Below are 57,671 nucleotides of genomic sequence, written 5' to 3'. Positions count from 1 at the left end.
TGTAGAGTACTTCTTTCAGTCTCAGCTATTAAAATAATCTATATTCATATATAAAAATATTTTACCAATAAAGCTATAGAATGTCAATATTTACAAGAAAGATCCCCATCTTTCATAGGCAGCTATTCACATATCATAATAGGTATTTTAAATAGCTTAATTAGAAAGATGAGGATATATAATCAGAATATTAAATTACTATTATCATTCATAACAATAGCTTTTATAGTACACAAGTAATAATAATGTCATTACATCAAATCAATTAATATTAAGCATTTTCTAATTTATCTTGATCATCATGTTTACGGCAAATACCTGCAAAAATAGATCCTGTAAAGTTATGAATGATGGAGAATACTGCACCTGCTACCGCAGCTTGTGGTGTAAAGTGTTTTAGTGCTAAAGATACGGATAATGCAGAATTTTGCATAGCCACTTCAATTTGCATAGCACGACGAGAAGACACATCAATACTGAGAGCTTTACATATAAAGTATGTCACAACATAACCACTCAAATTTTGTACTAAACACGCTACAAAAATAATGAAACCAGTTTCGGCAATTTGCTTTTGGTTAACTGCAGTTACAGCTGCCAAGATAAGCAATACCGCGATAGCTGCAATGGTTGGACATACAGATTTTACAGGTTCAATTTTTGCGCCAATAAAGTAATTCAATACAATCCCCAAAATAATTGGTACTAACACGATTTTTACAATGGATATAAACATTGGCATAAATTGAATTTCAATAGAAGATGTTGCACCTGCATATAATACGACAAATAAAGGCGTTAAAATAGGTGCCAATAATGTGGATACAGTTGTTGCTGATACGGATAAGGGAACATTACCATTTGCAAGGAAGGTCATTACATTAGAAGCAGTACCACCAGGACATGCACCCAACAAGATAAAACCAATCCCAACTTCTGGAGGAAAATTAAATGCTAAGGCTACTAAGAAACCTGCCAATGGCATCCATAAGAATTGGATTACGGATACGAGAATAACCTTCATTGGTTGCTTAAATACATCAATAAAGACTTGAGCCGTTAATGTTAACCCCATCGCAAACATAACAAACTGTAGCATGTAAGCAATATATGGAGTCATCCAAGAAAATACTGCAGGTAGCATATATGCTAAAACAGCCATCAATAGTACTATCCAGGATAGATAACTATTGAATAAGTGATTAATAGAACGAATAACACTCATAAAAACACTCGCTTTCATAATAAATCAAAATTTAATACGCCGATTATTATAGCATTTCTATAGAATATTAACAACACATACAAAAGGAGTTCACATAACACTTGTTACGTGAACTCCTTTGATTAATTGATCAAATTTATTTTGTTAATGCACCTACATTATCTAAACGATGTAAGCACTTTTCTTTACCAAGTAATGTAACAATATTATTCAAATCCGGACCATGCATTTGACCTGTTAAAGCTACACGGATTGGCATAAATACGAATTTACCTTTTAAAGAGGTTTCTTTCATTACGGCCTTGATTGTTGCTTTTACAACTTCAGGTGTAATTTCATCAAGTTCAGCCAATGCATTCCGGAAAGCGCCGAGAACTGTTGGAGCTGTTTCTTCATTCAATACAGCACGCAACTCCTCTTCATGCCCCTCTTCAAGGAATACTGTTTCGCCCATAAACAATCCTACATGATCTTTAATTTGAGCACCATAGCTAATATGATCACGGAATGTAGAGCATAATAATGTCAACCAATCAATATCAGCTTGATTCAAGCTATCTGGAGCTAAACCAACCTCTTTCAAATGCGGTAAACAAAGGTGGAATAACTCTTCATCACTCAAATTCTTCATGTAGTGGAAATTTATATGGTTCAATTTATCAATATCAAACACAGCAGGATTTTTCGCTACCCGATCCATAGAGAAAGCCTGAATTAATTCATCTTGTGTGAAGAATTCTTCTTCACCTTCAGGAGCCCAACCAAGAAGTGCCAAGAAGTTTACAAGTGCTTCTGGCAAGTACCCTAATTGTTTGTATTGTTCAACAGAAGTAGCACCATGACGTTTAGACATTTTCTTGTAGTCTTTACCAAGAATCAAGGAAATATGACCAAACTTAGGGACCTCCCAACCTAAAGCTTCATAAATAGCCATTTGACGAGGTGTATTAGATAAATGTTCCTCTGCACGAATAACGTGAGTGATCCCCATCATATGATCGTCCATTACTACAGCAAAGTTATATACAGGAATGCCATCAGATTTTACAATTACAAAATCACCAACGCCATTAGATTCAAAGGATACATGCCCACGTACCATATCATCAAAAGCGTATGTTTTATTCAACGGTACACGCAAACGAATTGTAGGTTTACGACCTTCAGCAATGTATTTAGCCTTTGTCTCTTCATCTAAGTGTTCACAATGACCGTTGTATTTTGGTGTTTCCCCACGATCCATTTGATCTTGACGCACCGCATCTAACTCTTCAGGTGTGCAATAACACTCATAAGCTTTACCTTCATCCAATAAGCGTTGTGTTACTTCTTTATATAAATCAAGACGTTCTGTTTGACGGTAAGGACCATTATTACCACCCACATCAATGCCTTCATCCCAGTTCATGCCAAGCCATTGTAAGGAAGCTTTAATATTCTCTTCACTTTCACGTGTAGAACGAGCTAAATCTGTATCTTCAATGCGCAATACAAATGTGCCTTTTTCCTTACGTGCTAATAACCAGTTAAATAAAGCAGAACGAGCACCACCAATATGGAATGGACCCGTAGGGCTTGGAGCAAAACGAACTTTCATGGAACTCATGATTAAATCTCTCCTTCATATACAGAAACGACAGCTTGTGCAGCAATGCCTTCACGGCGCCCAATAGCCCCTAGCATTTCATTTGTTGTCGCTTTAATACTAATGCGATCTAATGGTATCTCTAATATAGACTGTAAATTAGCCTTCATCATATCGATGTGAGGTTTTAATTTAGGTGTCTCAGAAATAACCATAATATCAATATTATAGGCTTGTAACCCACGTTCTTTCAATAAGAAATTTACTTTTTCTAGTAAAAGCATGCTAGAAATCCCTTTATACTGGTCATCTTCAGGTGGAAAATAGTATCCAATATCCCGTAAACCAGCGGCGCCTAGCATGGCATCCATCAAGGCATGAATGAGAACATCCGCATCGGAGTGTCCATCAGGGCCAAGGCCAGATTCGATATGAACACCACCTAAGATACAAGGACGACCTGCTTTTAATTGATGAATATCATAACCAAATCCAACGCGCATACGCTTATCCTCAATTCCTAAATATCGTTTTGCTACTGCAATATCATTAGGAGTGGTCACCTTAATATTACAATAGTCTCCACTTACTATATGTACAGGCTGCCCTAAATGCTCAACGAGGGACACATCATCAGTGCCTAAATATTTTTCATCATAAGCCTTTTGATGGGCCTCTTTAAATAGATCTTTTTGAAAGCCTTGTGGCGTTTGAATTTGGTATAATTCACTGCGTTTTAATGTTTCTATTACAGTATGCTCTGTATCAACTCGTTTAATCGTATCCGTAGCAGGGACACCTACAGTAGCAGCTCCATATTCTATTGCGGCCCTAACAACAGAATCAAACAGTTTCGTTGATGCTAATGGACGCGCTCCATCATGAACTAGCACAATATTACTATCTTCTGATACAGCTTTGAGCCCATAAGCCACAGAATCTTGACGTTCTCTTCCACCAAGCACTATCTTTACAGGAATATGCAAATCCAACCCTTGAATATGGTTAGACATATATTCTTGTTCGCCTTCAGCTACAACAAGAATAATTTCTTTTAAACCTTCAATCTTTTCTACATTCTGTATGGTACGTTGAATAATAGAATATCCCCCTAAAGGAATAAATATCTTATTTTCTTTATATCCCATACGGCGACCAGCACCTGCAGCGAGAACGATACAACTAATTGCCTTGCCCATTTTGTCCTCCATCTACACGAGCAAAAATCATCCGTCCTGCACTCGTTTGTAATATGGATGTAACCATAACCTCTACATTTTGACCAACATAAGGCTTACCATCCTCTACGACAATCATCGTGCCATCGTCGAGATAAGCCACACCTTGGTGTACTTCCTTACCTTCTTTCATGATTTGAACGCGAATCCATTCTCCAGCGATTAGAGCAGGTTTTAATACATTTGCCAATTCATTGAGGTTAAGCACTTCAATCCCCTGTACACGAGCCACCTTATTCAAGTTAAAGTCATTAGTCATCAATTTCCACTGCTTATCTAAAGCAAGTCGCATAAGTTTTGAATCAACCTCTACAAGATCATCATAATCATCTTCAACAACTTCTATAGCTACCTTATTGGCATCTTGCATATCCTTCAAAATATCAAGGCCACGTCGACCACGGTTGCGTTTCGTAGCATCCGCAGAGTCAGAAATTACCTGTAACTCATTTAATACAAATAGTGGCACCATAAGAGGGCCTTCAATGAAGCCCGTAGCACATAGTTCTTTGATACGACCGTCAATGATAACTGAAGTATCTAGTAATTTTGGCGTACTAGAGGATTTATCTAATTTATGAGTTGAAAACATTTTAAAACGACTTGTTTTTTTAGTGCTATCTCCTCCCCATTGTTGTACGTAATTATTGTACATTTCGGGTCCTTTACGAGCCATGATTTTAAGTCCACTATATCCAAAAATAGCACTCAAAATTATAGGAATATAAGGTCCTATAATAGGTACTTGATTGAATGCAACACCAATTAGATTTGCAATAATAAGGCCGAATAATAAACCGATGGTGCCTGCAATCAATTCTTGATTTGGAATATGAGTAAGAATACGCTCTAATCTTTTAGCAATTACTAAACCTTGTTTCAGAATAAATGATGAAATCAGATAACCAATAACAAGGCCTAATAGAGTACCTACGATTAATACTGCAATACGTGCAATTGTTAACGACATGTCCCCAAAAGATTCAAATTGAGAAACCAAATATGGGTCAATAATAGGTGCTAAGCTATCCATTCCCACGTAGGCTGCTGTACCTACTAAAATGGCTATTACATAGCGTAAAATCCGATAAATCATGAAATCACCTCCTAATTATGAAAATACGAGTTGCATCGCCTCTTGTATAGATTTGACACCTTTAATTTTGATAGAACTATCATTATCCTTAATTTGTTTATAGTTGCCTTCAGGAATAATAAACTTTTTAAAACCTAATTTCTTGGCTTCATTTATACGCTGTTCAATGCGAGGAATACTGCGAACATTACCAGTTAAGCCTACTTCACCTAAAATTACCATATCTGTTGGAACGATTCGATTTTTCAGATTTGACACAATGGCAACCGCCATAGATAAATCACAAGCAGGTTCATTTACCTTGAGACCACCGATAACATTTACATACACGTCTTTATTACCTAATGTAAAGCCACAGCGTTTTTCTAAGACTGCTAATAATACGATTAACCGGTTAAGATCATAACCAATCGCCGTACGTCTAGGCATACCAAAAGCCGTAGTAACGACCAAGCTTTGTACCTCTACCAAGATGGGGCGAACCCCTTCGAGGTAAATCATAACAGCACTGCCGCTTTCTTCATCGGAACGCTCGGCTAAAAGAGAAGCAGACGGATTGGACAATTCCTGTAACCCTTCCTCTACCATAGCAAAAATGCCTGTTTCTGATGTAGATCCAAAACGGTTTTTAATGGACCGTAATATACGGAATTGATAAGAACGCTCCCCTTCAAAGTAAAGCACTACATCTACCATATGCTCTAACATACGAGGCCCTGCAATATTGCCTTCCTTTGTTACATGGCCAATGATTACAGTAGGTATATTTCGTTCTTTACAGAAGCGAAGTAGGCGAGATGTGCATTCACGAACTTGACTAACACTGCCTGGCGCAGCATCTATATCTCCAGTATACATAGTTTGTATAGAGTCAATGACTAGTAAGGAAGGAGTCATTGCTTCAGCTTGCTCCAATATATGATCTAGATCAGTATCTGCAATAACTTGTAACCGTTCACTATTAATATGCAGTCGTTCTGCTCGAAGTTTAAGTTGTAACTGAGACTCTTCACCAGATGCATAAAGAACTGCTCCTACTGTATCGGCTACCTTCTGGGATACTTGTAGTAACAGAGTAGATTTACCAATACCAGGATCACCACCTAAAAGCATTAGAGCACCAGGCACTATGCCCCCACCTAATACACGGTCAATTTCACCAAAGGTTGTAGATACGCGTGCAATAGAAGAAATTTCGATATCTGGCAAGGCGGTAGGCTTCGCCGTTTGATTTCCAACACCTCGAGAAGGTGTTCGACTATGTTTAGTTTCTTTAATTATTTCTTCAACTAATGTATTCCATTCTCCACATTGTGGACAACGGCCCATCCACTTAGAGGATTCAGCCCCACAATTTTGACAAAAGAATACAGATTTTGCTTTTGCCATAACACCTCAATACATTTAAAAAGAAAGGTCATGAATGATAACCATTCATGACCTTTTATGCATAATTTTACTACATGGTTAACTATCATCATTTTATAGTATACCATTTAACTTATATTTTTTATATGAAAGGTAGTCATCAACTGTATAATTTGTATTTTTATCATATTGATACAACAAGATCGTTATCCTTTGCATCTGCTTTAATAATTTTACCTTCTTTTGCATCTCCTTTCAAAATAAGATCGGACACTGGGTCCTCAATTAAACGTTGAATAGCACGTTTTAATGGTCGAGCCCCCATTGTGAAATCAGAGCCCTCCTTAACAAGTAAATGCATAGCCTCAGGAGAGATTTCTAATTGTAAATCACGCGCTTCAAGGCGTTTTGTAACATCACTCATCAAGATAGTTACAATTTCTTTTAAGTCCTCTTCTGTTAATGGATGGAATACAATCATTTCATCAATACGGTTTAAAAACTCAGGTCTAAAATGACGTTTCACCGCATCCATTACTGACTTCTTAGCCTCTTTAAACTCAATTTCTTTATTTTCATCTACATTGAAATCAGATTTTTTAGCCGCTAAGAAACCAAGTTCTGGAGAGTTTTTATGTAAAGCTTTAGCACCTAAGTTACTTGTCATAATAATAACTGTATTTCTGAAATCTACAGTTCTTCCTTGACTATCAGTAAGACGACCATCATCAAGAACTTGTAACAAAATATTAAAGAAATCTGCATGTGCCTTTTCCACTTCATCGAGGAGGATAACGCTATATGGTTTGCGACGTACCGCATCTGTTAATTGTCCACCTTCTTCATAGCCTACGTAACCTGGAGGGGCACCGACTAAGCGAGACACAGTATGTTTTTCCATATATTCAGACATATCAAGTCGAATCATAGCAGATTCATCGCCGAACAAGGAGGATGCAAGCGCTCTTGCTAGCTCAGTTTTCCCTACACCAGTTGGCCCAAGGAACAAGAATGAACCAATAGGCCGTTTTGGGTCTTTTAATCCAGCCCTTGCACGGCGTACAGCTTTAGCTACAGCAGTAACAGCCTCATCTTGACCTACTACGCGTTTATGAAGTTCTTCTTCCAAATGTAGTAAGGTTGCAGACTCTTCTTCTGCAATTTTAGCCACTGGAATGCCTGTCCATTGCGCTACTACAGCAGCTATGTCTTCCTCTGTTACTATTAACTTTTGATCGCTTTTTTCTTTAGCAATAGATTTTTTATCACCAATTTCTTTTAATAGTAATTGTTCTTCATCGCGAAGCTTTGCAGCCTTTTCGAAATCTTGAGACGTAACCGCAGCTTCTTTTTCTTTCTTAACTGTATTGAGGCGATCCTCTAATGCTTTAACATCAGGTGCTGAAGAAAATACTTTCATACGAACCTTAGATGCAGCTTCATCGACTACATCGATAGCCTTATCAGGTAAGAATCGATCTGTAATATATCGGCTAGATAAAGACACAGCTGCTGTTAATGCCTCATCTGTAATCTTAGCCTTATGGAAAGCTTCATACCGATCTCTTAATCCCTTTAAAATTTCAAGAGCATCCTCTTCGTTAGGCTCTCCTACTTGAACGGGTTGAAAACGACGCTCTAAAGCAGCATCTTTTTCTATATATTTCTTATATTCATCAAGTGTTGTGGCACCGATAACTTGGAATTCACCTCGTGCCAAAGCAGGCTTTAAGATATTAGCTGCATCCATAGCGCCTTCAGTAGCACCTGCCCCAACCAATGTATGAATTTCATCTATAAAGATAATCATATCATCATGTTGTTGTACTTCATCAATGGCTTTTTTTAACCGTTCTTCAAATTCACCACGGTACTTGGCACCCGCTAACATAGAACCAATACTAAGAGAAATAATGCGTTTATTACGTAAAATCTCCGGTACATTATCAGTCACAATACGCTGTGCCAAGCCTTCGGCAATAGCTGTTTTACCTACACCTGGTTCACCAATAAGAACAGGATTATTTTTAGTTCTACGGCTGAGAATTTGAATGACTCGTTGAATCTCCGTATCGCGGCCAATAACAGGATCAATCTTACCTTGTTTAGCAGACTCATTAAGATCAGTTGCAAAATCTGACAGCTCACCTAAATCATTATTGCTATTTATTCCCTCTTGACCACCATTATTGCTACCTTTATTCGAGCCAAGAATACTACGAATTGCTTCTACTACATCATTACTACGTATATTCATAGCTCGTAAAATAGCAACTGCAACACCGCTACCATCGCTAAGTAGGCCCAATAGAATATGCTCAGTACCAACGTAATTGTGATTCATTTGATTTGCTACTTGAATGGCAAGCTCAAGTACATGTTTAACGCGAGGTGTCATATATATTGACGTTGCCTTTTTATTACCACGTCCTACATGTTCTTCTACAGCTTCAAAAATATCTTCTGTAACAAGGCCAAGCTCTTCTAAAGCTTTAGCTGCTACACCATTTTTAACCTTTGTAAGGCCAATGAGTACGTGTTCAGTACCAACATAGTCATGTCCTAACTCCAAAGCAGCCTCTTGAGCTAACGAAAGAACACGCTGTGCATCGTCTGTAAACCGTTGCATCATAATATCACCTCATCTATCTATGTAAATTGTAATTATTTCTTTTCAAATATATATAAACAATGGTGAAATAACCATTGGAATATCAAAAATATTATTAAACTCTATTAATCTATTATGCTATCTAGTATTAATATTTACTATTTTTTACAAATCTCTTAACGGTAAACTAAGAAAATTATATAAATCAATCTATACAAAATAAATAATCATGCATTAATTATTTATGTATTTATATTAATTTGAAAGTTTTTGACGTATCACCTTTGCACGATAGCTGTCGCGATCGGTATCTGTCAAATTTTCACTACCTAAGTATTTAGAGAGGAAGTTTGGTCTAGTTATAGCAACAAGCTCATTAAAAGTATCTTTACCCCAGAATGGTAATATTTCTAAATCTACACCTAATTGAATGTCGCTAAGCTTACTAAGTGCCTCTTTACCGCTTACACGTCGTGCATATTGTAAAATTCCATAGGATCGCCAAAGTATATCTTCCAAACCTTCTTTATCGTTGTGTAATAAAGATTGCCGAGACTTTCGTTCTTCTGCAATAATTCCTTCTACGATTTTAATCAATTGCTCAATAGTTGCTTCTTCACTAATACCCATCGTTCGTTGATTAGAAATCTGGTAAATACAACCTAAAGCTTCGGAACCTTCCCCATACAACCCTCGTACAGAGTAACCTAGTTGTATTATGTTACGAATGAGTCTCGTAATACGACCAGATAACGTCAATGCGGGTAAATGTAACATAACAGAGGCCCGTAAACCTGTACCCACATTAGTGGGGCAAGCAGTTAAATAACCAAATCGCTCATCAAAGGCATAAGGGTATTTTGCTTCGATAGCTTTATCAATTTGAACCGCATGATTATAAGCTTGTTGCAATTTAAGTCCTGGAGCCATAGATTGAATACGTAAATGATCTTCTTCATTTACCATAATTGCGATAGAAGCATCATCAGATACAATCAAATTACGATACGGTAATTGTTCCTCTAAAGCAGGACTCATTAAATGCTTTTCAACTAAGACAGCACGCTCACGTTGACTTAATTGCTCAAGGCTAATATTTGTATATTGGTGCTCATCAGCCTTTTTTAATATTGGCAATAGGCCTCGAGAGATTGTATTCACTTTTTCTAAGGAAACTGTATCTTCACGATTCGTAAACAATATATCATCAAAATTTCTCGCCAATCGTATACGACTTGAAATTACAATGTGGTCTGTCGCCTCTGTATCCTGACACAGCCACTGACTTAGCGGAGAGTCCAATATAGTATCTAACATAAGAACCTCCTATTCGTTATCACCATCAATGATAACTTCTAGATTTTTAATTTTATCTCTCAAAATTGCAGCTTCTTCAAAGTTTTCAGCTTGAATAGCTGTATCTAATTGGCGGCGCAATTGCTTTACTTCATACTTTGCTTTAAATACATTAGTACCACGACTAGGTATAGTCCCTTCATACTCAGAACTACCTTGTATTCGTTCTAATAATGGATTTATTTCACTATTAAAAGTCTCATAACATTGACCACAGCCAAACTTACCTACCCGATTGAATTCATCATAAGTAATACCACACTGAGGGCAGCTCTTAGATTGATGAGCTTTTAATAAGTTATCTGGATACACCATATTCTTAAAAAAATCATTAGTAAAAAAGTTATTATCCCACATATCATTCATAAAAGAACTATAAGGAGATAATTTCCCAGCTTGTTGTAACTTGGTGGCACAACTACTGCAAAGATGTTGCTCAGTCTTTTGATTATTTATGATATTAGTCATATGGATAGTAGCTTCATTTTTATGGCAATGATCACATAACACAAATCATCACTCCTTCCGCAAAGTGTCCACCATTGATGCATATAATTGACGAACAGCATCATTACGTTCTTCTACGTCTACATTTTCAATTAATGTAGCAAAAGAATTATGCATCAATTGAGCTTCACGACGGGTAATCTTTTCAGATTGTAATAATTGAAATAATGATTGATCTACATCTCGCATATCAATTAATCGTTCTACCGTATTTGGACCTTCATAAATCCGATAAGTTGTAACAGCAGGTAAAGAATCTGAACTTTCTGGGTTAATTTTTTTGATTCGAATATATCCACCCAAGCCACGTCTTGACTCAACATCGAAACCGCGCTCATTAGAAAAACGCGTACTTAATACGTAACTAATTTGGGATGGCGCACAATCTAATTCATCAGCCAATTCATTACGCTTTAAAATTAGCTTTTCTTGTTCTTCACGCATACGGTCTAATATAAATTTTTCTATTTTATCAGCTATCATACTCATAAAAAACACCCCTTTAAAGTTTATTTACTATAGTTTTGACTATTTGTTCTTTAACATAACTCTATTATATTTGACTTTTTGACCTTAGTCAATATAAAAGTCAAATTTTATAAAAATAACGTTTGACTTTTAATGTATTCTCATATAATTGGACTTAATCCTTAAATCTATGTATAATAAATGAGATATTATTTTCTGAAGGAAGGTGTTGTTATGGCAGAAGCATTAGGACAAGAACTGTTAATTGATTTATATTCCTGCGATGAAGACGCAATTTCATCCGCTACAGCTGTACAGGAAAGTGTAGCAACCGCATTTGACTTAGCTGAACTTGATGTAGATGAAATCAGTTGTCAAGTTATGGACGAGGAAATCGCCCTCCTTTCTGTCGCACCAGGTTTTCACTTTACATTGCACACATATCCTGCACTTGGTTATGTAGCAGTTGATTTGTATTCCTTCGAGCAAACATTACCACTTACATTAATTATGAAAGCCCTACGTAAATCTTTTAGAGCTGAAAAAGTAAAGGCAACGAGTGTGCAACGTGGCGACTTTGGTAACGAACGTGATATGAAGCCACGTCGCAAAACTAAGATTACTACACTTGGTCGTGTTTCTCGTACACGTATCCAACTCAAACAAACAGGGGGCAAGTTGAAAAAACAAAGTGCTAAGGTTATCAAAACATTAGCTAAAAAAAGTGGCCTAAAAAAATAACATAAAATGAAGATGCAAAAAAGCTAGAGGATTTCCTCTAGCTTTTTATTTGGGTTGATATGTAATTCTATTTATATAGCTTATCTACGAACCATCATTTCTTCAAGATTGAGAACATCAGCAATTTCATCAACATCGTCACAGATATATTCGGCATCCGCTTCTTTTAACTCAGATTCCGTACCATAACCATAGGTAACGCCAATGGAGATACAGCCAAGTTCATTAGCTGCTTCTACATCGTACTTACGATCTCCAACCATGAATGTCAATCGACGACCATTTTCATCAGTTAATGGGTTACCACATAGCGTGAGAGCTTTTTCAAGAATTTCTTTTTTGTGTAACAATCCCGCTTCGTAATTAGCACCAACAATAACATCAAAGTATGGTGTCAATTCAAAGTGATCAAGAATATCTTTAGCATAATGTTCTGGTTTTGCAGTAGCTACAGCTATAGTATATTGTTCAGTTTTGCATTTAGCCAATAAGTCTACAATATTCGGATATACTTTATTTTCAAATTTACCGATGGTACCATAACGTTCACGGAATTTAAAGTATGTTTCTTCCGCTTGCTCAAAGGTCAAACCACAATGTTCTTGGAAAGCATCTACCAATGGTGGTCCTAAGAACAATTGTAATGTTTCTTCATCAGGTACAGTATAACCGAAATGTTCCAATGCAAATTTAATGCTTTTAAGAATACCTTCTTGAGAGTCAGTTAAGGTTCCATCTAAATCAAATAATATCGTTTTCTTCATATTATTTCTTTAAAGCCTCTTTCAATGTATGCCATGCAAGAACTGCACATTTCACACGTGCTGGCATATTAGAAATATTTTGTAATGCCATAGCATCTTCCAATTCTTCTAACTCATTTTCATCGGTAATTTCTTTTTTAATCATACCTAAGAAAATTTCTACCAAACGAAGTGCTTCCTCAACAGATTTGCCTTTAATGATATCAATCATCATAGATGCAGATGCTTGGCTAATAGCACAACCAGAACCTGTATATGCAGCATCTTTAATGATACCATCTACTACATTGAGTTGTAATGTTAGATCATCACCACAACTAGGGTTATGTCCATGTTCAGAATTTGTAAATTCAGATAATTCATGCTTATTACGTTTATCTTGGTTATGTTCCAAAATAAGTTCCGTATATAATTGATCCATTTCCATTAGTGGTAACTCTCCTAATCTTTAAAACCCATTACTGAACGAACAGTCTTTAATACTTCAAGGAATGCGTCTAAATCTTCCTTGCGAGTGTATAAGTACATACTTAAACGAGTAGATGCAGATACATTGTAGAACGCACCTAATGGTTGTGCACAATGGTGACCGGAACGAACGCAGATTCCCTTAGAATCCAAAATCGTAGCTACGTCATGAGGATGTACATCATCTACAGTGAACGCAATAACGCCATGTTTTTCCTTAGGATTTTGAGAACCAATAACATGGACATGTGGCAATTCAACAATCTTAGGAAGAATATAAGCTACTAACTCCTCTTCATAGGCTTCTATAGCATCCATTCCAAAGGATTCCAAATAATCAATAGCTGCATGCAAGGAAACAGCACCATCAGCATTTGGAGTACCTGCCTCAAACTTATATGGAAGCTCATTGAATGTAGCAGTTTGTTCTTTTACATACTCAATCATATCGCCACCCAATAGGAATGGAGGCATAGTTTCTAATAAATCACGTTTACCGTATAGTACACCAATCCCTTGAGATGCACACATTTTATGGCCAGAGAATACGAAGAAATCGCAATCCAATGCTTGTACGTCAATTTTTTTATGAGGTGTAGATTGAGCACCGTCTAGAACAACAATAGCACCTACAGAGTGAGCCTTCTCAGTTAATTCTTTTACTGGGAATTCCATACCAAGCACGTTACTAACATGAGCGAAAGCAACAATTTTAGTCTTTTCATCAATTTTATTGATTTCACCATCTTTTAAGTGCCCATGTTCATCAAGATACATGTATTCTAAGGTTGCCCCCGTCTGTTCTGCCACATATTGCCATGTTACAAGATTCGCATGATGTTCAGCAACAGTAATGACAATCTTGTCACCTTTTTTCACATTATGAAGGCCATAGCTGTGGGCAATCAAGTTCATTGACTCCGTACTATTACGTGTAAATATAACCTCTTCGCGTTCGCGAGCATTGATAAATTCAACTACGCGATCCCGTGCATTTTCATAGTCTTCAGATGCTTCAATGGCTAAAATATGAGAACCACGATGTGGGTTACCATTACGTTGTATCATATGTTCCACAACACGGTCAATTACGGACTGTGGAATTTGAGCAGTAGCACCGCTATCTAAATAGATAACACGATGCCCATTATGCTCTTTATGTAATATAGGAAAGTCTTTGTATGCTTCTGCAATTGGTCTCATAAAAACGCCTCTTTAAATTTTATTACGTACAGCTGCTAACGCTGCTTCTTCAATCGTTTCATCACCAATGCGATCAATAATAGGTCGAATCATAGATTCAACAATGATATGTTTTGCCTCTACCTCACTAAAGCCACGGCTCATGATATAGAACAATTTATTATGATCAATTTGGCCTGCACTTGCTGCATGATTACCAACTACATTATCTTCTTTACACAATAAAAGTGGTAACGAAACAGATTTTACAGTTGGATCTAACAATAAGCAAGTATCTTCTTCCGCACCTTCAGAAGCTGTTGCTCCATTAAGGAAATCAAGGGTCCCTCTGAAGGATTTTTTAGAATTGCCACTAAGAGCACCTAAGGTATGAATATCACTAAATGATTTTTTACCACCATGACTCATAACCATAGAAATATCAAATTTTTGCTCTTTATTACCAAGATAAGCAATGTCATGAACCATACGGGATTCTTGACCTACTAAATCATGATAGTAATTCAAGATGTTTTCACTGCCACCAATTTCAATATTGATGTATTCTACATCTGCTTTTTCTTCTAATTTAGTGTATCGATGCTCGATATGTTGTACATGTTCAGGCAAAAGATTTACCTTTTTTACTACAACCTTACCAGCTTCTTTCACATCGTATTCGTTTAAATAGCTAACATTTGTCAATGCATCGCCAGAACCAGTTACATAGAATTGTACTTCTAGCTCAGCACCTTCACCAACGATAAATTGGAAACGGTTTGCCACACGAGCATTAACATCAATGCGGATGCCTACAACTTCTTTCGCCTTAGGAGGCACATTGATAGCATAGCCTTCCGCTTTTTCAACTAATACATGAACAGCTTCTTTATTAGCACCTTCATAATTACCATCTAGTAATGCTGTACCAACAGGTAATGGTGAAAGTATATTTTTATTAGCTTCCACAGCGATGGATTGTACCGCTGTATCTTCTCCAGCTAGAGAGCTTACAGTATGATTAACGCGCAACCATCTGAATGTCGGTCTAGGGAGTTCATTAAATAGTAATTCGCTCATAATTCCTCCTTAACCGATAGAACCTTCTAATTCAAGATTGATTAGATTGTTCATTTCTACTGCATATTCAAGTGGCAATTCTTTAGAGATTGGCTCTACGAAACCACGAACTAGCATCGCACGAGCTTCTTCTTCGCTAATACCACGAGTCATAAGATAGAAAATTGCTTCGTCGGAAATACGACCGATTTTAGCTTCATGACCTAAATCCACATTGTCATTTTCTACGATAATAGCCGGAATTGTATCAGATTGAGACTCAGCATCAAGCATCAAGGATTCACAAGAAACTGTTGCTTTGGAATGTTCAGCTTTAGGGCCAATCTTCAAAAGGCCACGATAAATTGCAGCGCCACCGGATTTAGAAATGGATTTAGAGTTTACATTACTTGTTGTATATGGTGCATTATGTACCACTTTACAACCTGTATCGAGGAATTGTCCTTCACCTGCGAATGTTACACCTGTAAATTCAGCATGTGCACCTTCACCGTTGAGAATACTCATTGGGTACAAACAAGAAACTTTGGAGCCAAAGGAACCAGATACCCACTCAATTGTACCATTTTTACCTACTACACAACGTTTTGTGTTAAGGTTGTACATGTTTTTAGACCAGTTTTCAATTGTAGAATAACGCAATGTAGCATTATCTTTAACGAACAGTTCAACAGCGCCTGCATGCAGGTTAGACACATCATACTTAGGAGCAGAACAACCTTCGATAAAGTGCAATTTAGCCCCTTCTTCTACGATAATCATCGTATGTTCGAACTGACCAGCACCTGGTGCATTCAAACGGAAGTAAGATTGCAATGGAATCTCTACTTGTACACCTGCAGGAACGTATACGAAGGAACCACCAGACCAAACGGCACCGTGAAGAGCAGCCCATTTATGGTCTGTAGGTGGAATTAATGTCATCCAGTATTTTTTTACGATTTCTTCATGCTCATGTAATGCTGTTTCGATATCAGTATAGATAACACCTTGCTTAACAAGATCTTCTTGAATACTGTGGTAAACAACCTCAGAATCATATTGAGCACCAACACCAGCTAGAGATGTTTTTTCCGCTTCTGGAATACCTAAGCGGTCAAAAGTACTTTTAATTTCTTCTGGAACTTCATCCCAGTTTTCTTTCATATCTACTTTAGGCTTAACATACGTATGAATATTTGCCATATCCAAGCCTGAGATATCAGGAATCCAATTTGGAATGCCCATACGATTATAGATTTCCAAAGATTTTAAACGGAAATCGAGCATCCATTCTGGTTCATTTTTATTAGACCAAATCTCACGGATAATATCTTCTGTTAAACCGGCATCAGAGATATAAGAATATTCAAATTCGTTCTTTATATCATAGACGCCACGGTCCATATCCGCGACTTGGGTTTTCTTTCTTTCTTCCATTATGCCTCCTATGCTAATGCTTTGTATGCGTCATAACCTTTTTCTTCGATTTCACGTACAAGAGAAGCATCACCAGTTTTAACAATCTTGCCATTGATCAACACATGAACATAGTCTGGTTTTAGTTTTTGCAAGATTTGGTTATGATGAGTAATGATTAATACAGCATTTTCTTCGTTATGGAAACGTTGTACACCTTCAGATACGATACGAACCGCATCTACGTCAAGGCCAGAATCAGTTTCATCAAGAATAGCCAATTTAGGATTCAAAATGGACATTTGAAGAATTTCATTCTTCTTGCGTTCACCACCAGAGAAGCCTTCATTTACATAACGTTGCGCATAAGATAAATCAAAGGACAATTCATCCATTTTTTCTTTCAATTCTTTTTTGAAAGATAATGCACGTACATTTTCACCAGTAATTGTGGATTTAGCTGTACGAATGAAGTTTTCTACAGTAATACCAGGAATAGAAATTGGATTTTGGAAGGACATAAAAATACCCGCTTTTGCACGATCGTTTACTGCATCTTCCGTAATATCCTTACCATCAAAAATGATAGAACCACTATCTACTGTATATGTAGAGTTACCCATGATTGCATTAGCAAGTGTAGATTTACCAGCACCATTTGTCCCCATCACAACATGAATTTCACCTTTATTAATTGTTAAATCAATACCTTTCAAGATTTGTTTCTCTTCAACAGATACCTTTAAATCTTTTATCTGAAGTAATTCAGCCAAAATATTCACTCCTTTTATTTGTATGTAACCATAAGAAACATACACTCGTTATATATAAAATGTATATACTGACACATATAAAAAGGCGGTACGCACTAACGTGAATACCGCCGTAATTCTCGCCAACTTAGCAAGTATGTGCATAACAATCTATACTCATTATACATTCTTATCTAAATGATAGCAAGATATTCCTACTAAAATATACAGGAATTAAAAGAATATCAAGTATTACATATATTGATAGGTTTTTATTAATATTAGTTCTCATCCTATTCGATTCTCAATATTAAATTATAGGTTTGAAAAATCAAGAGTTCCAAATAAATCATCATATGTTTCAGCACGACGAATTTGTGTAACAGAGCCATCTTTATGTAGCAATAACTCTGCAGAACGTAATTTACCATTATAATTGAAACCCATAGAATGTCCATGTGCACCAGCATCGTGAATGATGACACGATCTCCAATATCAATTTTTGGCAGCTCTCGTTGAATAGCAAATTTATCATTATTTTCACATAAGGAGCCTGTTACATCATATATATGATCCTTGGGAGCATTTTCTTTCCCCATTACGGTAATGTGATGATAAGAGCCATACAACGCCGGACGCATAAGATTTGCCATGCAAGCATCTAAACCGATGTAATGACGATAAATATCTTTTTTATGAATAGCAGTAGAAACAAGGTAACCAAATGGACCTGTTACCATACGCCCACATTCATAAGCCAATGCTACATCATTAAGTCCATTAGCTACTAAAATCCGATTATACGCTTCTTCTACACCCTTGCTTAATACGCGGAAGTCTACTGGTGTTTGTTCTGGTTTATAAGCTACACCTACACCTCCACCTAAATCAATAAATTCAACAGTGATACCAAGTTCTTTCTTAATATCTACAGCAAGATTAAAGCAAAGCTCTGCTGTACCAACTAAACCGTCAATATCAAGTTCGTTAGAAACAACCATTGTATGAATACCAAAGTGTTTTACACCTTTAGCTTGTAATTGTTTGTACGCTTCAAATATTTGTTCGCGTGTCATACCATATTTAGCTTCTTCAGGAAGGCCAATAATTGTATTGCCCCCTTCTTTTAAAGAACCCGGATTATAACGCACGCAGAATGTATCTGGCAAAGAGCCGTGATTATTTTCTAAATATTCTATATGCGTAATATCATCAAGATTGATGATTGCACCCATTTCAAGTGCTTTTTTATACTCCACATATGGTGTGTCATTAGATGTGAACATAATATCATGTCCCGTAATACCCACCTTTTCACATAAAATTAATTCCGCTAAGGAAGAGCAATCTGCACCAACTCCAAGTTTTTGTAATAAACGCATGATATATGGATTTGGAGTTGCTTTAACTGCAAAATATTGCTTGAATCCCTTATTCCAAGAGAATGCATTGATGAAAGATTTCATATTCTCAATAATTCCTTCTTCATCATAAATATGGAATGGAGTTGGATACTGAGCAATAATATTTTCTAATTGTTCTGACGTGAATGGAACTGTTTTTTTGTTCATGATAACCTTTCTACATAAATAAAAGACTCATCAGCCGATGAGTCTTTTATTCTAATTTCCTAATTATTTAAATAAAGCTTTATCTAAACTAAAGCGACCAGCACCAGCAAAGAATAACATAAGTGCACCAAACCCTAATTGAGATGGGTAGTCCCAGCTAAAGAAACTACCATTCAAACTCACAATAGTCGCAGTTGCTAAAGTACCTACAACTAGAATAGCACCAATACGTGTAAATAATCCTACTGCAATGAGAATACCACCAATCATTTCTGCAAGTGCTGCCATAGTGCCTAGCATCTCATAACCACCGGATACACCTAAAGGTGCTAACATAGTCCCTACTTTGTAGAGCCTTTCAGCTCCGCTAAGCCATTTTAAATAACCATGATAAAACATGGAAATGCCCAATGCAAGGCGATAAATCAATAAGCCAAAGTTTACATAATTAGGTTTACTTTTAAAAATAAAGTTCAACATAGTGATCCTTCTTTCAATTCAAATATAGCAAATCGAATAAATTCGATACATTAATTATACTATTAGAGAATAACTATGTCAATAAGACTCACTATTAAATTCTATAGAATTATATCATACATTGTATACAAAATCAATTTTATCGATGTAATCAACATAATATAGTCAGCTTAAATACAATCATAGTTTTTTTGAAATTTGAAATTTAAAATATTACACCCTTACAATAGATTAATTTATCAGTAAAAAATAATCCTAATGAATATGAAAAAATGTAATTCACAATTCATTAGGATTATTATATTTCTTATAAAATTAATTCTAAGCAGCTGATTACATCATACCGCCCATACCACCCATTGGAGGCATTGCAGGAACTGCTGCATTTTCATCTACCTTATCAGCTACGATTGTTTCAGTAGTTAATACAAGAGATGCGATAGATGCGGCATTTTGAAGGGCAGAACGAGTAACTTTTGCAGGGTCAACAATACCAGCTTTAACCATATCGATGTATTCTTCAGTCAAGGCATTGAAACCTACACCAGCTTCAGTATTTTTAACTTTTTCTACTACTACAGAACCTTCGAGACCAGCGTTGTATGCAATTTGACGAAGTGGTTCTTCTACAGCGCGTTTTACAAGGTTAATACCAGTTTGAACATCACCAGTAGCTTTCAATGTATTCAATGCAGGGATGATATCGATGAATGTAGTACCACCACCAGCTACGATACCTTCTTCGACAGCTGCACGGGTTGCGTTCAATGCGTCTTCAATGCGAAGTTTCTTATCTTTCATTTCAACTTCTGTAGCAGCACCTACTTCGATAACTGCAACACCACCGGACAATTTAGCTAGACGTTCTTGTAATTTTTCACGGTCGAAATCAGAAGTAGTTTCTTCAACTTGTGCACGGATTTGGTTAACGCGTTTAGTAATTACATCTTTATCACCTGCGCCATCAATGATTGTAGTTTCATCTTTAGTGATGCGAACTTGACGAGCTGTACCAAGATCTTCAAGTTCTACAGAATCAAGCTTACGGCCCATATCTTCAGTGATTACCGTACCGCCAGTTAAGATAGCAATATCTTCAAGCATAGCTTTACGACGATCACCGAAGCCAGGAGCTTTAACAGCTACAGCTTTGAATGTACCACGCAAACGGTTTACTACTAATGTAGCCAACGCTTCCCCTTCTACATCTTCAGCGATAATAAGAAGTTCTTTGCCTACTTTTACTACTTTTTCAAGTGTTGGCAACATATCTGCGATAGCACTGATTTTACGATCAGTGATCAAGATATATGGGTTATCCATAACGGCTTCCATACGATCAGGGTCAGTTACCATATAAGGGGAAATGTAACCACGATCAAATTGCATACCTTCTACTACATTTAATGCAGTTTGCAAACCTTTGGATTCTTCAACAGTAATAACACCGTCATTACCAACCTTTTCCATAGCTTCAGCAATCAAACCACCGATTTCTTCGTCAGCAGCAGATACACTTGCAACTTGAGCAATTTCAGCTTTACCAGAAACTTTAATAGAGCGTTTTTTGATTTCTTCAACTAAAGTTTTTACTGCTGTTTCAATACCTTTTTTCAAAATCATTGGGTTAGCACCAGCTGCTACATTGCGCATACCTTCTTGAATCATAGCTTGTGCCAATACTGTGGCAGTAGTAGTACCATCACCTGCTACGTCGTTAGTTTTAGTAGCAACTTCTTTTACCAACTGAGCACCCATGTTTTCAAATGGATCTGGAAGTTCGATATCGCGAGCAATAGTTACACCATCATTTGTAATTGTTGGGGAACCGAATTTTTTATCCAACACAACATTACGACCTTTTGGACCTAATGTAACTTTTACAGCATTTGCTAATTGATCTACGCCACGACCTAAAGCACGACGAGCTTCTTCATTAAACAAGATTTCTTTTGCCATATGTATTACCTCCTAAATAGTAACACTATCCAATGTAACGAAATATATATACCCTTAGGCAATATAGGATGTATCATCAGTTTTTATAGTCATGTAGACTATAAATTAGCGATTATAATACTGCTAAAATATCGCGTTCGCTAATAATCAAATGAGTAGCACCATCAATTTCTAATTCGCTACCAGCATATTTTGCGAACATAACAGTGTCGCCAACTTTAACTTCTGGAGCTACACGTTGACCATTGTCATATACTTTACCAGCACCTACAGCTACAACTACACCTTCTTGAGGTTTTTCTTTTGCTGTATCAGGAAGGAAGATACCACTTTTAGTTTTTTCTTCTTTTGCTTCTAGACGGATAAGAACGCGGTCAGCTAATGGTTTTAACATATAATGTCACTCCTTTTTACTAGTTAATCTCCATAATTTATTAGCACTCTAACTCATCGAGTGCTAATTACAAGTATTATTATAACCGAAGTTAAAATAATTGCAAGTACTAATTTTGATTTTTTGACTTTTTAGATATTATTTGACTTATTAGACTGTTTAATAATGAGATTACATGTTTCTATAATAGATATTTGTTTATTCATACTTAAGGTGCGAATGCGATTATACGCTTCCGCTTCAGATATAGAATATAGTTCCATTAATATACCAGTTCCCTTTTGAATGATTTTACGATCTTCTAATGACTGTTCTAGCTCAGCCATCTTTTCGCGCAACTGAGCATCACTTTTATAGCGACCTAAAGCCATCTCTAAGGAAGGAACTAACTGTTCCTCCCGTACTGGTTTAATTAAATAGCCATATACACCAGAATCTCGAGCCTTATCGATTAAATCTTGCTGGCTATAACTTGTTAATAATACTACAGGTGCTTCATGGTGAAAGCCAATTTGACGTGCCGCCTCAATACCATCTAATTCTGGCATTTTAACATCCATCAATATAATATCTGGCTTATGTTTTTTACAAAGTTCTAAAGCTTCAACACCATTTGTACCTTCTGCAACGACTTCATGACCACAAGACTCAATAATATCTCGTAAATCCATACGTATTAGAGATTCATCATCCACGATTAAAACGCGCATTTATGCCTCCTTCTTCATATGTATCGTCACCAATACACCTGTACCAGTATTTTCTATGGATAAACTACCTTTCAACTCGTGGGCCACTAAATTATTAATAATAGTTAGACCTAAACGTTTATTAGATGTGAAAGAAAAATTGCTAGGCAATCCTTTACCATTATCCCAAAAGATTAGTTCGATACTCCCGTTTATATCCGTTACAGTCAAATGAATTTGACCATTTCTACCGTCTAACCCATGTTCTAAGCTATTCGTAATCAATTCATTAATAATAAGAGATACATAACTTGCCATATGAGAAGAAATTAGCATATCTTCGCCACTGTAAGTAAAAGTAACCTCTTGGTCTTGTCGCACCATACTCATACGCAACAATCGACATAATTCATCGTAGATCGATCGTATACCAATATAATCCTCATCGTAATGGGAGACTATATCGTGAACTAGAGCCATACTCTCGATGCGATTAATCCCCTCTTGGAGTGCTTGTTTTACCTCTGGCAAGCTAGAGCGTCTCGCCTCCATGCGCAATAAACCTGCTACTGTTTGTAAGTTATTTTTTACACGGTGATGAACCTCTTTGATAATGGAATTTTTAACTAATAATTCTTGTTGCTGTTTACTTTCACGAGTACAATCATGAAGAACTAAAAAGCACCTCGTTTCATTGCGCCCCATAGCAATAGGAATCATATGCTGACGAATTACCATATCTTGATAGATTTCTTCATTTGTAAGTATATTTCTATCTGATAATACCTGCTGTATAGCGGACATCTTTAAGGTACTGCTAAAAATTGATGAACCAACCAAGCGACGGTCAAAGCCTAATACATCTACTAACTTCATAGCTGCATCGTTAGCATACAGTATTTTATAAGTGTCGTCGAAAATAATTAAACCATCAAAATAGGACATGGGTTCGTAAGACAATATTTGTTCATCAGTAGCTGTCAGCATAAGACGTTGCATCGTATCAGACAAAACGTATTCTTGCTCATATTGTTCTGCCTTAATAGATGGTGATAATGTAAAAGATATGCCCCCAATAATACGACCTCCGTTGTCTACGATAGGAAAGACATGTTGACGCTGCTTATCATCTAACCCGATAAGTGGCTGACCATCTTTCATCATAGTATGCCACGTATGACTGCCTTTTAATTGACGTGTAGTAATCCCTTGATCACTGCGTTCTATGCATAGCATATCTACACATTGTTGTGATCTTTCACCTTGTCCTGTCTCTAGTAGGGGTGTAAAAATCTGTATCCTTTGACGAGTTAAAGACTCGCCAAAGGATATGAGTTTACTAATATGCTCAAGTAATGAGGTTTGTAATGGTCCTAATGGTGTTCTATTTAAAATATCTTGACCAATATCCACGATTAATCCTCTTTCCAAGATACGTATCCAATTTCAACACTAGGCTTTGCATTCAATGTTAAATCGCCAAATTTACCGGCCTGCGCCATATAATAAGCTCGACATCCAATCATGGCCGCATTGTCAGTAGACAAAATTTTATGTGGTTTGTAATAAGTAAAACCTTCTTCTACACACATAGCTTCTAAAGCCTTTTGTAATCCTTTATTGGCTGATACACCACCAGCAATAGTAATACGACTTTCACCTAAAGTATGTGCGGCATCTTTCGTCTTTTCTACTAATACATCAACGATGGCCTTCTGGAATGATGCGGCCACATCAGATTGATTGATAGGTTCATTCTTTTGTTGCTTACTATTTAAATAGTTTAAAACGGCAGACTTTAAACCACTAAAGCTAAATTCAAAATTACCTGGTTCACTTAAAGCCTTTGGAAATTCAATAGCCTCTGGATTCCCTTCAGCGGCAAGGGCATCGATATGAGGGCCCCCTGGATAAGGGAATCCCATGACCCGTGCAATCTTATCAAAAGCCTCTCCAGCTGCGTCGTCACGTGTCTGTCCAAGAACATCAAATTCTTCATATCCTTTTACATGTACTAACATGGTATGACCACCAGATACAACGAGACTTAAAAACGGAGGCTCTAGTTCTGGATTAGCTAAAAAGTTAGCAAAAATATGACCTTCCATATGGTGCACTGGCACCAAGGGTATCCCTGTAGCAAAAGATAGTCCCTTTGCTGCAGCAACACCAACTAATAAAGCCCCTACAAGACCTGGCCCATACGTAACACCAATATGATTGATATCTTGTAGAGTCACATTCGCATCACGTAATGCTTGGTCTATAACGGGTATAACTTGTTCTATATGATGACGTGATGCAATTTCAGGTACAACGCCACCAAATTTTCTATGTATTGGTACTTGACTTGAAATAACATTAGACAAAACGGTGCGCCCGTCCTTAAGGACAGAAGCAGAGGTTTCATCACAGCTACTTTCCAAGGCTAATGTGTATATACTCATTCTATTTCCTCTGAAACAAGAGACATAATATAAGCATCTTCCGTAGGCTCTGAATAATAATCTTTACGAATTCCTTTTACAGAAAATCCTAAATTTCTATACATAGCCAATGCTGCTAAATTAGATATGCGCACCTCTAAGAAAATTTCTTTCATACCTCTCATAAGACATTCATCTATTAATTGCTTGGTAAGTTTTGATCCATATCCCTTACCTCGTGCGGAAGGAATAATAGCGATATTCGTGATTTGACCTTCATCGGATACAAGCCAAGCACCTGCATATCCAACAATTTTGTTCTCCTCACAAATTACCATATATAATTTATTTGATGCCCCTTCTAACTCAACGAGAACAGATTCTAAACTCCAAGGAACAGAAAAAGACTGTTGTTCAATAGCATAGATAGCTTGAGCATCATCTATTGTAGCCAAACGAATCTCCATTATTCGACTCCCCCTGCCTCAGTTACTATAACTGCAGGATTTTGGTTCAACATTTCAGGATTATCCTTATGGCGTTCTTCCCATAACACTTCTGCTTCTGACCGTCGAATATAATAAGGAACCATATCCATAGGGTCAGAACTTTCTTCAGAGACTACCAATCTACGGCCAGCCAGTAATAGAGAACTAGCTTTTGGAATACGTTGCGATATATCTAAAATCGTTAAATTTGTATCACTTTCATCTAGTAGCTTCTCTATTCGCTTAACGCCATCCCCAAGGAATACAACATGCTCTTCAGATGCTCGGAGTCGATCTAATAAATCACTAGCAGCAATGACAAAAGGTTCCTCTTTGCAGACTAGTTCATTACCATCATATTTGTAGATACCTGCATAGACATGTTTCTTCTGAGCATCAATAACGGTACAAATCGTGCGGTCTGTATAAACTACATTACGAGCTAAACTATCCATGGTCATTACGCCATATAAAGGAATTTGTAAGGCATAAGCCATAGCTTTTGCTGTCCCCATACCAATCCGTAACCCTGTAAAAGAACCAGGTCCAATGCTGACCATAATACCTTTTAATTCACTTTTTTTAACTTGAGAGGCTCGTAATAACATATCAATATGAGGTACCAACTGCTCAGAATGAGTCAATCCAGATTGAATGGTCAATTCCCCAATTAGGCAACTTTCATCCATTAAAGCCACACTCGACACGAGTGAGCTCGTCTCAATTCCCAACCACATATGGGCCTCCTATTTCTACTAAATCATCCGCTGTAAGGTAATCACTAGCTAATGTAATGGAACGGCTTGTATCGTCAATGCGCGTTAAATAAATCCATAGTGTTTCATCAGGCAATTCATGAGGGAATTTATCAGCCCATTCTACAATGGATACGCAATCTTCTGTATATTCATAAAAGCCAATATTTTCCAGTTCACTAATATCTTCCAAGCGATATACGTCAAAATGATATAAATGAGTTCGATTCACATCATAGGTATTCATGATGGCAAAGGTAGGACTTGTAATTTCTTCAATAACCCCAAAGCCCTTTGCAATACCTTGCGACAAATGTGTTTTCCCTGTCCCCAAGTCACCAACTAGTGCTATACAAAGAGGATCTCCATTCTGTTTAACCCATGCACCTAATAGTTGGCCAAATTGTTGTGTATCTTCTACTGTATGAGTCTCTAATTGGACCTGAACCTTATCCTTCATGAAAATGATTATATCCTTTCGCTTCTATGGCCTTAATCGTTTTATCAGGTGTTACCATTTGAACCCGAGGAGGGCCAGATAAAACTTCTCCAATCAACGTAATGCCTGCTAGCTTTTCCAATTCCGAAAGTAGTGATTTTGGCGCTGTAAAGACTAATTGAAAGTCTTCACCACCATACAAAGCATAATCTACTGGATTAGTTTGTAAATGCTTAGCTAATGCGTAAGTCTCCTCATGGAGAGGAATTGCTTGTTCTTCGATTACAATGGATACATTACTAGCTACAGCAATTTCATTCAATTCACTTCCTAGTCCATCGCTAATATCATTCATACTATGGATACCAAGTCGTCGCAATTTTTGCCCCAATTCAATCTGTGGTTCGGGACGTTGATGCCCCACTTTGGTCATATCATAGCCTACTAAATTATATGATAATGCTCCTAAGCCTGTAGCTGCATAACCTACATAGTTTGTAACACCTACAACATCTCCTACTTTCGCACCACTTCGCATAACCGCAGTGCCTTTAGGAACCTCTCCGATAATTGTTACAGTCCAAACCATGGGGCCTTCTGTACGTACCGTATCTCCACCCAATATATTGAGTTGATATCTCATACATTGATCTTTAATTCCCCTATAAATTTCATCAAGAATGATTGTATCAACATGGTCTGGTGCGGCTACAGATAATACAATTTGTCTAGGTATACCACCCATAGCCGCAACATCACTTAAATTAGCCGTCATAAGGCGATACCCTACATCATAGGGCATCATATAGTGAAAGCTAAAATGAACACCTTCCACCATTGTGTCAGTGCTTATCAATTGCTCTGTATTTTGATCTGCTTTATAAATAGCACAATCATCACCAATACCGTACACTACAGTATTAGGATTATAAATCGTGTTATCTTGAATTTGACGAATGAAATTAAATTCCCCTACATCTTTTAATTGCATCTGATCACCTAATTTCCGATTATTACTTATTGTATTGTAACATATATAAAAGACAACAAAAATAGCAGATAGTTGATATATCAACTATCTGCTATAAATGTCCTTAAAAGAATTATTTTTTAATTAGATTCGTCATTCTCTTAACAGGTTCTTTAGTATCAAAGGAACCTACAGTTGGCACCTTTTTACCATTATTGACGAATAGAACACCATTAATATTATCAAAGGATGTCAATGTATTTACAATGGCAGCCATTTGTAACTTAACAGTTAAGTCTCCGCCATTACCCTTTACGAATGCATCATTTACTTCAACAGAAGCAATACCATCTTTTACAGTAACAGATGTAATTTCAATATCCTTAGAGAAGACTGGATATTTTTGTGCTCTATCAGCATTTAACATTGCTAAAAGGGCTGCTTTAGGCGTAACTTTATTCGCCTCTATCTCAACGGTAGTTTGTTTTACCCCAGAACCATCCTCTGTAGGAACAAAGAAGGCCATCTTAACCTTTTCTTGAGATACTTTACTTGTTTCTGCATCCTTATTGACTTTCGTCTCTTGCGTAGGTTCACTTTTACCTGTTGTAGGAGCTTGTTCATGTGTACAACCCACTACAAATGCCAGCATACCTACACAGAGAATCGATAGAACTTGTTTACGTAATTTCATCGATTAACCTCCAAAGTAATTAGCAATACCATTTGCAATGCGGTTAGCAAAGTCTTCTTGAGTTTGAGGAGATTGTAGCACACGTTCCTCATTAGGGTTAGAGATAAAACCAAGCTCTACAAGAATTGCAGGCATATTAGAATGTCTCAACACGTATAAGTTACCCTCTTGAATGCCACGATCACCATTGAAACCAGGTGTGTTAGCAATTTGAGATTGTACCTTTTGTGCTAATCGAGCATCGTTACCAGTTTTGCTATAGTAATATGTTGCAATACCACCAACGCTAGGATTATTAAATGCGTTGATATGAACGCTCACAAGAACATCAGAATTACTACGGTTAGCCACGTTAACACGAGCCCCCAATTCATCAACACCACTTGCATTAGGACCATATACATCTACATCGGTAGTACGAGTCAAAAGTACTTTAGCACCACGATTTTCTAAAGATTTTTTCAAATACATGGAAATTGGTAGTGTAATGTTTTTCTCTTGTACACCGTGAGGTCCAATAGCACCAGAATCACTACCACCATGTCCTGGGTCAATAGTAATTGTTTTGCCAGATAAACCGCCACTAGTAGAGTATTTACCAGATCCTGTAGGTACATTTTTTGCTGGATGTGCAGATTGAGATGGCTTTTTACCATAGTAAGCAGGCTTAGCTGCAACACCTTTTTTCTGAACATCAACAACGATACGATACGGTTTCTTATTAACCGTATCTTTTTTCAAGGAAAAAACCTTTACATCACTAGTATCAATAGATGAAGGTGTCTTGATTGTTACTTTAACGTCTCTGCCATCTTGTGAAAGTTTAGCAGAGCTAGCAATAGCTGAGTCCATAGAAATGTTCTCTTTAGCCGTCTTTAGCTTTGTATTCTTTAAAGTAACAGTCGTAGTTTTCCCATCTTTGCTAATTGATGCAGATGCCTTTATAGGTGCCGATAAGTCCATAACAATACGAACATACGGTACAGGTGCATCTGTTCTAGTCACCCATCGAGCATCTTCCAAATTAGCTGCCTTTGCTTGAGTCAATAATAAAGGTATCGCCATCAAGACTGCAAGGCACATTAAAAATAGTTTACGCAATACATTCACTCCAATCTAACTGACATACATAGTGTCCAAACCATAGAGATGAGTCGATGATATTTTTATCTATCAAAATCTCATCGTTCCAATCTATCCATAAACTAATGTTAGATTATAAATAGATTATTTCATACAAACATGAAGATTAGTATGCCGATTACACATATTACTATATAAAGACCTTATTCAGAATACACAAAAAACAGTTTCATAAAATTATTTTTTGTATAAGCAATCAAAACTAACGTTCAGTTGTAATTTGCCATTCATTCCCATCCGTACTAATATGAATACGTCCCATCGTATCTGTACGGTAAATAGCAATATTATTTTCCTGCAAGCGACGTAATGTCACATCGTGAGGATGACCATACTTATTATACATGCCATTTGAAATTAATGCACTTTCAGGCTTAATAGATTTCAAAAAATCTTCAGAGCTACTTGTACGAGAACCGTGATGACCTACCTTAAGAATACGAGAAAACAATCTAGAATTCTGCTCTTTTATAAGTTTTTTCTCTTCTTGTAATTCAGCATCACCCGTAAAGAGCATAGAAAATTTACCGAAGATTAATTTACCTACAATAGAATTATTATTAAGATCTGTCTCTCCTTTTTTATCAGTCAAAGGTTCAACCCAAGGAGCATATACTATGAATACAGCACCATGCCCAAAATCAACTACATCTCCACTTCTCAAAGTAGTTCGTTGAATTTTATTTTTCTCAATCCATTTTTCATAGGTTTTGTACATATTATTATCAACAGCAATACCATCATCATATACATGTTCAATAGGCATAGCCTTTGCAATAGCATAAAAACCACCCATATGATCAGCATGAGGATGTGTGATAATAATATTTTTTAGCTTTGTTACACCCATAGTTTTAAGTTGAGCTACAATATTTTCACGATGTTCTATGTCACCAGTATCGATCATGCTATACTCATCGCCTACCTTAAGTAATATAGCATCCCCCTGACCAATATCTAGCATATATACATCTAGCTTACCTTCAGGGGTAGTCGTTTTAGTATCGATTGAGTAAGTCCCATTAGCGTTAGTAGTTACTTGATTTGCTGCGTTTGCTACATCATTATTTGTGCATCCTGCAATGGCGAAGATAGGAATACATAATACCAACAAGAAAGCTATAAAGCGTTGTATTCTATTTGTCATTCATAATCTCCCAACAATTCACTAATAACACAACCTAAAGAAGTACTGACATCACTCGGAGTATAACCCCAACTCTTTGTTTCATTCAGAATATCTGCACTACGACTATGTACATATACACCGAGAACAGCACTATCTTGTAGTGAATAACCCTGACTTATAAAACCAGCAATTACACCAGTCAGCACATCTCCCATACCGCCAGTACCCATGCCCGCATTACCGATAGTATTTACATACACTGTTCCATCAGGTAATGCCACAATTGAAGGAATTCCTTTTAGTACAAGAATAACTTGATGAGCCTTAGCAAATTCTCTAGCCAACGTAATATAATGGCGCTCAATCCATTTAATAGGTAAATCAATAAGTCTACTAAATTCACCTAAGTGAGGTGTCATAACACAATAAGGTAGATCTTGTTTCACCGCGTATATAGACTCAATCTCACCATCGCGCAAGGCATCTTTATCAACAGCACCTACATGGCCCAATGCATAAAGAGCATCTGCATCAAGAACCAATGGACCTTCGTAGCTATCTAAAATAGAATCTACAAAATTAGGAATATCACTAGTGCGTCCTAGGCCTGGTCCCATAGCAACCACTTGGCGACAATCAAAAAGTTCTTTACTATTCTCTGTAGAAGTAACCATCACCTCAGGTATGACACGGCTTTGTACAACCTGCTTGATTATTTGGGGCACAGCTAATGTTACCTTACCAGCGCCACTATGAACTGCCGCTTCAGCAGACAAAATAGGGGCTCCTATCATATCATTTGAACCACCAATAATTAAAGTATTTCCATTGACGCCTTTATGCGCTATTGGGATACGATAGTTGATAATTTTTTCTGCTAAATCAGAATCAATGGTTAAAGTTCTAACATGTTCACCCAGTACCTGTTGCCAAGGAGCCCCCAATGGAGCAACCACTGAGGTTCCTCCTATAGCCTTTCCGGGATATAATAACAAACCTTGTTTGATTGCCCCAAAAGTAACAGTATAATCATAGGTCAGTGTGCCTTCTGCTACTTGACCAGTAGTAGCATCCAAACCTGCAGGTACATCAATAGCCCACAAATCAAAATTATACTGACTACGCATAGTATCAATATCGTTCAATATATCGATGGTCACCGCTCTTAACTTTCCAGTTAAGCCTGTTCCCATGATGCCTTCCACAGCGATGGCTACGTTGGACCAATCATTGAATTCATCATATCTATCGATGATACAGCCCATAGCTTTGCAGCGCTCAATTTGCACTGCAAAAAGATCACTACACTTGTTTATATCTCCTACTAGTACAATTTGTGCTGGTACGCCTTGCTCCATTAAATGGCGAGCCGCTACAAGGCCATCTGCCCCATTATTACCCGTGCCACATATGAATAAAACAAAACTATTTATGGAACGGCCATTATTCAGGGAAAATAAATCGTACTCTCCCCATAAGGCATCTACGATACCACGTCCAGCATTTTCCATGAGGATTTCTAAAGAGATTCCTAATTGCTTAGGAACCTCTCGATCTATAAATCGAGCATCTTCTGTAGTTAAAATATTCATCTTATGCTCCTTCAAGTATAACTGTACTCATTGCATAATCCTTGCAATGACTAATCGATACATGAATATCAGTATAACCTGATGTTTCGTAAATATCTTTGAAAGTATCTTGTAAACGAATTAAGGGTGCGCCCCATTCATCATGATAAATCTCTATATCTTGCCATGATCCATGCCTCATCCCTGTGCCTAAAGCTTTAATAAAAGCCTCTTTTGCAGCATATATACCTGCAAAGGATTCGTAGCATCCTTTATTCCGACTTTTACAATATTCAATCTCATGAATCGTATAAACGCGCGCTTTAAATGAACTTGATTTCTCTATAGCTTGACGTATACGGTCAATCTCTATAATATCATTCCCTAATTTCATAATAGCTCCTAAAATACCCTAATACTATTATTATACACTCATAAAGGGGATTAAAACATAGGTAATATCTAGACATTTACCGAAAATGGTAGGCTAGACAAACTATAAATTTCAACTTTACCTTTGCGATTGACCGCCATATACATTTGACCATTTCTACAATCCATGTCTTCTACTTCCATTCCAGAAGCATAAGGGCTAATATTTTTAACAGCCCCCTCTTCATCGACGTATACAAAGGTTGTCAACGTTGTAAATAAAGTATTTCCATTAGTTGCGTAAGCACCGTTATTATTTAAGTTTGTATGATTAGCATCAATTTTATAAGAACGAATACGATTAAAATTGGAGTCGTAATAATTAATTGTCCGTTCAGAGTTTGTTAAAGGCACAATTGATACATATTCATTTCGTACTTTATCATATGCAAGATTAAAAACTTTCTCTTTTAGTTTAATCGGTGCTTCAACAATCATGCTATCCGCTTCAATAGGAGTAAGGTTATATCCGTCTACAACAGCATTTGTTGTATAGTAACGATTATTGACAGAATTATAAGTTAAGGTATTCATATGACCTAATAAACTTTTATAACTATACTCATATTTTGCAACAACAGTAAAAGTTTTTGGATTAATTTCATAAATAATTTGCTTCGTATTATCTGAATTAATACAAGCTAAAGCAAAAACGTCTTTTTTGGAATTATAACAAAATCCTTGGCACTGATTTACAGATCCATCTAATGGTATTTCTGCCAAGCGAGATAATGGCAATGGCATCTGTACAGCGCTAACCTGTTGAGTAAGTTTAGGAATATCGAAGATATTTGTAATATAATCAATTACACCTTGATCCATACTGTCACCTCATGAAATTAATAATGTATATTATAGTATATAAATTCATAAATATAAAAATAGGCGGTAAGACAAAAGTCTTACCGCCTAATGTTGGTGCCGGAGGTGGGACTTGAACCCACACGGTGTTACCCGCTTGATTTTGAGTCAAGTGCGTCTGCCATTCCGCCACTCCGGCGTATCGGAACATTTGTTATTATACAGACATCCCTAAGCAATGTCAACATATTTTTTATATTTCATCTAAAATATTTTGAACCCTTTTCATATCCGTATCACATTGTTGTTTCCATGTAAGTGCGACACCTGTAATATAGCCTTTACGGGCAAATTCTACATCTGTAGGAACACTTTCAGCACCATAGTCTAGCTCGCCAGCTAACCAATAATAATCCTGTCCTCTTGAATTAATGCGAGCTTCGATAATATTACTGTAGGTTTGTAAGCCTTGGCTCACCATTTTAAAATGGTCCCAATCACATGTGCCACGTAATGGGAAGTTCACATTTAGTAAACCGCTAAACTGGCCCGCCACATAAATTTTCTCAATCAATTCATGTATAAATGGATGCATCTCGTCTCCCCGTTCAACAGAATACCTCTCAACAGATAATGCTAAACCGGGAATACCGTAAAAACCACTTTCCATAGCTGCCGAAACAGTGCCGGAATACAATACATCAGAGCCTAAATTAAATCCGTTATTAATTCCAGAAATTACAAGATCTGGCATATCATCAGTCAATAAATAACTGAGACCGAACTTCATGCAATCGGACGGCGTTCCCGTTAGAGCATAAAGGCGAGGATTTTCATCCTCGCCATTGCAAGCATCTAATTTCAATGGAACCTCGGTCGTCAATGCATGGGATTTAGCACTTTGCTCATTAGCAGGTGCTACAACGGTAATTCTATAATATTGACTTAAATACGATGCAAGATGACGTAAACCATCTGCTAAAATGCCATCGTCATTACACATTAAAATATGCATAGTCACTCCTACAGATTCTATTTTTCATTCTTATTCATATTGCCCATACGTGTTAATTTAACATCATCTAAGCCCACAGCTCTCGTATGGACTGTATGAGACCATACCTTATTATGACGGCGGAACCACCCTAAAATATTTACTGGAATCCAAGAATAAACAAATAATGGATATAGTAAATAATAGAACCAAATCTTTGGTGGTACCTTGATTTTCAACAATACAATTAATGGGAATAGATATTGACCAACACCTATAATTGTCCATACAGACATAGGCATAATTTGATACAAAATATTTGTATAAATTGGAGTATACGCATTGATGTAGGATAACACCAAGTATACGGTTGTCAACAATAAGAAATAAGGTTGACTCACTTGGAATATACCATCCAAAATCATAATATTCCCTGTTTTGATACCAATAGCAAATAATTTAGGAATATATCGACCCGCACAGTCAAATTGCCCCTGAGCCCATCGTAAACGTTGTCTGCAAGAAGCCATCATAGTCGTAACCTTTTCATCGTATACGATAGCATCATGCCCCCAACAAGTACGGATACCATGAGTCAATAGTTTCATGGAAAATTCCATATCTTCGGTTAAGCTATTGCAATCCCAACCGTATTCGCGAATAATAGATGTACGAATACACATGCCTGTACCACCTAAGGCCGTAGATAATCCAAGACGATATTTTGCTAAATGCCACATATGGTTAACCATCCAAAAGGCTATGGAGAACGTACCGGCTACCCAAGAGTCAGTTGGATTTTTAGAGTTCAAGTAACCTTGAATTACAGACTCACCTTTTTCAAGATGATCATTCATTTCTAACATAAATTGAGGATGTACTAAATTATCGGCATCAAAAATCAGGAATGCATCATATTTCCGATCCATTTGTTCTACCCGATCAAACATCCACCCCATGGCATAACCTTTGCCTATTTCTTGTTTATTTTCACGTACATGTACATTAGCGCCAGCAGCACTTGCTACTTCCGCAGTCTTATCTGTACAGTTATCGGCAACTACAAAAATATCGTACAGATCATCTGGATAATCTAGGCCACGTAAGTTTTTAACTAACTCACCAACAACAGCTTCCTCATTATGAGCGCATACAACGATGGCAAAGGAATTTTTAGGGGTATAATTTTTATGTACTCGCGATCGCCACATACCTACGACAGCGAGTATAAAATAATAAACCGTATAAATTACGATTATTACCTGCATAGGAATCAGTAATAGATCCAGTAGGTAATTCATACTATTCTCCTCCACACATCTATTTACGTACTATATTTAAAGCCCCGTTAATAAGCCCAAACATTACATAGCCAGCAAAAATCATAACGGCCCATGTATGCCAATCATACACGAGACAAGCTATAACAAATATGGCTGTGAGTACAATAGAAAGTTTATTGATATAAATCTCACTTTTACCTTTAAAATCGGGATATTTAACTTCACTAACCATAAGGAGACCTATACCAATCATACAAACTACCAACACAAATTGAGGTACCGATACGCCACACAATACGTAAGTCGCCGCTAAACATCCAGCGGCTGGAATTGGTAAACCTTCAAAATAGCCATGAACTTCGTCAGTTTTAATATTAAATCGCGCTAAACGAAATGCACCAAGCACTGCAAAAGCTAATAATGGCACATATGCAATCCATCCTAAACCATTTAATTCTTTCATATAAAGCATATAGGCAGGCGCTACACCAAATCCCACTACATCAGACAGAGAATCAAGTTCCCGGCCCATTGGTCCTGCAACATTTAAAGCTCTTGCTACGCGCCCATCTAACCCATCTGCTACTAAAGACAATAATATACATATGGCTGCGCAGAATGTATTATTAGTAGCAGACAACGTAATACCAAGAACACCAAATGCTAAGTTTGCACTAGTAAATAAATTTGGAATAATAGATTTATTCATGTCGTAACCTCCCGATAACAGTATCACCACCTGTAATATGTTGACCTTTTTCCACGAACAACTCTACATTCTTATCCATATAGAGCTCAGTACAGGAACCGAACTTAATCATCCCGTACAACTGACCGCGTTCAAGTACACTATCTAGGTCTGTCCAAGATACGATACGTCTTGCTAAAAGGCCCGCAATTTGCGTTACTAATACGGAAGTACGATCATTTTCAATACAAATAGTATGACGTTCATTTTCAAAACCTACATCATCTTTGAATGCTGGTAGGAAACTACCCATCGTATAGTGACGGTACGTAATTTTACCATCAATAGGCGCACGATTAGCATGCACGTCAAAAACAGATAAGAAAATAGTTACTTTTTTACACTCTTTATGTAAGTAAATATCTTCGTATACATCAGAAATATCCATGATTTTACCGTCCGCTGGGGATAAAATCAAATCTGGATCTTGAGGGATTACACGTTTAGGATTTCTAAAGAAATTGACGAAAAATAATGCCAGAATAAATGAAATAATCGCAATTACATAATGTCCTAAATATCCTAACACCACAGTGATAATGAGCATAGCTCCTATCAGAGGAAACCCTTCCTTAATTATTGGTCCTGTAGGCACGATTCAACACTCCTCTATTTATTTCTAATAACGGTCCACATAAACTTTGGAATAGCCAACATGCGGCCAATCCGTTGAGGTTCTAAATATAATCGATACAACCATTCAAGTCGATTTTGTTGCATCCATTCTGGGGCCCGAGGAATATTACCTGCCAAGACATCAAAGGAACCACCAATTCCGATGGCAACTACGCCATCGAGGTGACTCAACTTTTCTGCAATCCATTGTTCTTGCTTTGGCACACCTAAGGCAACAAATACCAATTTTGCCTTAGATTCAGCTATAGATTTAATCATTTCTTGTTCCTCTGCACTATCAAAGAATCCGTCATGAATTCCTGCTATATTTAATGCACCTACCTGAGCAGATACATTATCAATCGCTCGTTGAGCAACACCAGGTGCCGCCCCCAAGCAGTATACAGGAATTTGATGAGTCGCCGCAACTTTAAACAATTCCATAGTTACGTCTACACCTGTTACGCGTTCAGGCACATGTTCTCCTTGACGCTCTGCAGCCCACAAAATGCCAGCCCCATCGGGAACGACGAGACTAGCATTATTCAATATGGAGTGCAATGTAGGATTTTCATTAGCCAACATAACCATTTCTGCATTAGCCGTTGCTACTAAATGTAGCCCCGGCTGTTCAGTTAATTGTAAAATACGTTCGACTGCCTCATCCATTGTGACACAATCGATAGGCACAGATAAAACAGAAATACGTTTATTCAATGTAATACTCCATTATCAACCACTATAATTTGGTGCTTCAACGGTAATGCTTACATCATGCGGATGACTTTCTTTCAAACCAGCCGCTGTAATTTGAATGAATTGAGTGTTTTCAATCATTTCTTGGATGTTATGACATCCACAATACCCCATACTTGCACGCAAACCACCAACCATTTGGAAAATTGTATCGGCCAGCATACCTTTATATGGTACACGACCTTCTATACCTTCAGGAACTAATTTCTTAGCTTCTGTTTGGAAATATCGATCTTTACTACCGAGTTTCATAGCCCCTAGACTACCCATGCCTCGATATACTTTATAAGAACGGCCTTGATAAATCACTGTTTCTCCAGGGCTTTCATCAGTACCCGCTAAAATATTACCCATCATAACTACATTAGCACCAGCCGCAATAGCTTTAGCAATATCTCCAGAATATTTAATACCCCCATCAGCAATGATAGGAACTCCATAACGACGCCCCACTTGAGCAGACTCATAGACTGCTGTAATTTGAGGTACCCCAATACCAGCAATAACACGAGTTGTACAAATAGAACCAGGTCCTATACCAACCTTAACTGCATCAGCTCCGGCTTCGATAAGAGCCTCAGTGCCTGCTGCAGTTGCCACATTACCTGCAATTACAGGAATGTGAGGATACGCTTGTTTAATGTCCTTCAACGTACGAAGAACACCTGCAGAATGCCCATGGGCAGTATCAACAATAATTACGTCAGCTTTAGCAGATACAAGCGCATCAAGTCTATCATACAAATCTTGAGAAACACCTACTGCAGCACCAACTAATAATCGGCCACTACCATCCTTTGCTGCATTTGGATATTTAGTCGCTTTTTCAATATCTTTAATCGTAATTAAGCCTTTTAAGTTACCGTCGCCATCTACAAGAGGTAATTTTTCAATACGATGTTCGCTTAAGATAGCTTTCGCCGCTTCAAGAGATGTACCTTCCGGTGCAGTAACTAGGGAATCTTTTGTCATACATTCCCCAATTTGTCGGCTTAAATCAGTTTCAAAACGCATATCGCGATTTGTAATGATCCCTACTAGTTTACCATGTTCTGTGATAGGTACACCAGAGATTTTATATTTTTCCATGAGTTCTGCTGCATCGGATAGTAAATTTTGAGGACTTAAGAAAATAGGATCAACGATAACACCGTGTTCAGAGCGTTTTACCTTGTCAACTTCATGAGCTTGCTCTTCAATAGACATATTTTTGTGGATAACGCCAAGACCACCTTCACGAGCCATAGCAATCGCCATCCGTGATTCAGTAACCGTATCCATCCCAGAACTAATCATAGGAATATTTAATGTAATATCACGAGTTAATTGAGTTTTTAACTCTACTTGATTAGGCAGTATATCCGAAGCTGCTGGTATTAATAATACATCATCAAAAGTTAGTCCACGCATACCGAATTTATCGTCTCTCATATTTCTTTCCTTTCCGTATAATAAAACAAAACTACGACCCGCCTAGTCCCTATGGACTAGGCGGTCAGTCGTAGCCTTAGCGTTCAGACCGCAAAATGCCGCCTTCCATATAATCGTCTTTTTTCATATCTACGAAGATAACTTTTACTGCATCAGCAGGAACATTTACGATATCAACCGCAGCCTTTGTAATTGCTTCACCTAATTGTTTCTTTTGTTCTTTTGTACGCCCTTCGACGAGCTCTACATGAATAATTGGCATATTAACCTCCATAGATGAAAAATGAAATAAATTGTTTGTTCTATTATACGGTATGAAGGACATATAGACAAGGAAAAAGCCAGATAAAATCTAATATTATCGATGCTTATATACTTATTAATCCTACCTCTTAATTATACAATATTCTTAGAAATTTTTCACCAAATCTTTTTTCTAATTCTTCTTTCATGATAGATTCTAATTTTTCTATTCCGAATTGATTTGCAAAATCTAGTACATCCTTGCGAGCCTCTACTAAAATTTCAATATCTTTGATAATATTAGCAACGCGTAAATCTGGCAGCCCCGATTGAGCTAATCCAAATAATTGACCAGATCCGCGAAGCAATAAATCTTGCTCTGCAAGCTCAAATCCATCCTGGATTTGTTCCATCAACTTTAAGCGCTCTTGACTTACATCATTTTTAGAATCACTAACAAGAATGCAATAGGACTGATGAGCGCCACGACCTACACGGCCCCGCAGCTGATGTAGCTGAGATAGACCAAATCGCTCTGCCCCTTCAACGCACATAATGGTCGCATTTGGCACATTAACCCCCACTTCGATAACTGTTGTAGAAACAAGTAATGAAATTTCACCCCTATAGAAGGCATTCATCACTTCATCTTTTTCACTCGGCTTCATACGACCGTGAACGAGGCCCACTTCATAGGCCTTATAAAAGTACTCTTTTAATTCTAGATACAATTCCTCAGCGGCTTGCAAGTCTAATTTTTCGGATTCTTCTACAAGAGGGCACACCACGTAGACCTGACGCCCCTCTGCCATTTCCTTACAAAAGAAAGTGCGTAATCTCTCTTTATAAGAACTATCTACAGCATATGTTTTAACAGGTTTTCGCCCTGGTGGCATTTCTTTAATTAAAGATACTGCTAAATCTCCATATACGGATAATGTCATGGTACGAGGGATTGGTGTAGCCGTCATGATAAGTACATGAGGATATGTTCCCTTCTGTTGCAATCTCGCCCGTTGATCTACGCCAAAGCGATGTTGCTCATCGACGATAACAAGGCCTAGATTATGAAAATTAACCCCCTCTTGAATAAGAGCATGGGTTCCAATAATCATATGAATTGTTCCATCAGCTAAGCCTTCATAGATGCGTTCTTTTTCCTTTTTCGTGGAGGATCCAGTTAATAGTTCTATAGTAATACCTAAATTAGCACATACAGTTTGTATCCCTTCATAATGTTGAGCCGCTAAAATCTCCGTAGGAGCCATAATTGCCCCCTGATACCCATTTTCGATGGCTTTTAATAAACTCAGGGTAGCCACAACGGTTTTACCAGAGCCTACATCACCTTGCAACAACCTTTGCATAGGTCGTTCGTCTTCCATATCGATACGAATATCCTCTAATGCTCGTTGTTGATCACCTGTTAAGGAAAACGGTAAATTCTCTATACACTGAGCCATTAGTTCCCCATTTGGTCCCATTTTAGGCCCTCTATGGCATTGTTCTTTATTTCGCAACAAAGCTAAACCAGCTTGCATGACGAACAACTCTTCATAGGCCAATTGATAACGAGCCTTTTCATAGAGCTCTGAGGAGTCTGGGAAATGCATCATCTTAAAAGCATCATAGCGACTCATATAATGATGATCATCACGAACCTCCACAGGTAAAATCTCTGGTAATTCATGGTTAGCTGCGAACCAATTACGTACAGTTGAACGAACCACAAACTGAGATACCCCATCAGCAAGCGCGTAAATAGGAACGATACCTCGATCTGGTTCACCACCGTCTCCTAAGTTTTCCATTTGCGGTGTATTCATTTGCATGGAACCATATTGAAACTCAGCCTTACCATATGCATATATACGTTGTCCTTTTTTGTAAAAGTTTTTTTTATACCCTTGATTAAACAAAACAATCTTCAAAGGACCTGTGCCATCTGCAATGACTACCTCTAAAATAGACAATCGAGGGCGAGGGCGTTTCTCTTGTACAGCAATAACAGTACCTACGATACCACCTGTCATACCTGATTTTAAATCACCAATTCTATAAATCGTACGCCGGTCTTCATAGGTTCTGGGAAAGTAAGTCAATAAGGATGTAACATTGGTAATTCCCAATTTATGCAATTGTTTCTCACGACCAGGACCAATTCCCTTTATAGTCGTCAATCGTTCATCCATAAGAACTCCTTTAAATATACGATAAACACATGAGATATATCCAATTTTTGTATATCCTTGTGTAAAAGTCCATTTATATCTTAGAATATGATATATAGTATACCTTATATTGTAGTATATTTCATAAAAAGAGCAATATGTACGACAAAAATACTTGCTTTAAGCTATTCTTTATGATAATATACTTTTGTTATGTTATAGATTAAGCTTGGAGGTGGAAACTATGGCAAACCTTTGCGAAGTATGTGGTAAATCCACATCTAGCGGTATGAACGTGAGTCATTCTCACATTCGCACAAGAAAAACTTGGAAACCGAACATTCAAAGAGTACGGGCGGTTGTAGACGGTGCTACAAAAAAAGTAAACGTATGCACTCGCTGCCTTCGTTCTAATAAAGTTACACGCGCGTAAAATAAAAAGTACATGTACTCTTTGGGGTTCTAGAGCCCCAAAAAAGCAGTTAGTTCATTTTGAACTAACTGCTTTTTTTGTTATTTATAATGTAATATTTGGAATATAATATTGCTTAAATAACTTAATAGCATATTGATCTGTTAAGCCTGCTACATAATCAACTACATCACGTGTAGAGTAAAACGCTTTACCTGTTTCACAGCCTTCCATATCATCAGGGTGTTCCATGAAGTGAGTAAATAGATTTTTCACCACATGGGATGCCTTTTTGCGATCCGGAATTAAAGCTGGTGCCAAATATACATGTTTAAACATAAATTGACGGAATAGATTCATCGTCATTTCCACATCAGCAGACATAGATATAGCTGGCTTATCCAAGGATTCCCGTACCATATCCTCTACCATTGCAGTAATCATACTGGATGGAGTCATACCAAAATGTTCGCGCACTTCAAAAGGCAACGCCTCTGCCGTCAACATACCTGCTCGCTGTGCATCATCAAAATCATGGCACAAATACGCAATACGATCTACAATACGAATAATTTGACCTTCCAAGGTCACAGGAATTGTAGCTCCTGTGTGACCTACGATGCCATCTCGAACAGCGGTGGTTAAATTGAGTCCTTGATGATCACCATGTCTTTCTAATACCTCAACCATGCGTAAACTTTGCTCATTATGATTAAAGTGCCCCACCATATCTCGCAATGCATATTCACCTACATGACCAAATGGTGTATGTCCCACATCATGACCCATGGCAATAGCTTCCACAAGGTCTTCATTTAAACGTAATGCACGAGCCACAGTACGACCGATTTGACCTACCTCAAGGGTATGAGTCATGCGTGTCCGATAATGGTCACCTGGCGCAATATATACCTGTGTCTTATGCTTTAACCGTCTAAAACATTTACTATGAATGATGCGATCCCGATCGCGTTGAAACGCGGTTCTAAGTGGATCAGGCTTTTCTTCTATATCACGGATTGCATCGCGGCTTTTAGCAGCATAGGGAGACAGAAACAAAACCTCCCTCTCCTCTATTTGTTCACGTATATTCATTTACCCTCCGACGCGCGATTTTTATCAATCAATTGCATAACAAGAGAAGCTGTTTCTTCAATGGATTTATTAGAAACATCTAACACTTGGCAGTGCAAACGACGCATAATAGCCTTTGCATAATCCAATTCAGATTGAATACGCTCAATAGATGCATAATTTGCTTCGTCTTCAAGACCGATAGCGCGTAAACGTTCACTACGAATATTATTTAATTTGTATGGATCTATAATAAGGCCCACGATTTTTTTTGCCGGAATCTTGAACAATTCCTCTGGCAACGGTACCTCTGGAACTAGTGGCAAATTTGCGGCTTTAATCTTTTTGTACGCCAAGAACATGGACAATGGTGTCTTACTAGTTCTAGATACACCAATAATAACTATGTCGGCCTTTTCAAAACCAGATGGATTTTTACCATCGTCATATTTCACGGCAAACTCAATAGCTTCAACCTTTTTAAAATACTCTTGGTCGAGCTTATGAACCATACCTGCTGTCATGCGAGGTTTAGTAGTTGCGATAGTACCAACTGCATCGAGAACAGGCCCCATGATATCCACAGCCGGAATATTATATTCAGCCACCTTCTCATGCAAATACTTACGTAAAGACGCAGACACAATGGTATGGCAAATAACATGATTCCCACGTTTTGCGTCGTCTATGACCTCATCAATTTGGCTTTCACTATCAATATAGGGAACACGGACAATTTCAATTTGCTCCTTATCATATTGACTCGCCGTAGCTCTCGCTACAGCCTCAGCAGTTTCCCCCAGAGAATCCGATATTGCATAAATAATTTTTTCTGCCATTCTATCAACCTCAGTGTATGCTACATTCTAAAAATACTTTTGCTACCGTCGTTTTTGATACACGGCCCACAACCTTTAAACGCTTCTTGTTACCCACATCCTCACGAGCGACGACAGGTAAACAATCTACTTCATAATCTATCATTTTCTGTGCAGCCTCTACCAAAGTATCAGTAGGCTCCACCGCTATAACCTTGCTTACAGGGGTCATAATCATAGATATAGGCATGGTATGCGAATCTGTTTGTCCCATAGAGGCGCGTAGTAAATCTTTTCGAGATACCACACCTACTAGGTATGAACCATCACACACTAATATAGTACCTACATCCTCTGTAAATAATGTGACAATTGTATCATACAAACTCGTATCCCCATTGACCACAACTGCTTGAGATAATACATCACTTACCAGAAATGACTTTAATCGCTCAGCCGTTTGTGTTTCCTTTGAAAGTCCAACATAGTAATAGCCTACGTTTGGACGTGCATCTAACACACCTAACATGGTCAATACAGATAAATCTGAGCGCAACGCAGATCTTGTGACCTCTAAATGTTCAGCAATGGCACTACCTGTTACAGGACCTTCTTCGCGAACGATTTGAGCAATTTGTTCTTGTCGTTTCGACAGTTTCACACGGTAACCCCCTTTCATCTCTGTTTGTATTATATCCTAAGTTACCATTCAGAAAAAGAGGAGACCCACAGGCCTCCTCTTTCACCATAACTATATTATTACCAAATTAGTTCGTCAGATTCTTGACGACCACGACCAGTCATAGCATCGAGCATAATTCGTTGTTCGATTTGAGCTACCATTTTCTTAGTGTTCACAACTGCATCTGGGTTAACAGAAATGGAGTCGATACCACTCTTCACGAGGAATTCGCAAAGTTCAGGGTATACACTTGGCGCTTGGCCACAGATGGATACAGTTTTACCATCTTTGTGAGCTACTTCGATGAGATGGCGAATTGCTCTACGAACTGCTAGATTCCGTTCATCATAGATATGTTGAACTGTTTCGTTGTCACGGTCACAGCCTAGAACGAGCATAGTCAAATCGTTAGAACCGATGGAATAACCATCTACATATTTATTGAATTGATCAGCTAAGATAATATTTGCTGGAATTTCAGCCATAAGCCAGATTTTGAAATCTTTACCGCGTACAAGGCCTTCTTGAGCCATTAAGTTAGTAACAAGTTCAGCTTCCTCTACAGTACGGCAGAATGGAATCATAACTTGTAAGTTTTTGAAACCAAATTCGTTACGTACTTTTTTGATTGCTTCTAATTCTAATTTGAAAGCAGGTGTATATTTTGGATCATAGTAACGAGCTGCACCACGCCAGCCAAGTAATGCACTGGATTCATGTGGTTCATATTTGTCGCCACCGTTGAGATCACGGTATTCGCTAGATTTGAAGTCGCTCAAACGAACTACTACTTGGCGAGGAGCTAATGCTTGACACACTTTACGCATACCTTCTGCCAATGTATTAACTGCAAAGTCACTGCGACCAGTTTCGATAAGGTGTAATGGATGTTCATGGATGAAAGTAGTCCAAATGAACTCTTCACGCATTAGACCAATACCATCACATGGTAATACACCATGTTTTTCAGCTAAATCAGGATTGCCTAAATTCATGTAAATCTTAGTGCCTGTTACAGGAACATATTCAGTTGTAACACTTGCAGTAGCTTGTGCTTCTGGCTTTTTAACGATATCTTCTAATACGCCATCATATACGATACCATTTGTAGCATCAACAGTAATCATTTGGCCATCTTTAATGGATGTTGTTGCTTCATGGCTACGGCTCTTAGTACCTACGATACAAGGAATACCAAGCTCACGGCTAACGATAGACGCGTGACAAGTCATACCACCAGCATCAGTAACGATAGCTTTTGCCTTTTTCATTGCTGGTACCCAGTCAGGAGCTGTCATAGCTGTGACAAGGATTTCCCCTTCTTTGAATTCATCAATATCCTCAGGATTGATGATAACATGAGCCTTACCGGCTGCATTACCAGGGGAAGCTGGCAAACCTTTTACAATAATTTCACGATTACCTGCATCTAATGTGCTAGGTTTTTCAGTTGTTTTTGGTTTTTCTTTACGGGACCAAACTGTTTCTGGGCGAGCTTGTAAAATCCAAATTTTACCGTCTCGTTCATCTACGCCCCACTCCATATCCATGTAACAACCATAATGTTTTTCGATTGCTTTTGCGTATTTAGCAAGCTCCAAAACTTGAGCATCTGTAATAACTTGTTGTTTAGCTTCATCTGCTGGAACAACTTCTTCAACACAGTCGCCGTCAGCTTTACGAACTAAGCGGATATGTTTGTCATTAATCATGCGATCTGTAATTTCCATTTTATCTTTATCTACATGGAAATTATCTGGTGTAACTGTACCTTGTACAACGTACTCACCAAGACCCCAAGAACCCTCGATAAGGATGTTGTTATCGTTGCCTGTTACAAGGTCAACAGTGAACATTACGCCAGCGGCTTTAGAGAATACCATCATTTGAACGGCAGCACTCAATGCTACTGTCATATGATCGAAACCTTGTTTTACACGGTAGTATGTTGCACGATCTGTGAAAGTAGATGCATAGCATTCTTTTACTTTCTCGATGATAACGTCAGCACCACGTACATTTAAATATGTATCTTGTTGGCCTGCAAAGCTTGCATCTGGCAAGTCTTCTGCTGTTGCACTAGAACGAACTGCTACGAATGGATTTTCTTCGTTTACTTTTTTACCAAGTTCTTCATAAGCATGACGGATAGCATCTGCCAATTCTTTTGGCATTTCTTCTTCGCAAATCATGCGGCGAATTTTAGCACATACTTCACGCAATAATGCAGAATTTTCTACATCATCTAACGCATCAAGTTCAGCGCGGATTTTATCTTCCAAACCTGTTGCTTTCATAAACTCACGATAACCATGAGCAGTTGTAGCAAAACCGTAAGGTACAGGTACATTAGTGGAGGATGTCAATTCCCCTAAGGAAGAAGATTTACCACCAACTAAATTAACATCTTCACGTTGTAATTCATCAAACCAAAGTACGTATGCTGTTTCGCGATTCATGTGAGAACCTCCTAGTCAATTAGTGCAACACATTAAACCTTTTACACATAAATAGTATACCTTAATTTAAAATCTGTCAATTTATATGAGGGTTATTATGCAAATAAATCTCCCTATATATATCTAAAAAGTTTTTCAGCACTCGCCCCGTTAGTCCCCATATGGTGTATTGTTCATAGGGATAGAAATAGACGGAGTAGTTTTGTCTAATTTTCCAGTCAATGTTGTAGCCTTCTAATAAATGGAATGGAAAGTCCTTTAACGGTCTTGTAGCTATATCTAGATGACCTACAGTTGGCTCCATGTCTAATAGATATTGTAATGGAACGGTGAATACCTCTCCTACTTCATCAGGATTTGGTTTTAAATCACTTGTATGTAAACGTACGGCTACAGCATATAATTTGACACCTATCGCAGATACGAGACAGTCTAAATTACCAAGTAATTCAATTTGATCTAAATCTATGCCCAATTCTTCAGAGCACTCACGCATGGCAGCATGGGCACTGCTTTTATCATTAGGTTCACAGTGGCCACCAGGAAAGCTAATTTCACCAGGCTGACGGCGTAGCTTATTACTGCGTACAGTAAATACTACGTGATCTTCCCCATCGATTTCTAGTAATGGTACTGCTACGGCCGCAGTTATAACATCAATGTCGGTAAGAACAGTATGTTCTCGTTTTTCTAGGAAATTAGATAGTTTCTTGTCCATATATAGTCCTCTTACTTTATAGTAAAATTTATACAATATCCATATAAATCTTTTATGTATCAAATTAGTATTTTATATTTATCTTTTATATTTATCTTTTATATTCATCTTTTATATTCATTATACATTAACTTGTACCTAAATTTTGGAGTTACTATTAATAGATACAATAGAGGAAAATCTTATAAAGAAAATGGACAAAAAAACTGTGATGAGGTTTCTACCCCATCACAGTTTTATATTAGTTAAATTTAATTTTTATAAATTTACGCTTACCTACTTGAACGATCATGCCCTCTTCAAGGGTAAGGTTTTCTTCTGTATATTTTTCTCCATTTACTTTAAAAGCACCAGCTTTAATGGAGCGACGTGCTTCACCATTAGAGGCAGTCAAACCAGCATCTGTACAGAATTGTGGTACAAAGATTGGTTCTGTTGGCGCATCCATAGCGTATTCAGGAATATCTGTAGGTAATGCGCGTTGTTGGAATACACGTTTGAATTCTTCTTCTGCCTCAAGAGCAGCCTCTTCACCATGGTACAAACGAACAATGGTACGAGCTAATTGCATTTTAGCGTCACGTGGATGTAATTCACCACTTTCAAGACGTTTTTCCATGTCCTCTTGTTCTTCAATTGGCATATCTGTAACGAGCATGAAGTAGCGCATCATCAATTCATCAGGAATAGACATTGCTTTACCGTACATTTCTTTAGGTTCTTCGTCGATACCGATGTAATTGCCTAAAGATTTACTCATTTTTTGAACACCGTCAAGGCCTTCAAGCAATGGCATTGTGATAACAACTTGAGGTTCTTGACCTTCTAATTCTTGTAAATGACGGCCCATTAACAAGTTAAAAGTTTGGTCTGTACCACCAAATTCAACATCAGCATGTAATGCTACAGAATCTTGACCTTGCATCAATGGATACATAAACTCATGAACACCAATAGCACGACCTTCTTTAAAGCGTTTATTGAAATCATCACGTTCCATCATACGCGCTACAGTGTAAGAACTTGCCAAACGTAGAACATCAGCAAAATTCATGGATTCAAGCCATTCACTGTTGTCGCGAACGATAGTTTTTTCAGGATCCAACACTTTGAAGATTTGTGTTTTATAAGTTTCAGCATTTTTCAATACTTCTTCTTTTGTAAGTGGTGGACGAGTTGCGCTTTTACCAGTAGGATCACCAATACGTGCAGTGAAACCACCGATAACAATCACTACTTGATGACCAAATTCTTGGAACAAACGTAATTTACGAAGTGGTACAGTATGACCCAAATGAATATCTGGCGCTGTTGGGTCCAAACCTAGTTTTACAACTAACGGTTTATTTTCCTTAATGGATTTTTCTATTTTCTTTACAAGATCTTGTTCATTAATTAAATCTGCTACGCCGTGTTTAATTTGGCGTACTTGTTCTTGAGCACTAACCATGATAATCCTCCTCGAAATACTATTGTTTTAGTATACCATTATCTAAAAACTTTCACAATTATATATATAGTATTGGTTTTAAGCCTTTTATGATATAATATTTATAATTGCGTAATAGAATTTACGTTATATTTACTAACAAAAGAAAAAAGAGGTGACTCTATGAGTAATAACTCAAATGCGAGAAGCAGCCGCCGTTCTAACGGTAGCGGCTCTACACCGAAGAAAACAAGTCCAAAGCGTCTATTTTGGATTTGTGCCCTTCTCCTTATACTCATCGTAGCCGGAGGTGGCTGTGGTTTTATCAGTGCCACACTGTCTAACCTACCAGATGTATCCAATGTACGTCCTTCCGCATCGTCTCAAATTTACGATGTGCACGGTAATCTCATCACAACGGTTCATTCCACAGAGAATCGATTACCAGTACCTTTAAAAGATGTACCAAAGGATTTACAAAATGCCTTTGTTGCTACTGAGGACTCTCGCTTCTACTCCCATCACGGTATCGACCCAGTTGGTATCTTACGTGCTGTATGGGTTAACCTTGTTCATAGTGGCGTATCTGAAGGTGGTTCTACTATCACTCAACAGTTAGCGCGTAATGCATTCTTGTCTCAAGACAGAACATTTAAACGTAAAATTTCTGAAGCATTACTAGCACTAAAAATTGAACAACACTACACTAAGGATGAAATCCTAGAAATGTACATGAACCAAATTTACTTTGGTCAAGGTGCATACGGTGTACAATCTGCAGCTCATGTGTACTTTGGTAAGGATGCTAGCCAATTAACGCTTGCTCAAGCAGCGCTCATTGCGGGCTTACCACAAAGTCCTAACTACTACTCTCCATTCAATGATTTGGAAGCTAGTAAAAAACGTCAAGCCGTTGTATTAGGCCAAATGGTTAAATACGGATACATTACACAAGAGCAAGCTGATGAAGCGCGTCAAGCAGATTTAGGCTTAGTGGCAAAACAAGAACAAACGCATGAAAAATCTAATGCGTCTTACTTCATTAACTATGTTATTGCACAAGTTTCTGAAAAATATGGTGACGATGCAATCTATAAAGATGGTTTAAAAATTTATACTACTCTCGATATGGATGCACAAAATGCAGCTGTAGCAGCAATGCAAAACTTGCCTAACTACTACACAGATAGCAATGGTTTACATCAACCACAAGGTGCTATCGTAGCTATGAACCCTCATAATGGTTACATTATGGCTATGGTTGGTGGCCGTGGTGATGATGCATTTAACCGTGCTACACAAGCAGAACGTCAACCAGGTTCCGCTATGAAACCATTTGTATATTTGGCAGCTATTCAATCTGGTAAAACTCCTGGTTCTATCGTAGATGATAGCCCTGTTACATTTGGTAACTGGAGCCCTAAAAACTATGAAAATGACTTCGTAGGTAGCATTACATACCGCTATGCATTACAACATTCTCGTAACGTAGCTGCCGTAAAAATTGCTGATGAAGTAGGCATGTCTAAGATTATTAAACTTGCTAAAGAAATGGGTATCTCTACTCTAACTGATCAAGATAATAACTTGTCTACTGCACTTGGTGGTTTAACTCATGGTGTAACACCTCTTGAAATGGTTCAAGCTTATGGTGTACTCGCTAATGGTGGTATCAAAGTTCAACCTACGGCAATCGTTAAAATTGTAGACCGCAATGGTCAAGTTGTGGAAGAAAACTCCATCCAAGAAAAACGTGTTGTAGATGAAAAAGATGCAGCTATCATTACAAATATGCTAGAATCCGTTATAAATGGCGGTACTGGTGGTAATGCCGCAATCGGTCGTCCTGCAGCAGGCAAAACTGGTACAACAGATGATTCCAAGGATGCTTGGTTCGTTGGTTACACGCCTGATTTAGTAGCTGCCGTTTGGATTGGTGATGACTATGGCTCGGAAACATTACGAGGCATGACCGGTGGTGACACACCTGCTATTATGTGGGGCCAATTCATGGCAAATGCGCTTGCCAATACCCCTGCTTCTGACTTCTCCGTTCCTGCTAGCGCTCAATCAGCTGTTTCTGAAGGTTATTATAATCCTGTAAAAGCACAGCCTAAAAAAGAAGCTGCTAAGGACGAAAAAGCAGACAAAAAAGACGATAAAGACAAATCGAAAGATGAAGCTGTAAAAGATGACAGTGGCTCAAAAGATGATGCAACTGAACAGAAATCTAATTCATCCAAAAGTAAAAAGTCTAGTAAAAAAGATCGTTAATCTAATACTCTAAAGGAGCGGAACATGTGTTCCGCTCCTTTCTTTTACGTAAAAAGGTAGTAAGTTCTAAGAACTTACTACCTCTTCTATTTCTATATATGTATATGGCTATACCCCATAACCAATTTGATATACGATAATAATTTACTGTATTATCTATAACTATATCACTATTGTGTAGCTTTATTTCAGAACTACATTGGTAGCTCCTGCACCACCTTCATCATAGCCTGCCGTTTCAAAATGAGCTACATTCGGTAAGGTACGCAAATATTGATGTACACCTTCTCGTAATGCGCCAGTCCCCTTACCGTGAATAATGCGCACTTGATTAACACCACCAAGTAAAGCTTGGTCAATAAATCTACCAACAGAAACTGTCGCTTCATCTACCGTTTGTCCAAGAATATTGATTTCAGTACGAACCTCTTTTTGGCGTTGTACGGCAGAGCCCCCCATACGCTTTCTAGTCTTAGGCATAGCTGCTTTTTGTTCCCGTTCAAGCTTATTTCCTTCTTCACGTGTAGTAGATTGTAATTCGCTAACCTTTACAGTAGCTGTTAGTCCATTAATATCTACATTCACACGATTGCCATTGATAGCTAATACGGTACCTAATGAGCGTAAAGATGTAACATATACTGCTTGGCCTACCTTAATAGTATCTGCAGTCAAAGATTTACGATCATCATCTACTGGAGATTCTGGTATATGTACATTAGAGATACCCTTACGTGCAGCATTAATAGCAGATTGACGCTTATCCTTATTTGTTTCAGAGAATTGCGATTTCAATTGCTTGATAATCGCTTCCCCTTCGACGCGTAAGCTACGTTTCATAGATTCTGCATCAGCTTGTGCTTTGGCTAAGATTTGTTTACGCTTTTCGTTAAACTGTTTCTTTTCCTTCTCTAATTGACCACGCATGCGACGTGTTTCATCAAGCTCTTTCTTTAAGGCTCTTTCCCGTTCAGATGCCTTACGAAGTTGCTCATTCAAATCTGAAAGGACTTCTTCCATTTCATGGCTACCAAATTGAGATTTATACTCTGCAGCGCGCGTTACGATATCTTTTGGCAAACCTAAACGGGCCGCAATACTCAACGCATGGCTACTACCAGCTACACCGATATGAAGTCGATATGTAGGTTTTAAGGTACGCTCATCAAACTCTACGTGGCCATTTTCAATACCTTCCGTATGGTATGCATAATTTTTAAGCTCATTATAATGGGTACTTACCATCATAAGGGCACCTTTTTTACGGAAGAACTCAAGAATAGATACAGCAAGTGCACTACCTTCTTCTGGATCAGTACCAGACCCAAGTTCATCCAGTAAAACCAAGTCGTTAGGACCACAATGTTTAATGATGGAAATAACTTGTGTCATATGAGCAGAGAACGTACTAAGGCTAGCCTCAATACTTTGCTCATCTCCAATGTCGGCAAAGATATTATGGAATACTGGTAACATAGATCCGTGATCAGCAGGGATAAATAGACCACATTGATTCATCAAACTCAACAGGCCTAATGTTTTAAGGGAAACTGTTTTACCACCTGTGTTAGAGCCAGTAATTAGCAAAATACGGTACGATGTGCCTAATTGAATATTCGTAGGCACTACCACATTCGGTGAAATTAATGGGTGACGAGCTCTCATGAGATTAACTGTTCTATCAGTACTCAAGATTGCTGGTACACCCTTATAAGAAATAGCAAGGCTCGCCTTACCATATACAAATTCGATATGTGATACCTTTTCACAAGCATCCATCAAATCATTGCTATGTTGTTTGACAAGAGCCGATAACTCGCGGTAAATACGCAAGACCTCTTGCTCTTCACCAATCAAAGCCTCTTGTAATTCATTATTTAGATTCACCAAACGCATCGGTTCAATGTAAAGTGTTTGACCCGTTGCAGAACGGTCGTGAATAAGGCCATCAAAGTATTGGCGATACTCTTGTTTTACAGGAATTACGTAACGATTATTACGCTGCGTAATGATGGTTTCTTGGAAATACTTTTGATTATCTTTATCATGCAGGATAGCTTGAATATCATTTTTAATCTTTTCACGAGTTTTAATAATCGTATTTCTAAGGCTCGCCAATTTAGGAGACGCTGTATCAAGCAATTCCCCCTTTTCATCAAAGACGCGTTTAAAACGGTTTTCAATGCGATCTGTATTCGGCATATCCTGTACCCATAGGGATAGCAATGGATAATCCATATATTTCGTTCTAAAGAACTTTGTCATGCGCTTATAAGCACCAATGGTCAAATAAATATCCCACAATGCTTCACGAGTAAGGACAAAGTCTTTTCGACTCTTTTTACAGGATTCACGAATATCTCGTGTACCACCTAACGGTTGTTCTACCTCTGTTTGTAGTGAACGCATAGCCTCTGCTGTTTCATCAAGATTCTCTTGAATTTGTTTTGCATCGATCATTGGCTCAATATTCATAGCCAATTCTTTAGCAATGGTAGAACTACAATGCTGTTGTAATTGTTCTTTTATATGGTGAAAGTCTAATACATCTTCGTTAAACAATGTACTACCTCTTTTATAAAATACCTCTAAAATAGTGGCCCCTTGTAATAGGCGTATCATCCTTGCCTACGCTTTTAGGAGGAGCCTCTTTTGTTCCATTTTGAATAGATACATAATCTGCTACAATGTTACGCAATCGATGTGGATCCATATGACGCCCATCGATGCGCAAGATATGTAGACCTTTACGATATAACTCGGGCACGTAAGCACGCATATCCATTTCATGACTATTCATGATGTGCATGCGGCAATAAGGATCGGTACGCAATGGGAACACTTCCCCTTTACGGTCCTTCAATGCATAGTCCTCTGTTACACATGGCATAGGACAGTTTTCCTTTTTGCCAGTGCCCACAAAACTAGCGATGGCACAATACTCAGAAATCATCATTTCTGTATAACCGTGTACCATTACCTCTAATGGCAAATGAGCAGATTTTTGTAAGTTTACTAATTGTGCCAAGGTCAACTCTAAGGATGGAGCTATACTACTCATATTAAAATCTTGCCATACTTGTAGTGCAGAGCCATTGAATATGTTAAGACCTGTATCAGCTTCAATAGCACCTGAATATCCTAACTCACGAAGCCATAATAGAGCTTGTGGCATATGAATAGAAATGCTATCTGGTTTAGACTCAACTATGGCCTTAAGCGTATTCATGTACGCGTCTACCTCATCATCTTTAACGACGCGAGGCGTAGCAAATACACAAAGCACATTATGCTCTTTACAAAGTTTGGCTACCTGCTCGTAGATGCTAATTTCATAAGGCTTACGTTGCAAACGGTCACCACCAAAGATAATCTTCTTAGCACCCCCTTCGATTGCTGCTTTTACACCATCGAGTTCATCAACGCGAGCACTCACCATAGGCTCTGTGTATTGAACCTTACTTTTAGCTACTAATGATGACATATTTCGGGGTTCTACAGCACGTTCTGCCCAAGCTGCTTCATGGTCTGTAAGCAACAAGTTTTCTAGCGCCTCTACAGCATCTCGGCGCAATGCATTTAACACACTAGCTGGCCACATATAAGGTCCATCAGGAATAGACATAGAGCCAAGCGTAAACAATGTATTACCTAATCTACCTACTTGGTCTGTAACCTTCTCTAATGTAGTCGGTTTATTATTAGCATAAACCGGTTCAAACTCATTAGATACTGTCACAGTACGACCATCATTTAATACAAAGGTAAGGTCTGTGCAAGGTTGTTCTCGGTCTGTATTAATAGATAGATAACCATGTACCTCTAATTTAGCACTGAAATCTTGTAAGCCTCGTTGCTTTTGAGATTTTGGCGTAGATGCTAAAAATACTTGTCCCGCTGCAAACCCTTCATCAGGTTTGCCTACAAAATGCTTTTCATCCATTAAGGACCAATTCTGATCAATTTGATAATACGTAATACTACCAGAATCTTGCATTACCTTTAAAAGTGATCCTTTTTCAATCGGTTCTGTTAGGAATAAATGAACTTGTCCTTTTTTGACCTCTGCTTTACCAATTAATTTGCCTTGATTATTTGGAGCTACAACAGTCATCATAGATTTCCCTACATGGTCTGTTAAGTAATCTGTAGAGAAGCCACGATTAAACCCAGACGCCAATGCATCGGCATCAGCAGCATCCATATGAGCCGTATCTAAAATATGACGATAGGTCCCAATGACTTGACGCACATAGGAAACCTTTTTCATACGCCCTTCTACCTTAAAGGACGTAACACCAGCAGCTACGAGCTCATTCATATGCTCACTATAGTTAAGATCCTTTGGGCTTAGTAAATAGGCTTCGTGTTTAGGTAGCAAACTAGTACCAGAAGAATCCAATAGTTCATAAGGCAAACGGCAAGGTTGTGCGCAGGCACCACGGTTACCACTGCGACCACCGATAAAGGAACTCATCAAGCATTGACCAGAATAGCACACACATAAGGCACCATGTACAAAGACTTCGATTTCAGCTGTACAGTTTTTACAAATATGTTCAATTTCAGAGAGGCTCAATTCACGAGCCAATACAACACGGGTAAAACCGAGTCTTTCATAAAAACGAACAGCATCTAATGTAGCAGCCGTCATCTGCGTACTGCCATGCAAGTGAAGTTTAGGAGCCACTCGTTGTGCCAATTTAGCAACTGCTAAATCTTGAACGATAATAGCATCCACACCGATGCGCTCTAAGTCCTTTAAATACGCCTCGAGATCCTTTAATTCGGAATCACCTATGAGGATATTTACGGTTACATATACGGACACATCTAAAATATGAGCCAAACGAATAGCCTCAGCCAGTTCTTCAATGCCAAAGTTTGCTGCATGAGCACGAGCATTAAAGCCTTTACCGCCAAGATAAATAGCATCAGCCCCAGATTCTAAAGCGGCTATAAAGTTTTCCATCGTACCGGCAGGAGCCAATAATTCCATGGATAATCCTTTCTACCTAACTAAAGGTATAACTATAGTACTAAAAGGGTTTACCATATGGTAAACCCTTTCAATATACTGCTTGAGATTAACGTAATCTGCAGTTAATTTCTGCTAATGCATCGATAATAGCTTGAATGTTACCATCAATATCTTCATCATTCAACGTGCCTTCCATAGAGCGGAATTGCAAGTTGTATGCAAGACTGCGGTAACCAGCTTCGATATGTTCACCTTCGTAAACGTCGAAGATAGATGCACTTTCTAAATATTCGCCACCATGCTCTTTAATGATAGATAAAATTTCACCACTAGATACGGACACAGGTGCCACAATAGCAAGGTCACGGCTAGTACCTGGGAATTTACTGAAAGATGTATAGCGGAATGCTGGAATCGTTAAGGATAATACTGCTTCCAAATCGATTTCAAACATGTATACTTTTCCTGGTAAATCAAAGTTTTTGCTCACTTGTGGATGTAATTCACCATATTGAGCAATCATTTTACCATCAACTACGTATTGAGCACTTACACCAGGGTGGAAGTAAGGTTCAGTGCCACGATTAATTTCATAGCCTTTAACACCTAGTTCAGCCAACAACGCATCTACGATACCTTTTACATCATAGAAATCTGTAGTGCGTTCTGCTTGATTCCAGCCAGCTTGGTTTGCTTTGCCCATCAAGATACCACAAGCCATAGGGCGTTCATGAGGTACCTCTGTCAAAGGCAATGCTTTTGGTTCATATACATTCGCTGTTTCAAACAACCAAAGATCCTT

The 57,671-nt window shown here is 37.9% G+C and carries 52 protein-coding genes, 1 tRNA gene and 1 other annotated feature (2 of these 54 cut by a window edge); of the genes, 3 read left to right on the top strand and 50 right to left on the bottom strand.

Annotated elements, in window-relative coordinates:
- Positions 1 to 32 (bottom strand) — a binding site (T-box leader); it reaches 175 nt to the left of the window's first position.
- Between the two features lie 239 nt (positions 33 to 271).
- From E7L28_RS01880 to E7L28_RS01840, 9 genes are all read right to left on the bottom strand, one after another.
- Positions 272 to 1,243, bottom strand: coding sequence for a bile acid:sodium symporter family protein (locus E7L28_RS01880; protein WP_008601073.1), 972 nt, complete (start codon positions 1,241 to 1,243; stop codon positions 272 to 274).
- Positions 1,244 to 1,361: 118 nt separating this feature from the next.
- On the bottom strand, positions 1,362 to 2,831 hold the full coding sequence (gene gltX, locus E7L28_RS01875; RefSeq protein WP_008714033.1) for a glutamate--tRNA ligase: 1,470 nt from the start codon (positions 2,829 to 2,831) through the stop codon (positions 1,362 to 1,364).
- Positions 2,832 to 2,833: 2 nt separating this feature from the next.
- Entirely contained in the window at positions 2,834 to 4,009 is a 1,176-nt protein-coding gene (ispD, locus tag E7L28_RS01870; protein WP_008714035.1) for a 2-C-methyl-D-erythritol 4-phosphate cytidylyltransferase, read from the bottom strand.
- Complete coding sequence (locus E7L28_RS01865) at positions 3,993 to 5,144, bottom strand: PIN/TRAM domain-containing protein (protein WP_004696009.1); 1,152 nt, start codon at positions 5,142 to 5,144, stop codon at positions 3,993 to 3,995. Before E7L28_RS01865 ends, ispD begins: the two co-directional genes overlap by 17 nt.
- Before the next feature lie 15 nt (positions 5,145 to 5,159).
- Positions 5,160 to 6,533: a DNA repair protein RadA gene (radA, locus tag E7L28_RS01860; protein WP_004697141.1), complete on the bottom strand. Its 1,374-nt coding sequence runs from the start codon at positions 6,531 to 6,533 to the stop codon at positions 5,160 to 5,162.
- A gap of 163 nt (positions 6,534 to 6,696) precedes the next feature.
- Positions 6,697 to 9,144 carry an ATP-dependent Clp protease ATP-binding subunit gene (locus E7L28_RS01855; RefSeq protein WP_123137907.1) on the bottom strand — a complete coding sequence of 816 codons (2,448 nt, stop codon included), beginning with the start codon at positions 9,142 to 9,144 and terminating at the stop codon, positions 6,697 to 6,699.
- A 234-nt stretch (positions 9,145 to 9,378) separates the two neighbouring features.
- Positions 9,379 to 10,440 carry a protein arginine kinase gene (locus tag E7L28_RS01850; protein WP_123137906.1) on the bottom strand — a complete coding sequence of 354 codons (1,062 nt, stop codon included), beginning with the start codon at positions 10,438 to 10,440 and terminating at the stop codon, positions 9,379 to 9,381.
- Positions 10,441 to 10,449: 9 nt separating this feature from the next.
- Positions 10,450 to 10,989, bottom strand: coding sequence for a UvrB/UvrC motif-containing protein (locus E7L28_RS01845; RefSeq protein ID WP_123137905.1), 540 nt, complete (start codon positions 10,987 to 10,989; stop codon positions 10,450 to 10,452).
- A gap of 6 nt (positions 10,990 to 10,995) precedes the next feature.
- Entirely contained in the window at positions 10,996 to 11,475 is a 480-nt protein-coding gene (locus E7L28_RS01840) for a CtsR family transcriptional regulator (RefSeq protein WP_004696020.1), read from the bottom strand.
- A 213-nt stretch (positions 11,476 to 11,688) separates the two neighbouring features.
- On the opposite strand from E7L28_RS01840, the gene E7L28_RS01835 reads away from it, so the two are divergent.
- Entirely contained in the window at positions 11,689 to 12,195 is a 507-nt protein-coding gene (locus E7L28_RS01835; RefSeq protein ID WP_004696023.1) for an S-adenosylmethionine decarboxylase family protein, read from the top strand.
- 80 nt (positions 12,196 to 12,275) lie between these two features.
- On the opposite strand, the gene E7L28_RS01830 is transcribed toward E7L28_RS01835, so the two are convergent.
- The 32 genes from E7L28_RS01830 to recG all read right to left on the bottom strand — a co-directional run bounded on the left by E7L28_RS01830 (position 12,276) and on the right by recG (position 42,043).
- The gene (locus tag E7L28_RS01830) at positions 12,276 to 12,959 is read right to left on the bottom strand and encodes an HAD hydrolase-like protein (protein WP_004696982.1); all 684 of its coding nucleotides are present in this window, start codon (positions 12,957 to 12,959) and stop codon (positions 12,276 to 12,278) included.
- A 1-nt stretch (position 12,960) separates the two neighbouring features.
- Positions 12,961 to 13,386: a Fe-S cluster assembly sulfur transfer protein SufU gene (sufU, locus tag E7L28_RS01825; RefSeq protein WP_004696027.1), complete on the bottom strand. Its 426-nt coding sequence runs from the start codon at positions 13,384 to 13,386 to the stop codon at positions 12,961 to 12,963.
- A 14-nt stretch (positions 13,387 to 13,400) separates the two neighbouring features.
- On the bottom strand, positions 13,401 to 14,630 hold the full coding sequence (locus E7L28_RS01820) for a SufS family cysteine desulfurase (RefSeq protein ID WP_316711413.1): 1,230 nt from the start codon (positions 14,628 to 14,630) through the stop codon (positions 13,401 to 13,403).
- Positions 14,631 to 14,642: 12 nt separating this feature from the next.
- Positions 14,643 to 15,689, bottom strand: a complete 1,047-nt coding sequence (locus tag E7L28_RS01815; RefSeq protein ID WP_316711412.1) for a SufB/SufD family protein — start codon at positions 15,687 to 15,689, stop codon at positions 14,643 to 14,645.
- A 9-nt stretch (positions 15,690 to 15,698) separates the two neighbouring features.
- Positions 15,699 to 17,108, bottom strand: a complete 1,410-nt coding sequence (sufB, locus tag E7L28_RS01810; protein WP_004696034.1) for a Fe-S cluster assembly protein SufB — start codon at positions 17,106 to 17,108, stop codon at positions 15,699 to 15,701.
- Between the two features lie 8 nt (positions 17,109 to 17,116).
- Entirely contained in the window at positions 17,117 to 17,860 is a 744-nt protein-coding gene (sufC, locus tag E7L28_RS01805) for a Fe-S cluster assembly ATPase SufC (protein WP_004696035.1), read from the bottom strand.
- Positions 17,861 to 18,154: 294 nt separating this feature from the next.
- Positions 18,155 to 19,411, bottom strand: a complete 1,257-nt coding sequence (locus E7L28_RS01800; protein ID WP_195213188.1) for a diaminopimelate decarboxylase family protein — start codon at positions 19,409 to 19,411, stop codon at positions 18,155 to 18,157.
- A gap of 63 nt (positions 19,412 to 19,474) precedes the next feature.
- Complete coding sequence (locus E7L28_RS01795; protein WP_316691739.1) at positions 19,475 to 19,891, bottom strand: DoxX family protein; 417 nt, start codon at positions 19,889 to 19,891, stop codon at positions 19,475 to 19,477.
- Positions 19,892 to 20,224: 333 nt separating this feature from the next.
- Positions 20,225 to 21,850, bottom strand: a complete 1,626-nt coding sequence (gene groL, locus E7L28_RS01790) for a chaperonin GroEL (protein WP_077708474.1) — start codon at positions 21,848 to 21,850, stop codon at positions 20,225 to 20,227.
- Positions 21,851 to 21,962: 112 nt separating this feature from the next.
- A complete protein-coding gene (gene groES, locus E7L28_RS01785; RefSeq protein ID WP_004696047.1) occupies positions 21,963 to 22,244 on the bottom strand; it encodes a co-chaperone GroES in 282 nt (93 codons plus the stop codon).
- Between the two features lie 131 nt (positions 22,245 to 22,375).
- Positions 22,376 to 22,954, bottom strand: coding sequence for an ANTAR domain-containing response regulator (locus E7L28_RS01780; RefSeq protein ID WP_012864453.1), 579 nt, complete (start codon positions 22,952 to 22,954; stop codon positions 22,376 to 22,378).
- Positions 22,955 to 24,346, bottom strand: a complete 1,392-nt coding sequence (locus E7L28_RS01775) for a sensor histidine kinase (protein WP_315306959.1) — start codon at positions 24,344 to 24,346, stop codon at positions 22,955 to 22,957.
- Between the two features lie 2 nt (positions 24,347 to 24,348).
- Entirely contained in the window at positions 24,349 to 25,380 is a 1,032-nt protein-coding gene (gene tsaD, locus E7L28_RS01770) for a tRNA (adenosine(37)-N6)-threonylcarbamoyltransferase complex transferase subunit TsaD (protein ID WP_012864455.1), read from the bottom strand.
- The gene (gene rimI / locus E7L28_RS01765; RefSeq protein WP_316691740.1) at positions 25,377 to 25,826 is read right to left on the bottom strand and encodes a ribosomal protein S18-alanine N-acetyltransferase; all 450 of its coding nucleotides are present in this window, start codon (positions 25,824 to 25,826) and stop codon (positions 25,377 to 25,379) included. The genes tsaD and rimI overlap by 4 nt, the downstream gene beginning before the upstream one ends.
- Entirely contained in the window at positions 25,826 to 26,584 is a 759-nt protein-coding gene (gene tsaB / locus E7L28_RS01760) for a tRNA (adenosine(37)-N6)-threonylcarbamoyltransferase complex dimerization subunit type 1 TsaB (RefSeq protein ID WP_316691741.1), read from the bottom strand. The genes rimI and tsaB overlap by 1 nt, the downstream gene beginning before the upstream one ends.
- Positions 26,568 to 27,062 carry a tRNA (adenosine(37)-N6)-threonylcarbamoyltransferase complex ATPase subunit type 1 TsaE gene (gene tsaE / locus E7L28_RS01755; RefSeq protein ID WP_316691742.1) on the bottom strand — a complete coding sequence of 165 codons (495 nt, stop codon included), beginning with the start codon at positions 27,060 to 27,062 and terminating at the stop codon, positions 26,568 to 26,570. Before tsaE ends, tsaB begins: the two co-directional genes overlap by 17 nt.
- The gene (gene thiL / locus E7L28_RS01750; protein WP_315306962.1) at positions 27,052 to 28,032 is read right to left on the bottom strand and encodes a thiamine-phosphate kinase; all 981 of its coding nucleotides are present in this window, start codon (positions 28,030 to 28,032) and stop codon (positions 27,052 to 27,054) included. The genes tsaE and thiL overlap by 11 nt, the downstream gene beginning before the upstream one ends.
- 112 nt (positions 28,033 to 28,144) lie before the next feature.
- Positions 28,145 to 28,705: a GerMN domain-containing protein gene (locus E7L28_RS01745; RefSeq protein ID WP_004696063.1), complete on the bottom strand. Its 561-nt coding sequence runs from the start codon at positions 28,703 to 28,705 to the stop codon at positions 28,145 to 28,147.
- Positions 28,706 to 28,708: 3 nt separating this feature from the next.
- Positions 28,709 to 29,806: an N-acetylmuramoyl-L-alanine amidase family protein gene (locus tag E7L28_RS01740; RefSeq protein ID WP_316691743.1), complete on the bottom strand. Its 1,098-nt coding sequence runs from the start codon at positions 29,804 to 29,806 to the stop codon at positions 28,709 to 28,711.
- Between the two features lie 244 nt (positions 29,807 to 30,050).
- The gene (locus tag E7L28_RS01735) at positions 30,051 to 30,995 is read right to left on the bottom strand and encodes a ComEC/Rec2 family competence protein (protein WP_118091285.1); all 945 of its coding nucleotides are present in this window, start codon (positions 30,993 to 30,995) and stop codon (positions 30,051 to 30,053) included.
- Positions 30,992 to 32,569, bottom strand: coding sequence for an NAD(P)H-hydrate dehydratase (locus E7L28_RS01730; RefSeq protein WP_316691745.1), 1,578 nt, complete (start codon positions 32,567 to 32,569; stop codon positions 30,992 to 30,994). The genes E7L28_RS01735 and E7L28_RS01730 overlap by 4 nt, the downstream gene beginning before the upstream one ends.
- A 1-nt stretch (position 32,570) precedes the next feature.
- Positions 32,571 to 32,942, bottom strand: coding sequence for a holo-ACP synthase (gene acpS, locus E7L28_RS01725; protein ID WP_004696069.1), 372 nt, complete (start codon positions 32,940 to 32,942; stop codon positions 32,571 to 32,573).
- Positions 32,943 to 33,010: 68 nt separating this feature from the next.
- On the bottom strand, positions 33,011 to 33,802 hold the full coding sequence (locus tag E7L28_RS01720) for a hypothetical protein (protein WP_316691746.1): 792 nt from the start codon (positions 33,800 to 33,802) through the stop codon (positions 33,011 to 33,013).
- Between the two features lie 94 nt (positions 33,803 to 33,896).
- Positions 33,897 to 33,980 (bottom strand) — tRNA-Leu (locus E7L28_RS01715).
- 54 nt (positions 33,981 to 34,034) lie between these two features.
- Complete coding sequence (gene surE / locus E7L28_RS01710) at positions 34,035 to 34,796, bottom strand: 5'/3'-nucleotidase SurE (RefSeq protein ID WP_316691747.1); 762 nt, start codon at positions 34,794 to 34,796, stop codon at positions 34,035 to 34,037.
- A 17-nt stretch (positions 34,797 to 34,813) separates the two neighbouring features.
- Positions 34,814 to 36,076: a glycosyltransferase family 2 protein gene (locus E7L28_RS01705; protein WP_004697272.1), complete on the bottom strand. Its 1,263-nt coding sequence runs from the start codon at positions 36,074 to 36,076 to the stop codon at positions 34,814 to 34,816.
- Between the two features lie 19 nt (positions 36,077 to 36,095).
- A complete protein-coding gene (pssA, locus tag E7L28_RS01700; protein ID WP_039964980.1) occupies positions 36,096 to 36,767 on the bottom strand; it encodes a CDP-diacylglycerol--serine O-phosphatidyltransferase in 672 nt (223 codons plus the stop codon).
- Entirely contained in the window at positions 36,760 to 37,401 is a 642-nt protein-coding gene (locus E7L28_RS01695) for a phosphatidylserine decarboxylase family protein (RefSeq protein ID WP_123137894.1), read from the bottom strand. The genes pssA and E7L28_RS01695 overlap by 8 nt, the downstream gene beginning before the upstream one ends.
- Positions 37,402 to 37,415: 14 nt before the next feature.
- Entirely contained in the window at positions 37,416 to 38,138 is a 723-nt protein-coding gene (locus E7L28_RS01690) for a WecB/TagA/CpsF family glycosyltransferase (protein ID WP_316691750.1), read from the bottom strand.
- Between the two features lie 15 nt (positions 38,139 to 38,153).
- Positions 38,154 to 39,608, bottom strand: coding sequence for an IMP dehydrogenase (gene guaB / locus E7L28_RS01685; protein ID WP_004696085.1), 1,455 nt, complete (start codon positions 39,606 to 39,608; stop codon positions 38,154 to 38,156).
- A 76-nt stretch (positions 39,609 to 39,684) separates the two neighbouring features.
- Positions 39,685 to 39,870: a 4-oxalocrotonate tautomerase gene (locus tag E7L28_RS01680; RefSeq protein WP_004696087.1), complete on the bottom strand. Its 186-nt coding sequence runs from the start codon at positions 39,868 to 39,870 to the stop codon at positions 39,685 to 39,687.
- A 130-nt stretch (positions 39,871 to 40,000) separates the two neighbouring features.
- The gene (gene recG, locus E7L28_RS01675; RefSeq protein ID WP_077708490.1) at positions 40,001 to 42,043 is read right to left on the bottom strand and encodes an ATP-dependent DNA helicase RecG; all 2,043 of its coding nucleotides are present in this window, start codon (positions 42,041 to 42,043) and stop codon (positions 40,001 to 40,003) included.
- A 223-nt stretch (positions 42,044 to 42,266) separates the two neighbouring features.
- Between recG and rpmB the strand changes: the two genes are divergently transcribed.
- Complete coding sequence (rpmB, locus tag E7L28_RS01670) at positions 42,267 to 42,455, top strand: 50S ribosomal protein L28 (protein ID WP_008601135.1); 189 nt, start codon at positions 42,267 to 42,269, stop codon at positions 42,453 to 42,455.
- 84 nt (positions 42,456 to 42,539) lie between these two features.
- Here the strand turns inward: rpmB and E7L28_RS01665 are convergent, their stop codons facing one another.
- The 6 genes from E7L28_RS01665 to tyrS all read right to left on the bottom strand — a co-directional run bounded on the left by E7L28_RS01665 (position 42,540) and on the right by tyrS (position 49,635).
- A complete protein-coding gene (locus tag E7L28_RS01665) occupies positions 42,540 to 43,529 on the bottom strand; it encodes a deoxyguanosinetriphosphate triphosphohydrolase (protein WP_077708491.1) in 990 nt (329 codons plus the stop codon).
- Positions 43,526 to 44,347, bottom strand: coding sequence for a pyruvate, water dikinase regulatory protein (locus tag E7L28_RS01660; RefSeq protein WP_008601139.1), 822 nt, complete (start codon positions 44,345 to 44,347; stop codon positions 43,526 to 43,528). Before E7L28_RS01660 ends, E7L28_RS01665 begins: the two co-directional genes overlap by 4 nt.
- 10 nt (positions 44,348 to 44,357) lie before the next feature.
- Positions 44,358 to 44,987 carry a helix-turn-helix transcriptional regulator gene (locus E7L28_RS01655; protein WP_004696095.1) on the bottom strand — a complete coding sequence of 210 codons (630 nt, stop codon included), beginning with the start codon at positions 44,985 to 44,987 and terminating at the stop codon, positions 44,358 to 44,360.
- Between the two features lie 98 nt (positions 44,988 to 45,085).
- On the bottom strand, positions 45,086 to 47,467 hold the full coding sequence (gene ppsA / locus E7L28_RS01650; RefSeq protein WP_316692210.1) for a phosphoenolpyruvate synthase: 2,382 nt from the start codon (positions 47,465 to 47,467) through the stop codon (positions 45,086 to 45,088).
- 76 nt (positions 47,468 to 47,543) lie between these two features.
- Positions 47,544 to 48,185, bottom strand: a complete 642-nt coding sequence (locus tag E7L28_RS01645) for an NUDIX hydrolase (RefSeq protein WP_105093869.1) — start codon at positions 48,183 to 48,185, stop codon at positions 47,544 to 47,546.
- A gap of 241 nt (positions 48,186 to 48,426) precedes the next feature.
- A complete protein-coding gene (tyrS, locus tag E7L28_RS01640; protein WP_105093870.1) occupies positions 48,427 to 49,635 on the bottom strand; it encodes a tyrosine--tRNA ligase in 1,209 nt (402 codons plus the stop codon).
- A gap of 162 nt (positions 49,636 to 49,797) precedes the next feature.
- Here tyrS and E7L28_RS01635 point away from each other — a divergent pair, with 162 nt between their 5' ends.
- Complete coding sequence (locus tag E7L28_RS01635) at positions 49,798 to 51,888, top strand: transglycosylase domain-containing protein (protein ID WP_105093871.1); 2,091 nt, start codon at positions 49,798 to 49,800, stop codon at positions 51,886 to 51,888.
- Positions 51,889 to 52,071: 183 nt separating this feature from the next.
- On the opposite strand, the gene E7L28_RS01630 is transcribed toward E7L28_RS01635, so the two are convergent.
- The 3 genes from E7L28_RS01630 to pheT form a co-directional block, all read right to left on the bottom strand.
- On the bottom strand, positions 52,072 to 54,450 hold the full coding sequence (locus tag E7L28_RS01630) for an endonuclease MutS2 (RefSeq protein ID WP_316692378.1): 2,379 nt from the start codon (positions 54,448 to 54,450) through the stop codon (positions 52,072 to 52,074).
- Positions 54,451 to 54,463: 13 nt separating this feature from the next.
- Complete coding sequence (locus E7L28_RS01625; RefSeq protein ID WP_316692314.1) at positions 54,464 to 56,887, bottom strand: U32 family peptidase; 2,424 nt, start codon at positions 56,885 to 56,887, stop codon at positions 54,464 to 54,466.
- Positions 56,888 to 56,975: 88 nt separating this feature from the next.
- Positions 56,976 to 57,671, bottom strand: the end of a protein-coding gene (pheT, locus tag E7L28_RS01620; protein ID WP_316711411.1) for a phenylalanine--tRNA ligase subunit beta. It continues 1,749 nt past the right edge of the window; the window shows 696 of its 2,445 coding nt (coding positions 1,750-2,445); the start codon falls outside the window, past its right edge; its stop codon occupies positions 56,976 to 56,978.

Origin of the sequence: Veillonella parvula (assembly GCF_032575955.1) — a bacterium.
Lineage (GTDB): Bacteria > Bacillota > Negativicutes > Veillonellales > Veillonellaceae > Veillonella > Veillonella parvula_J.
Note: the sequence above shows the minus strand (reverse complement) of the source record. Positions and strands in the feature narration are given on the sequence as shown.

Bases quoted from the DNA above. Each gene is read 5' to 3' on its own strand.
- E7L28_RS01880 (WP_008601073.1), bottom strand. From the start codon at position 1,243: ATGAAAGCGAGTGTTTTTATGAGTGTTATTCGTTCTATTAATCACTTA.
- gltX (WP_008714033.1), bottom strand. From the start codon at position 2,831: ATGAGTTCCATGAAAGTTCGTTTTGCTCCAAGCCCTACGGGTCCATTC.
- ispD (WP_008714035.1), bottom strand. From the start codon at position 4,009: ATGGGCAAGGCAATTAGTTGTATCGTTCTCGCTGCAGGTGCTGGTCGC.
- E7L28_RS01865 (WP_004696009.1), bottom strand. From the start codon at position 5,144: ATGATTTATCGGATTTTACGCTATGTAATAGCCATTTTAGTAGGTACA.
- radA (WP_004697141.1), bottom strand. From the start codon at position 6,533: ATGGCAAAAGCAAAATCTGTATTCTTTTGTCAAAATTGTGGGGCTGAA.
- E7L28_RS01855 (WP_123137907.1), bottom strand. From the start codon at position 9,144: ATGATGCAACGGTTTACAGACGATGCACAGCGTGTTCTTTCGTTAGCT.
- E7L28_RS01850 (WP_123137906.1), bottom strand. From the start codon at position 10,440: ATGTTAGATACTATATTGGACTCTCCGCTAAGTCAGTGGCTGTGTCAG.
- E7L28_RS01840 (WP_004696020.1), bottom strand. From the start codon at position 11,475: ATGAGTATGATAGCTGATAAAATAGAAAAATTTATATTAGACCGTATG.
- E7L28_RS01835 (WP_004696023.1), top strand. From the start codon at position 11,689: ATGGCAGAAGCATTAGGACAAGAACTGTTAATTGATTTATATTCCTGC.
- E7L28_RS01830 (WP_004696982.1), bottom strand. From the start codon at position 12,959: ATGAAGAAAACGATATTATTTGATTTAGATGGAACCTTAACTGACTCT.
- sufU (WP_004696027.1), bottom strand. From the start codon at position 13,386: ATGGAAATGGATCAATTATATACGGAACTTATTTTGGAACATAACCAA.
- E7L28_RS01820 (WP_316711413.1), bottom strand. From the start codon at position 14,630: ATGAGACCAATTGCAGAAGCATACAAAGACTTTCCTATATTACATAAA.
- E7L28_RS01815 (WP_316711412.1), bottom strand. From the start codon at position 15,689: ATGAGCGAATTACTATTTAATGAACTCCCTAGACCGACATTCAGATGG.
- sufB (WP_004696034.1), bottom strand. From the start codon at position 17,108: ATGGAAGAAAGAAAGAAAACCCAAGTCGCGGATATGGACCGTGGCGTC.
- E7L28_RS01800 (WP_195213188.1), bottom strand. From the start codon at position 19,411: ATGAACAAAAAAACAGTTCCATTCACGTCAGAACAATTAGAAAATATT.
- E7L28_RS01795 (WP_316691739.1), bottom strand. From the start codon at position 19,891: ATGTTGAACTTTATTTTTAAAAGTAAACCTAATTATGTAAACTTTGGC.
- groL (WP_077708474.1), bottom strand. From the start codon at position 21,850: ATGGCAAAAGAAATCTTGTTTAATGAAGAAGCTCGTCGTGCTTTAGGT.
- groES (WP_004696047.1), bottom strand. From the start codon at position 22,244: ATGTTAAAACCATTAGCTGACCGCGTTCTTATCCGTCTAGAAGCAAAA.
- E7L28_RS01780 (WP_012864453.1), bottom strand. From the start codon at position 22,954: ATGCGCGTTTTAATCGTGGATGATGAATCTCTAATACGTATGGATTTA.
- tsaD (WP_012864455.1), bottom strand. From the start codon at position 25,380: ATGAGTATATACACATTAGCCTTGGAAAGTAGCTGTGATGAAACCTCT.
- rimI (WP_316691740.1), bottom strand. From the start codon at position 25,826: ATGGAGATTCGTTTGGCTACAATAGATGATGCTCAAGCTATCTATGCT.
- tsaB (WP_316691741.1), bottom strand. From the start codon at position 26,584: ATGTGGTTGGGAATTGAGACGAGCTCACTCGTGTCGAGTGTGGCTTTA.
- tsaE (WP_316691742.1), bottom strand. From the start codon at position 27,062: ATGAAGGATAAGGTTCAGGTCCAATTAGAGACTCATACAGTAGAAGAT.
- thiL (WP_315306962.1), bottom strand. From the start codon at position 28,032: ATGCAATTAAAAGATGTAGGGGAATTTAATTTCATTCGTCAAATTCAA.
- E7L28_RS01745 (WP_004696063.1), bottom strand. From the start codon at position 28,705: ATGAAATTACGTAAACAAGTTCTATCGATTCTCTGTGTAGGTATGCTG.
- E7L28_RS01735 (WP_118091285.1), bottom strand. From the start codon at position 30,995: ATGACAAATAGAATACAACGCTTTATAGCTTTCTTGTTGGTATTATGT.
- E7L28_RS01730 (WP_316691745.1), bottom strand. From the start codon at position 32,569: ATGAATATTTTAACTACAGAAGATGCTCGATTTATAGATCGAGAGGTT.
- acpS (WP_004696069.1), bottom strand. From the start codon at position 32,942: ATGAAATTAGGGAATGATATTATAGAGATTGACCGTATACGTCAAGCT.
- E7L28_RS01720 (WP_316691746.1), bottom strand. From the start codon at position 33,802: ATGGATCAAGGTGTAATTGATTATATTACAAATATCTTCGATATTCCT.
- surE (WP_316691747.1), bottom strand. From the start codon at position 34,796: ATGCATATTTTAATGTGTAATGACGATGGCATTTTAGCAGATGGTTTA.
- E7L28_RS01705 (WP_004697272.1), bottom strand. From the start codon at position 36,076: ATGAATTACCTACTGGATCTATTACTGATTCCTATGCAGGTAATAATC.
- pssA (WP_039964980.1), bottom strand. From the start codon at position 36,767: ATGAATAAATCTATTATTCCAAATTTATTTACTAGTGCAAACTTAGCA.
- guaB (WP_004696085.1), bottom strand. From the start codon at position 39,608: ATGAGAGACGATAAATTCGGTATGCGTGGACTAACTTTTGATGATGTA.
- E7L28_RS01680 (WP_004696087.1), bottom strand. From the start codon at position 39,870: ATGCCAATTATTCATGTAGAGCTCGTCGAAGGGCGTACAAAAGAACAA.
- recG (WP_077708490.1), bottom strand. From the start codon at position 42,043: ATGGATGAACGATTGACGACTATAAAGGGAATTGGTCCTGGTCGTGAG.
- rpmB (WP_008601135.1), top strand. From the start codon at position 42,267: ATGGCAAACCTTTGCGAAGTATGTGGTAAATCCACATCTAGCGGTATG.
- E7L28_RS01665 (WP_077708491.1), bottom strand. From the start codon at position 43,529: ATGAATATACGTGAACAAATAGAGGAGAGGGAGGTTTTGTTTCTGTCT.
- E7L28_RS01660 (WP_008601139.1), bottom strand. From the start codon at position 44,347: ATGGCAGAAAAAATTATTTATGCAATATCGGATTCTCTGGGGGAAACT.
- ppsA (WP_316692210.1), bottom strand. From the start codon at position 47,467: ATGAATCGCGAAACAGCATACGTACTTTGGTTTGATGAATTACAACGT.
- E7L28_RS01645 (WP_105093869.1), bottom strand. From the start codon at position 48,185: ATGGACAAGAAACTATCTAATTTCCTAGAAAAACGAGAACATACTGTT.
- tyrS (WP_105093870.1), bottom strand. From the start codon at position 49,635: ATGGTTAGTGCTCAAGAACAAGTACGCCAAATTAAACACGGCGTAGCA.
- E7L28_RS01635 (WP_105093871.1), top strand. From the start codon at position 49,798: ATGAGTAATAACTCAAATGCGAGAAGCAGCCGCCGTTCTAACGGTAGC.
- E7L28_RS01625 (WP_316692314.1), bottom strand. From the start codon at position 56,887: ATGGAATTATTGGCTCCTGCCGGTACGATGGAAAACTTTATAGCCGCT.